The organism is Amycolatopsis sp. NPDC104775, assembly GCF_055583325.1.
In genome coordinates, this window is record NZ_JBVJOE010000007.1 from 345,827 (window position 1) to 400,739 (window position 54,913).

The following is a 54,913-nucleotide window of genomic DNA, read 5'->3' on the forward strand; positions in this document are numbered from 1 at the left end:
GTCTTAACTGGTGGGGGGTTTGGTCAAGGGAGGAAAACCCCCCCAACCACCCCCCCCCGAACCGCAGGGAAGGCTTCGTATCGGGGTGCAGGGAGGGGGCTGGGTGCCTGGATCCGTTGGGTGGGTCGTGAGGGGAACCCTGAGGGAATCTGATTCCCTCAGGGTTCCCCTCACGGACAAGGGGTCAGACGGTGCGGAGAGCGTGGACGGAGCGGGCGTCCAGGGCGGTGCGGCCGTTGAGGGCTTTCAGTTCCAGGACTACTGAGATGCCGGTGACCGTTGCGCCTGCGTCTTCCAGGAGTTTCGCGGTCGCTGCCACAGTGCCGCCGGTGGCCAGGACGTCGTCCATGACCGCGATCCGCTGGCCGGGTTTGACGACGCCTGCGGGGAGTTCGACGCTTGCGGTGCCGTATTCCAGGGAGTAGTCCACGCGGCCTGCTACGGACGGGAGTTTGCCTGGCTTTCGGACCAGCACTACGCCCATGCCGCGGGAGTAGCCGACCGCCGCGGCCAGGAGGAAGCCGCGGGCCTCGACTCCGGCGACCAGGGTGGCCGCCGGGTCGAGGGTGTCCGCCAGTGCGTCGGCGACCGCGGCGAAGCCGGGGCCGTCGGCGAACAGGGGGCTGAGATCGCGGAACAGGACGCCTGGTTCCGGGAAGTCCGGCACCTCGGCGATCAGGTCCAGTGCCTCGTCGAGCTTCATCGGGGTCAGCGCTTCTTCTTTCCCGACGGGCGTTGCTTCGGGTGCCGGGCCGGGACTCCGGCCGCGGCGGCCATCGCCTTTTCCTTGCGGAGTTCGGCGGCCAGCTGCTCCTCGTCGTTGGCGTCGAAGTCGTCGTCCGCTGCCTCGCGCTTCGCGGCCTTGGCCCGGCGGGCGGCCACTCGCTCGGCCTGCTGCTTGTACTGCGGGTCGCGCATCTTGAAGTCGACCAGCAGCGGGGTCGCCAGCGCGACCGACGACAGGACGCCGACCAGGGTGCCGGTGAGCTGCACCAACGCCAGGTCCTGCAGCGTGCCCGAGCCGAGCAGGATGTAGCCGACGATCAGCAGGCCCAGGATCGGCAGCAGCGCGATGAACGCCGTGTTGAACGAGCGCATCAGCGTCTGGTTCAGCGCCAGGTTCGCCGCCTCGGCGTACGTCCTCCGCGACAGGCCGAGCAGGCCGCGGGTGTTCTCCCGGACCTTGTCGAACACCACCACGGTGTCGTACAGCGAGAACCCGAGGATCGTCAGCAGGCCGATCACCGTCGCGGGCGTGACCTCGAAGCCCACGAGCGAGTACACGCCCGCGGTCACCACGATGTCGTGCAGCAGCGAGATCAGCGCCGCGAACGCCATCCTGGTGTCGAAGTAGATCGCCAGGAAGATCACGACCGCGACGAGGAACACGGCGAGCGCGATCAGGGCCTGGCGCGAGATCTCGTCGCCCCACGACGCGCTGACCGCGCTGTCGCTGATCGCCTGCTCGCTCGACTTCCCGTTGCTGCCGATCGGGCCCAGGTCTTCGAAGATCTGCTTCTTGACCTTCGCCACCTGGTCGGCGGTCAGGGTCTCGGAGCGGGTCTGGATGGTCGACGCGTTGCCGGTGCCGACCGTCTGGGTCTCCGCCGGGGCTTCGCCGAGCGCGGTGTGGAACGACTTGATCACCTGGTCCTGGGTGATCTGGCCGTGCGTGCCGTGCGCGGGCAGCTGGATCTGCGTGCCGCCCTCGAACTCGATGCCCACGTTGAAGCCGCGGAAGACCATCGAGCCGATGCACACCAGGAGCAGCAGCGCGAAGAAGACGTACCAGCGCTTGCGCGAGCCGACGATGTCGACCGCGCCGGTGCCGACGTAGAGCCGGTGGAAGAAGCTTTCCTTCTTGCCGGGCTTGGCCGCGATGCCGCCGGAGCCGTCCCGGCCGTTCGCGTCGTCGGGGCTGTCCGAGGTGACGCCTGCGGTTTCGTCGCTCACGTCAGGCCTCCTTCACGTTCGCGCGACGGCCGGGAGCGGGGCGCGTGGACTTGCGCTGCGAGCCGAGCTTCTGGACGGCGCCGAGGCCGAGATGCCGGGGGTTGGACAGGAAACTCGACTTCGAGGTCGACACCATCGCCACGAGCGGATGCGTGACCAGGTAGACGACCACCAGGTCGAGCACCGTCGACATGCCGAGGGTGAAGGCGAAGCCCTGCACGTCCCCGACCGCGATGATGTAGAGGATCGCGGCCGCGAGGAAGCTGACCGCGTCCGAGGCCAGGATCGTGCGCCGCGCCCTCGCCCAGCCGCGCGGCACCGCGGACCGGAAGGTCCGGCCCTCCCGGATCTCGTCCTTCAACCGTTCGAAGTAGATGACGAACGAGTCGGCGGTGATGCCGATCGCGATGATCAGGCCGGCGACGCCCGCGAGGTCGAGCGTGTAGCCGATCCACCGGCCGAGCAGCACGAGCACCGCGTACACGAGCAGGCCGGACATGACCAGCGACCAGATCGTGAGGATGCCGAGCAGCCGGTAGTAGAACAGGCAGTACACGAACACGACCGCGAGGCCGATCGCGCCGGCGATCAGGCCTGCCTGCAGCGAGGCGTAGCCCAGCGTCGCGGACACCGTGGTGGCGTCGGACGAATCGAACGACAGCGGCAGCGAACCGTACTTGAGGATGTCCGCCAGGTTCTTCGCGTCGGTCTGGGTGAACTTGCCGGTGATCTGCGTGTTGCCGCCGAGGATGGCGTTCTGCACGGTCGGCGCGGACACCACGTCGGTGTCGAGCACGAACGCCGCCTGCTTGCCGATGTTGGCCGACGTGAAGTCGCCCCAGGTCTTGCCGCCCGCGCTCTTGAAGCTCAGGTCGACGATCCACTGGCCGCGCTGCTGGTCGTAGCCGGAGTTGGCGTTCGAGATCTCGGTGCCGGGGATGATCTCCGGGCCGAGCACGTACTTGGTGGCGTCCTTGTCGCCGCAGGTGACCAGCGGCTGCTTCGGCAGGTCGTTGCCCTCCAGCGGGTCCGCGACGTTCGGCGCGCAGGTGAGGGCGGCGAGCGCCTTCTGCTGCGCGGCCTGCGCGGCGGCGGCCTCCTGCTGGTTCTTCGGGTCCTTCGGCATCAGCGCGGGAGCCTGGCGCACGGCGCGGGCTTCCTCGATCGGGTTCTTGCCCGCGTTCTGCCCGCTGGCCGGGGCCGAGGGGGTCGTGCTCGGCGGCTGCTGCGCCGGGGCGCCTTCCGCTCCCCCGCCGCCGGCCGGCTTGCTCGGCGCGGTCGCCGGGGCGCTCGGGGTCCCCGAGGGCGGCGCGGCCGGGGCGTTCGGGGTGTTCGGGACCGAGGTGATGACCTCGCGGATCCCGAGCTTGGCGGTCCGGCCCAGGTTCTTCGCCTCGTCGCCCTGCTCGCCCGGCACGGTGATCACGATGTTGTTGCCGTCGAGCACCACCTCGGTGCCGCCGACGCCGATCCCGTTGACCCGGGTCTCGATGATCTGGCGCGCCTGGTTCAGCGAATCGCGGGTGGGCTGGCCGCCGTCGGGCGTGCGCGCGGTGAGCGTGACCCGGGTGCCGCCCTGGAGGTCGATGCCGAGTTTCGGCGTCGCTTTGCCGCTGCCGGTGAAGAACACCAAGGCGTACAGCACGACCACGATCAGGGCGAAGAAGGCGAGATAGCGTCCCGGGCGGAGATGCCCGGCCGATGGTGCCACTGTGCTTCGGTCTCCTCGAACTGGCACGGACTGGATGGACCCCAAGTGGTTCGGGTGCGCGAGCCGGAAGGGGGTCCCCCGGACGCGGCTGGGCGTGAACTATGACGGCGGACACGCACGCAGCACCGAGACAGTACTCGGTGCTGCGTGAGCCCGGCGTTCGCCCGTACCGACTTTCGTAGGCTGTGGGCGGATCACTGCCCGGTGAAGCCCGGGGGCTACTTCTTCCCGTGCTCGAGCGGGGGCGCCACCTGCGCACCGGAGGTCTGCTTCTCCTCGGCGGAGATCGACTCCTGGGCCGGGGCCTCCGACGACGCGGACGCCGGGGCCGACTCGATGGCGGCGACCTCGGTCTCGGCCGAGTCCTCGTTCTCCTCGCCCTCGACGACCGGCTCGACCTTCTCGCGCACCGCGAGCCGCAGCCAGGTCGTGACGACGCCCGGCGCGATCTCGATGTCGATCGTGGTGTCGCTGCTGGTGTCGGCGACGGTGCCGTACAGGCCCGACGTGGTCATCACGCGGTCGCCCGGGGCGATGCTGTTCTGCATCTCCTGCTGAGCCGCCTGCTGCTTCTTCTGCTTGCGGGTGCCCATGACGAGCGGCACGGCCACCACGAGCAGCAGCAGCAACGGCAGCAGTAACTGGTTCATGACTCTCCTCGACGGACGCCTTTCTCGGCTGCCCGCGTCCGGTTTCGACGGATGTGCTGTGTTCGAGTGTGCCAGGTACCGGCGGAAACGCCACCACCCGGGCCGCTGTCCGCCCTTGTCAGGCCTGGTCGAACAGCGTCGGACCGGCCGCGTCGGGCCGTCCCGCCTCCGGGGGCGGCACCAGTCCGAGGTGGTGCCACGCGGCCGCGGTCGCGACCCGGCCGCGCGGAGTGCGGGCGAGCATACCGGCCCGGACCAGGTAGGGCTCGCACACCTCCTCGACCGTGGTGGCCTCCTCGCCGACGGCGACCGCGAGCGTCGAAATGCCCACCGGTCCCCCGCCGAACGAACGGGTCAGCGCGCCGAGCACGGCCCGGTCCAGCCGGTCCAGGCCCAGCTCGTCGACGTCGTAGACCTTCAGCGCGGCCTGTGCGACCTCCAGCGTCACCTTCCCGTCCGCGCGCACCTCGGCGTAGTCGCGGACCCGGCGCAGCAGCCGGTTCGCGATCCGCGGCGTGCCGCGCGAGCGGCCGGCGATCTCGGCGCAGCCGTCGCGGTCGATCTCGATGCCGAGGATCGTCGCGGCGCGGCGGACGACCAGCTCCAGCTCGGCCGCGGAGTAGAACTCCATCTGGCCGGTGAAGCCGAACCGGTCGCGCAGCGGCCCGGTCAGCGATCCGGACCGGGTGGTGGCCCCGACCAGCGTGAACGGCGCGATCTCCAGCGGGATGCTGGTCGCTCCCGGCCCCTTGCCGACGACCACGTCGACGCGGAAGTCCTCCATCGCCAGGTACAGCATTTCCTCGGCGGGCCGGGCGATCCGGTGGATCTCGTCGATGAACAGGACGTCGCCGGGCGCGAGGTTGGACAGCATCGCGGCCAGGTCGCCCGCGCGTTCCAGGGCGGGCCCGGAGGTGATCCGGATGGCCGCGCCCAGTTCGGCGGCGACGATCATCGCCATGCTCGTCTTGCCGAGGCCGGGCGGGCCGGACAGCAGCACGTGGTCCGGCGGCACCTCGCGCCGCCGGGCGCTCTCCAGCACCAGTTCCAGCTGTTCGCGGACGCGTTCCTGCCCGACGAACTCGTCCAGTTTCCGGGGCCGGAGCGAGGTTTCCAGGTCGCGTTCGCCGGTTTGCGCGAGCGCGGACAGCGTTTCGTCGCCCGGCTCGTAGCCGCCGGTGTCGAACTCGGTCACTTCGTGGTTCATCGGCGGCTACCGCTTGCGACCGAGCAGGGCCAGCGCCGAGCGCAGCACCGAGGACGTGGTGTGCCCGTCGCCTTCGGACAGCACCTTGTCCACCGCCTGCTCGGCTTGTTTGGCCGGGAAACCCAGTCCGGCCAGCGCTTCCACCACTTCGCCGCGCAGCGCGCCGGGCGCGGTCACGACCGGGGCGTCGGCCGCGCCGCCGAGCGCGGTGACCTTGTCCCGCAGTTCGAGGCTGAGCCGCTCGGCCCCCTTGCGGCCGATGCCGGGCACCTGGGTGAGCACGGTGATGTTGCCTTCGACGAGCGCCGCGCGCAGCTTGTCCGGCTCCAGCACGGCCAGCGTCGCCAGCGCGAGCCGCGGCCCGATCCCGGACACCGTCTGGAGCAGGCCGAACAGCTCGCGCGCGTCCTCCTCGGCGAACCCGAAGAGGGTCAGCGAATCCTCGCGCACGACCAGCGCGGTGTGCAGCCGCGTCTGCTCGCCGCGGCGCAGCGTGGCCAGCGTCGCCGGGGTGGCCTGCACGGCGAGGCCGACGCCGCCGACCTCGACCACCACGTGGTCGAGCCCGACGGACAGCACTTCGCCGCGTACCGAGGAGATCATCGTCGTGCTCCTGTTTCGTTCTGCTTCGTGGTCGATCCGGCCGCCTTGGCCGCGGCCGCCAGCCGGGCCTTGTGGGCGCGGACCAGTTCGGCCGCGCGGGCCTCGGCCTCGGCGAGCCGGACCCGCATCGGTTCGCGCCAGAGGTGGCAGATGGCGAGCGCGAGCGCGTCGGCCGCGTCCGCCGGATGCGGTTTGACCTCCAGCCCGAGCAGCCGCATCACCATTGTGGTGACCTGCGCCTTGTCCGCGCGCCCGGACCCGGTGACGGCGGCCTTGACCTCGCTGGGCGTGTGGAAGACGACCGGCAGCCCGCGCCGCGCCGCCGCCAGCGCCACGACCCCGCCCGCCTGCGCGGTGCCCATCGCGGTGCGGACGTTGTGCTGCGCGAACACCCGCTCGACGGCCACCGCTTCCGGCCGGTACCGGTCGAGCCAGCGCTCCACCTCGTCGGCGACGCCGAGCAGCCGCCGCGCGAGATCCTGGTCGGCGGGCGTGCGCACGACCCCGACCGCGACCGGGCGCACCGACCGGCCCTTGCCGCCGTCGACCACGCCGAGGCCGCACCTGGTCAGACCGGGGTCGACCCCGAGCACCCGCACCGTTTCTCCTCCGCCCGCGCGAACATCCGTTCGACGTGCAGGCTAACGGTCTCCGAGCGCGGCCCGGCGGACGGACACGCGCAAACGGCGGCCGAGGTGGACGCCGATCCGCCCCGCGAGCACGATGGGGGCATGCCGGGACCGGAGGACTACGTCGCGCACCTGGGTCTGGAGCCGCTGCCGGTGGAGGGCGGCCGGTTCGCGCAGAGCTGGCGCGCGGCCGAGGGTTCGGCGATCTACTACCTGCTCACCGCACCGGAGATCTCCGCGCCGCACCGGCTCGACCGGGTCGAAGTGTTCGTGCACCACGCCGGAGCTCCCGCGCGAATGCTGTTGCTGCATCCCGATGGCGAAGTGACGCGCCCGGTGCTGGGCAGCGACGTGGCCGCGGGAGAACGTCCGCAGGTGGTCGTCCCGGCCGGGACGTGGCAGGCGACCGTGTCGCTGGGCGCGTGGAGCCTGCTCGGCACCGTGGTGGTGCCGCCTTACACCGACGACTGCGTGGAATTCGCCGACCTGGAAACGCTCGCGGCGCGCTTCCCCGACGCTGCCGCCGACCTGGCCGCGCTGGGCGGCTGAGGACCGGTCAGGGGCCGTCGACCCCGGGCGTCCAGCTCTCCGGGTCGCCGCTTTCGGTGAGCACCGGCTGCCATTCGGCGAAACCCTCGGGCGCGTCGGCGTGCCACGGGAAATGCCCGTCCGGCGTCGCGACGATCATCTGCAGCGCCGGGAAGTCGCCGTCCGGGTAGACGAGGAACGCCGAGCCGAAGAACTCCGGGTAGTGGCCTTTCGCGACGCGTTCGAACACCACCGGCGCGCCGTCGAAGAAATCCTCGTAGCGTTTGCCGACCTCGAAGATCTCGCCGTTGGCGGACCGGTCGACGTACGCGTCGAGCAGCACCGGGGCCATGTGGTCGGGCAGGCCGATCACGACCGCCTCGGGCACGTTGTGCAACGCCCACGCGCACGCGGTGAAGCAGTAGCCGGCCCCTTGGTCGTCGGCGGGCACGGCGATGACCGCGTTGCCCCGTTCCCGCGCCTGGGTTTCGATCCAGGCGATGAGGCTTTGCTCTTGCTCGGTGAGGGCGGGGGTCGTCACGGCGGACATTCTGCCCCATCCGCGCCCCCGAGCCCAGTCCCCGCGCCGGTCATTTTCCCGACGTCTCAAGGATTTTCGCGTTTTCCCTTGCGCGCCAAGGGAAAACGCCGACGAAAACGGCCGCGCCCCGGAGTGCCGGGAGCGCGGCCGTGTCGCGTCGTGTCGCGAGTGGATCAGTCCACTGCGGCCATGACTTCGTCGGAAACATCGAAGTTCGCGTACACGTTCTGCACGTCGTCGCAGTCCTCGAGCGCGTCGATCAGCTTGAAGACCTTCTTCGCGCCGTCGACGTCGAGCGGCACGCTCACCGACGGCAGGAAGGTCAGCTCGGCCGATTCGTACTCGAATCCGGCCTCCTGCAGCGCCTTGCGCACCGGGACGAGGTCGGTGCCCTCGGAGACGATCTCGAAGTTCTCGTCGAGGTCGTTGACCTCCTCGGCGCCCGCGTCGAGCACCGCCATGAGGACGTCGTCCTCGGTCGCGTCGCCCTTGGGCATGATCACGACGCCCTTGCGGTTGAACATGTAGGCGACCGAACCCGGGTCGGCGAGGGAGCCGTTGTTGCGCGTGAGCGCGGTGCGGACCTCCATCGCGGCGCGGTTCTTGTTGTCGGTGAGGCACTCGATCAGCACCGCGACGCCGTTGGGGCCGTAGCCCTCGTAGGTGATGGTCTGCCAGTCGGCTCCACCCGCTTCCTCGCCGGCGCCGCGCTTGCGCGCCCGCTCGATGTTGTCCTGCGGGACGGAGTTCTTCTTCGCCTTCTGGATCGCGTCGTACAGCGTGGGGTTGCCGTCCGGGTCCCCTCCGCCGGTCCCGGTGCGGGCGGCGACCTCGATGTTCTTGATCAGCCGCGCGAAGAGCTTGCCCCGCTTGGCGTCGAGGTTCGCCTTCTTGTGCTTCGTCGTGGCCCACTTGGAGTGGCCGCTCATCTTTCCTCCATCTGTTCCGCGTCCGCGTCCTCCCGGCGCGGCCGCCGCAATCCTTGCGCTCAGGCTTTCCGCACGAGCTCGACGAACAGCCGGTGCACGCGCTCGTCCCGGGTGATCTCCGGGTGGAACGCCGTGGCCAGCACCGCCCCCTGCCGGACGGCGACGATCCTATCGGCCCGCGGCCCGTCCGGCGGGTCGTCCGGGTCGGGCACGGTGGCCAGCACCTCGACGCCGTCTCCCGCCTTCTCGACCCACGGGGCCCGGATGAACACCGCGTGCAGCGGCCCGCCGCCCACGCCGGCGAAGGGGAGGTCGGCCTCGAAGGAGTCGACCTGCCTGCCGAACGCGTTGCGCCGCACGACCACGTCGAGCCCGCCGAGCTGCTGCTGGTCCGGGCGCCCGTCGAGCACCTGGCGGGCCAGCAGGATCATCCCGGCGCACGAGCCGAACGCGGGCAGGCCGCCGGCGATCCGCTCGCGCAGCGGTTCGAGCAGCTCGAAGGTCTCGAGCAGCCGCGACATCGTGGTGGACTCCCCGCCGGGCAGCACCAGGCCGTCGACTTCCGCCAGCTCGGAGGGGCGGCGCACCGGAACCGCGCGGGCTCCCGCGCCCTCCAGCATCGCGACGTGCTCTCGCACAGCGCCCTGCAGGGCGAGCACGCCGACCGTCGGCAGTGCTCCCGTAGCTGTCGCCACCCGACCTCCCATGAGACGTTCACTCCAGCTTAGGGGGGCCGCCCGGAACGCAACCGGGCAGGTCAGGCGGGCGGCGCCGGGGCCGCCGCCCACCCGCCGCGCGCTCTGGCGGCCGTCCCCGCGCCGAGGTGAAGTGGACTGCTGAAATCTGTCGCCAGTGGCCACCTCGAAGGTGGTCTCCACTCGCGCTGGGGAAGCCCGGTCGGTCCGGGCCGCCCTCGTCTTCCATGGTAGGCCGTTCCGGAAGGCGCAGGTCAACGCTTCCCGGCGGAAAAGTGGCCGAGCCGAAGTGGATCTTCCCGCGTGGCAAGTGGACTTCCAAGATAGCCCGGAAATGGCCTGCCTCAGCGGTCCACCGTCGGCTTACGCTGGAGGAGAAGAAAGACTTCCGCTCCCCCGAGAAAGGCCCGCAAGGTGTCGCAGCAGCAGAACGCCGAACCCCAGACCGTCACCGGCACCGCGAAGGTGAAGCGCGGCATGGCGGAGATGCTCAAGGGCGGCGTGATCATGGACGTCGTGACCGCCGACCAGGCCAAGATCGCCGAGGACGCGGGCGCGGTCGCCGTCATGGCGCTGGAGCGCGTCCCCGCGGACATCCGCGCGCAGGGCGGCGTCGCCCGGATGAGCGACCCCGACCTGATCGACGGCATCATCGAAGCGGTGTCGATCCCGGTCATGGCGAAGGCGCGGATCGGGCACTTCGTCGAGGCGCAGGTGCTGCAGTCGCTCGGCGTCGACTACATCGACGAGTCCGAGGTGCTCACCCCCGCCGACTACGCGAACCACATCGACAAGTGGGCGTTCACCGTGCCCTTCGTGTGCGGCGCGACCAACCTGGGCGAAGCGCTGCGCCGCATCACCGAGGGCGCGGCGATGATCCGCTCCAAGGGCGAGGCCGGCACCGGCGACGTCTCGAACGCGACCACGCACATGCGCAAGATCCGCGCCGAGATCCGCCGCCTGCAGTCCCTGCCCGAGGACGAGCTGTTCGTCGCGGCCAAGGAACTGCAGGCGCCGTACGAGCTGGTCCGCGAGGTCGCCGAGGCGGGCAAGCTGCCGGTGGTCCTGTTCACCGCGGGCGGCATCGCTACCCCGGCCGACGCCGCGATGATGATGCAGCTGGGCGCCGAGGGCGTGTTCGTGGGCTCGGGCATCTTCAAGTCCGGGAACCCGGCGCAGCGCGCGGAGGCGATCGTGAAGGCCACCACGTTCCACGACGACCCGGACGTGCTGGCGAAGGTGTCGCGCGGCCTCGGCGAGGCGATGGTGGGCATCAACGTCGAGGACGTGCCGGAGCCGCACCGGCTCGCTGAGCGGGGCTGGTGACGGTCTGTTTTCAGACTAGCTGTTCGTGAAACGGCGAGGGCATGGTCCCTCGCCGTTTTCGCGTTTTGCTCTGCCGTGATCTTCTCGGCGCAGCCTTTGCGCGCGGATTCACTTGCCTGGCAATAATTCCTCGGGCAGGAACCTCTCCGGCAGAACCCGCACCATCGTGCAGGCAATTCAGCGTTCGGTAACGCGACCCGGGCTCCCCTCGTCTTCCTTGGTACATCTGAGGAGCCCGCCATGACCAATCCCCCGCCACCGTGGTCGAACCCGTTCTCGCGCCCCTGTCCGTACTGCGCGGAACCCGTCCAGGCGAACGCTGTGCGGTGCTGGCGCTGCGGAAGCCAGCTGGTTCCCCTGCCCGCACCGGCCGGGACTGCCCGGCGGTTCGCCGCGGCGATCGGGCTGGCCGCGGGCGGGGCGCTGGTCGGGGTGTCGCCGATCCTGCCGTGGTTTCAGGCGCCCCTGCTGGGGAACGCGAGCTTGTTCGACACCGCTCGCCTGGCGGACGGCCGAGGGCTTCCGCTCGTCCTGCTTCCGGTCGCGTTGGTGGTCTGCGGCGCGGCAGCGATCGTCGCCGCCTTGGTCCTTCGGGACAGCGTCGCCGCCCGGACGACTGGTTTCATCCTGTTCGGCGTATCCGGCGTCTTGGGCGGGCTCCTTCTCATCAGCCTGCTGAGCGGTCTCGCCGGAGCCGACGGCGTCGTGCACATCGGCACCGGACCGTGGGTGAGCGTCGTCGGCGCGCTCTGCATGCTCGTCGGTGCGATAGTGGTGCGGCCAGTCGCACGACAGCCGCGCGCCTCCGGCCGCGCCGTCTTCTCCAGCATCGCCTGCGCAGTTGCCGTCGTAGCCACTGCGCTGGGATTGACCGCCGCCGCCAACCTCGACACGGCGAGCCACGCCACCGCCAGCAGCACGACAATTACTCCGGAGCCGACCCCGGCTGCTCCGCCGTCGTCGGTACCAGCGCTCCCGGAGCCGTCCACCAGCGCCGCACAGCCCGCTCCTCCCGCCGCTGCGACAACGAGTTCCGAGCCACCGGTCGTTTCGCGCACTACTCTCGCCGACGCCGAAGCTGTCGTCCAGGCGAAGGGATACCGCCCCTACCCGGGCACCTCGTGGGAGTCGACCGGCGGCTTGCAGGTCATCCTCGGCACCATCGCCGAATCGGCCGACGGCTACGCGAACCGGGCTTTCTTCTTCAACGACGGCAAGTACCTCGGCACCGACACCTCAGCCGACAGCGCAGGCATCCAGGAGGTGTGGTCCACCGACGACACGGTCGCCCTCTCCTACGAGCTGTACAACGCCGAAGACCCGATGTGCTGCCCCACTGCCAACGCGGCCACAGTCCGCTACCACTGGACTGGACGCCGCCTCGTTCCTCTCGACGCGATACCGCCCGCCGACCCCGCGGCGAGCCCGAGCCGGCGCTGATCGCCCCGCCGCACAAGGACTTTGGTCTCCGGCAGCGATGGCCCTCGCCCCTCAAGGCGCCGGTGTCCCCTGCTCCAAGCTGGACCTGCCGCGCGGACAGGCTCGGCGGCTCCGGGGTTCGGGCGAGGAGGAGGCGAAGTGCCGCAATTGTTTCCGGCGCACAGCGCGCCGCACGGGACGAAGGTCGCCGTCGTCGGGGCGGGCGCGGTCGGCTCCACGATCGCCTACGCCGGTCAGATCCACGGCGTGGCCCACACCATCGCGTTGTTCGACACCGACGCGGCCAAGGTGCGGGCCCAGGTGCTCGATCTGCAGCACGGCAGCATGTTCACCCCGACCACGACGATCATCGGCAGCGACGACATCGCGGTGTGCACGGACGCCGACATCGTGGTGATCGCCGCCGGGGCCAAACAACGGCCCGGGCAGAGCCGGATGGCGCTCGCGGAGGCGAATGTCGCGATGTGCCAGGCATTGGTGCCGCGCCTGTTGGAGGTGGCGCCAGAGGCGATCCTGGTCCCGGTGACCAATCCCGTCGACGTCATCACGCAGGCGGTCCTGACCGTCAGCGGACTCCCGGCGCACCGCGTCGTCGGCTCCGGCACCGTGCTGGACTCCTCCCGGCTGCGGTCGCTGATCTCCGAACGCGCCGGGGTCGGCGTTCCCAGCGTGCGCGCCTACATCGCCGGCGAGCACGGCGACAGCGCGGTGCCGCTGTGGTCGGGAGCGTTCGTCGGCTCGGTGCCGGTGACCGAGTGGGAGGTCGGCGGCGAGCCCACGTTCACGCATGCGGTCCGGGACGACATCGCCCGGACCGTGACCAACGCGGCCTACGAGGTGATCGCGGGCAAAGGCGCCACCAACTACGCGGTGGGACTGGCCGCCGCTTACATTCTCGACGCCATCCTCGGGGACCAGCGCCTCATCCTTCCGGTCTGCAGCCTGGTCCAGGACTTCCACGGCATCGACGGGGTGTGCATGTCCTTGCCGCGGCTCGTAGACCGCAGCGGGGCGGGCAGGCCTGAACCCGCGATGCCTTCCCCGGAAGAGCTCGCACGGCTCCGCTCGTCCGCTGACCAGATCCGCAAGGTTTGCCGCGATCTGCGCCTGTGAAGCCGAGTCCGGAGTCGGCGGACATGAGCCCCTCACCCGCTCTGAGTGATGTTGATCATCCAAAGGATCCCGAACCTGCCCATGAGCGAATCACGACATCCTCTGTCATGTGTCCAGGCAAGATCGCCAAGCCGCGCGTATCTCCATTGTGGACAGACGGCACCCCTATCGCACCCCCTGAACGCCGGGAACCACCGGTGTCCTGTCGGTTACCAACGGTAACGTCGGCGGCATGAAAATCGGACTCAACATCGGTTATTGGGGCGCCGGCAACGACTCGACGAACCTCGAACTGGCCCGGGAGGCCGACCGGCTCGGCTTTGCCGTCGTGTGGGTGGCCGAGGCCTACGGATCGGACGCCGCGACCGTGCTGGGGTGGCTCGCCGCGCGCACCGAGCGCATCGACCTCGGCAGCGCGATCCTGCAGATCCCGGCCCGCCGCCCGACGATGACCGCGATGACCGCCGCGACCCTGGACAATCTTTCCGGCGGCAGATTCCGGCTGGGGCTGGGCGTTTCCGGCCCGCAGGTGTCCGAGGGCTGGTACGGCGTCCCGTTCGGGCAGCCCGTGCAGCGCACGCGCGAATACGTCGACATCATCGGCAAAGCGCTGCGCTACGAACGCGTCCGGCACGACGGCGCGCATTTCCAGCTCCCGCTTCCCGGCGGCCCCGGCAAAGCGCTGCCGCTGGCCGTGCCGCCCGCGCGCGAGCACATCCCGCTCTATCTCGCCTCCCTCGGCCCGAAAAACCTCGAACTCACCGGCGAAATCGCCGACGGCTGGCTCGGGCTGTTCTTCTCCCCCGAACACGGCCGCGAATCCCTCGACCGGATCCGCGCCGGACGCGCGAAAATCGGCGCGACGCTCGACGGATTCGACGTGGTGGCCACCGTCCCGCTCGCGGTCGGCGACGACTGGCGCGCGGCGGCCGACTACGCCCGTCCCTACGTCGCCGGGTTCCTCGGCGGGGCGGGCAGCCGCAAGAAGAACTTCTACCGCGACCTCGTCGCCCGGATGGGATACGAGGCCGCCGCCGACGAGGTCCGCGACCGGTATCTCACCATGGATTACGACGGGGCCATGGCCGCGATCCCGGAGGAATTCCTCGACGCGACCTCGCTTCTCGGCCCGAAGGAACGGATCGCCGACCGGATGCGCGCCCTCGCCGGAGCCGGGGTCACCACACTCGCGCTCTCGCCCACCCATCCCGACCCCGAAGCCAGCAAAGCCGCCCTCCGCGTCGCGGCCGAAGCCCTCGACGCGTCCGGGGTCGGCGACTGATTTCCGCGCAGTCTGCCCGATTTCGAGGCTGGACGCTCCACAGTGGACACGACTCTCGCTGCCAGCTGTGTTCTTTCGCCTTGGCCTCAGAACCGGGTTGAGACATTGACCGCGCCCGGGACTGATCCGTCAAAAACCCTTCAGGACACGCTCAAGCGCCGCCCGGCCCGCGGATCCCCAGTGCGGTTTCCCGCCGGGCAGGCCGCGATCCCCGTTCTGTCCCATCAGGACCAGGAAGAGGCTCTTCATCGCGGCCAGCCCGCGGGCGCGCCGGATGGTTGGCTCGTCCGCCCGCGCGTAACGCTCGAAGAACCGTGCGGCCAGGCCTTCGGGCAGCAACACCCAAGCGGCGGCGAGGTCCCACGCCGGGTCTCCGGCGAACAAATCGCCGAAATCCACGATGCCCGAGAGCGTTCCGTCCGAGACGACGACGTTCGCGGGATGCAGATCGCCGTGCACCCACACCGGCGGGCCTTCCCATCCGCTCGCCGCGACAGCCTCGTCCCAGACAGCGCGGATCTCCGCCGCGATACCGTCGAGGGCGACCGCGTCAAGGAATTTCCCGAAGCCGTCCGTGTAGTCCTTGGGGTGAGCACCGCGGTCCGCCGCGATCGGCGCGTCGGCGGGAGCCTCCACGTGCAACGCCCGGAGGAAGTCCGCCAGCGCGTCGGCCGCGTGGGCGCCGCGGCTGATCGTGGCGTGGTCGAGCGGTTCGCCGGGAACCCAGGTCATCACGGTCCAGTGCTTGGGAAACCGCTCGGACGGCTCGCCGAACCGCACCGGCACCGGCACCGGGAGCGGCAGGCGAGGGGCCAGCACCGGCAGCCACTTCCGTTCCTTGAGCTGGAGCCGCGGAGTGGGGTCCATGCGCTGCAGGCGGACGGCCAGGTCGTCCCCGAGCCGCCACATCTGGTTGCCCCAGCCGCCCGGCACCTCGCGGATCGCCAGCCCGGCGAGGTCGGGATGCTGGTCCCGCAGCAGGTCGCGGACCAGGCCCGCGGTGATCACGGTCTCGGGGGCGGTCATGGGAGCGACAGTACCGAGGCGGCACGCCAATGGGGTTGCGGCACAAGAGAACTGTGCCCGTCACCCAGTCAACGATCGCCTTCCCCGAGCCGGGCGCGGAGGCCGGTGATGACGTCGTGGGCGTCGGCGAGTTCGTCCTCCAGGCCGATGATCCGGGCGGCCGACGCGAGCGAGTGACCCTCGTCCAGTTGTTCGCGCAGCCGCACCACCAAGGTCAGCTGGCGGCAGGAGTAGCGGCGGTGGCCGCCGCCGGAGCGTTCGGGCCGGAGGCTGTCGAGTCCGGTCACGCGCACCTCCTCTCCGTGGCCGAGATTATCTCGACCGACTGCTTGACACAATCTCCAGTCCGCGCTATAGAAATTCTAGACGCGATAGCTGACCGGGTGCCGAGACACACGTAGCCGGGGAGTGATCGACGATGCCGGACACCATCAGCCGCCAGGGCGCGGCTGCCCGCGAGTTCGCTGAGCTGATCTGCGCCGATCCGGACTGGCTGCGCGCGGAGTTCGAGGCGATCGTGGCCGCTGGTTTCGGTGCCGCACCGGTGCTCCGGCGCGGCGGCGGCTCCCGCCCCCAGCACCCAAGGCGGGCCGCCGTCGAAGGGCGGGCCGCGAAAAGCTCGTGGCGAGCGTGGCCGCCGGAGCATCGGGAGCGTTCTCCTCCGCCGCGAAGCGAAAACACGGTAGCCGTGACCTCGCTGGGGAGGTGATAACGCGGCGCGGCCGGTCCGGAAGGGCAAGGTCTGCCACGACGCTTGGCCGGAGAGGCTCGCACAAGCCCCGGCATCGCGTCTCGTGACGTGGCCTCGCGACCGCCCCGGGACATCGGCGGCGCCAGCTCGCACAGGGATCAGCACGGTTGCTTTTCACCCGAACTGGTTCCGGCCCCGCCGCTGTGCCCGGCGGGGCCGGATCTCCGCGACGGCCGGCGATCCGGCGGTCCAGGAGTGCAGAGTGTCAGCAGTGTGGAGAACCAGCGAACGCCCGCCCGGCGGGCACCGAGGGAAGGAGAAAGGGAGGCGCATGGTCATGTTGATGCGAACTGACCCGTTCCGGGAGCTCGATCGGCTGACCCAGCAGTTCTTCGGCGGCAACGGCACCGCGACGCGCCCGGCGGTGATGCCGATGGACGCCTACCGGTCCGGCAACGACTACGTGGTGCAGTTCGACCTGCCCGGCGTCGCGCCGGAGTCGATCGACCTGGACGTCGAGCGCAACGTGCTGACCGTGAAGGCCGAACGCAGGCCCGACTACGGCGAGGACGCCGAGGTGCAGGTCTCCGAGCGGCCGCGCGGGGTGTTCTCCCGGCAGCTGTTCCTGGGCGACACCCTCGACACCGAAAGCATCAAAGCCGACTACGAGGCGGGCGTGCTCACCCTGCGGGTGCCGATCGCCGAACAGGCCAAGCCGCGCAAGATCGCCATCGGCGGCAGCGGCGGGGCCAAGCAGATCCGCGCCTGACCGTTTCCGATGCGGGCCCCGCTCCCGGCGGGCGGGGCCTTCTCAACGCAGGCAACGGCTTTCCCGCGTCGCCACCGTCGTCCACCGCCCGGACGGGCTTTCCGAGAGCACGTCCTGTCACAGACTGCGGTGGAAGCGTCGGCAGCGGTAGACGCGGGTGAACGTGTCCCGCAACTCCTGCTCGCGGGCGGCGTCGGCGTGCAGGAAAGCCCCGGCCACGGTGAATCCCGGGCTAGGGCGAACGGCGCGGACGGCTTCCTCGCCCGAGGCGTGGACGTGGACGTAGTGCTCGACCTCGGCGAATCCCTGGGCGGCGTACCAGCGCAGCGCGGGCGGGTCGTCCCGGGTCCAGGCGTCCACCTCCGTGGCGCCCAGGTCTCGCAGCCGCGGCAGGGCGGCCTCCAGCAAGCCAGTCGCGATGCCCTGGGACTGGTGGTCGGGATGCACGTCCAACTGAGCACCCGGCACCGCAGCCAGGACTCCTCGTCAGCGGGCTCGTAGTCCCGCACGTGCCAGGGGCGCATCCGCGGCATCATCCCAGTCCGCCGCGCAGCCGGCCAGAACCCGGAATGTCCACATCGGACGGAAGCCGCGCCCGCCTCCGGTCGGCGGTAGCGCGCCCAGCCCGTCTCGGCCACTCTGGGCAGTCGAGGACGGGAGGTCGCGGGTGAAGGTGGTCATCGTCGGAGCGGGCATCGGCGGGCTGACCGCGGCGCTGCGGCTGCATCGCGAGGGCATCGAATGCGCGGTGTACGAACAGAGCGCCCGGATCGCCGAGCTCGGCGTCGGGATCAACGCGTTGCCGCACGCGGTCAAGGAGCTCGCCGCGCTCGGACTGCTCGACCAGCTGGACGAAATCGGGATCCGCACCCGCGAGCTGTTCTACACCCACCGGCTCGGGCAGGTGATCCTGCGCAAACCCTGCGGGCTCGACGCCGGATTCGCCCTCCCCCAGTACTGCCTGCACCGGGGCAGGCTGCAGAACCTGCTGCTGCGGGCCGTCCACACGCGACTGGGGCCCGACGCGGTGCGGACCGGCCACCGGCTGACCGGATTCGAGCAGGACGCCCACGGCGTCCGGGCTTACTTCGCCGAGCGGGAAGGCGGCGAGCCGGTCACCGTGGCCGGGGACGTGCTGGTGGCGGCCGACGGGATCCATTCGGTCGCGCGGGCCCTGCTGTTCCCGGGCGAAGGCCCGCCCTGCTGGGACGGCGTCCAGATGTGGCGCGGCGCGGCCGACTGGCCGGAATTCGGCGGCGGCGCTTCGATGATCGTCTCCGGCGGCACCGCGGCCAAGCTGGTGGTCTACCCGATCGGACCGGGCCGGACCGCCGGGACCCGGCTCACGAACTGGGCGGTCTGCGTCCGGACCGGCCGGCCCGGCGACCCTCCCCCGGACCGGCAGGACTGGGCCAAGCCCGGCGACCGGGCCGAGCTGGCCCGGCACGTCGGGCGGTTCCACTGCCCGGCGGTCGACCACGCCGGGCTGGTCGAGGCGACCGAAGAGATCTTCGAATTCCCGATGTGCGACCGCGATCCGCTGCCCGCCTGGTCCCGCGGCCGTGTGACGCTGCTGGGCGACGCCGCCCATCCGATGCACCCGATGGGATCCAACGGCGCGGGCCAGGCGATTCTCGACGCGACCAACCTTGCCTGGCAGCTGACCCATTACGCCGATCCCGCCGACGCGCTCCGCGCGTACGAAGCCGACCGGCTGGCGGCCACCAGCGAGATCGTGCTGCGCAACCGCCGGGGCGGCCCGGAAAACGTCATCGACGAGGTCGAACGGCGCGCGCCGGACGGTTTCACCCGCCTGGAAGACGTCATCGACGCGAGCACGATCGAGGCGATCGTCACCGGCTACGCGCAGGCTTCCGGGGCGTCCCCGCAGCAGGTGAACCGCGGCTGAACCGGCTCAGGCGCCCTCCACCGAACCGGGCGGGAGGAAGTCGACGTCGTGCAGCGCCGACACCCGGACCACCTCGGCCGGGTCGCTCAGGTTGTGCAGCTTGTCGAACAGCGTCGCCAGTTTTCCGGCCGGGCTCACCCAGAACAGCCCGCGGGTCATGCCCTCGCTGCGGTTGTAGTAGGCGTGCGGGAGCCCCTTCGGCATCCGCACGGTGTCGCCGGGTCCCGCGGTCTCCCAGGCGCCGTCGAGATAGAGGGTGAAGACGCCTTCGAGGATGTAGATGTGCTCGTCCTGGGTCGGATGGACGTGCGGCGGCACGCCGGTGCCGGGCGGGTCGAGGGTCTCGAAGGCGAAGCTCGACTCGCTGGCCGCCTTCATCGAATAGGTGTGGCCGAGCACGTTCCACACCTTGTTCCGCATGCCCTCGCGAGCGGGCGTGATCCCCTTGGGCAGGGGACCGAGCACGATTTCCTCGCCGGTCATCACACCTCCTGGCCGATGGTTCCTCCGGTGAGGACTCTGCGCCATCCGGCCGCCGATGTACAGCCGCCGCAGCGAATGTCCTTTGTGGACGGACGCGGTCAGGCCTTCTCCGCCTCGACACAGCGTTCGATCTCCGAGACCGGCAACGCACGCCCCGCCGGAACCAGGTAGCGTTCGGCGAACTCGGCCGTCCCGACCTGTTCGCGTTCGCGCCAGCCGTAGTCGGAAAGGAACGCGGCAACCGCCTCGGGAGCCCAGCCGAAGCGCCACAACGGCGGCTGCTTGACCACAAACCGCTGGTACAGCTTCTGCGCGTCGTACCGCTGCGTGCCGTCGAGGAAGTCTTGGCGGACAAAGGTGAACAACAGCCTGCTCCCCGCGCCCGCCATGGCCAGCGCGTCGAACGTCGCCCGCACTCCGGCTTCGGTCAGGTACTGGGTGACGCCTTCCCAGAGGAACACAGTCCGGCTCCCCGCGCGGTAGCCGTGCTCGGCCAGGGCGCGGGCGAGGTCGTCAGTGTCGAAGTCGACCGGCACCTGCGTCGCCGAGGACGACGGCAGCCGCGCCTGCTTGGCCCGGAGGTTGACCGGCAGGTCCACCTCGAACGCCGGAACGCCCGCGGGCGCGGCGATGCGGGCGGCGCGGGTGTCCAGCCCAGCACCGAGGACCACGACGCTCTCGGCACCCGTCCGCAAAGCGTCGCGGAGCCGCTCGTCGAAATAGCGTTTGCGGCACGCGATCCCGGCCCAGATCCCGGGGCTGTCCTTCTCCGCGGCGGCGATCAGCCAGTCCCGCAGCGGCGCCCAGCGAGCCAGCCTGGCCACCGCGCGCGCCCCGGCGGGCAGCGTTTCCGCCGCGAGCGCGTCGTCAGTCAGCCGTTGCCCCGCCGGGAAATGCCGTTCGACGGCCGCGATCGTCATCGGCCCGACCGCGGTTCCCGCCGCTCTGCCTGCCATGCCACGCCCCCAGCGGCTCAGTGGTACTCGGAGATCTCCACCCCGAACGTCCCGGGCTCCAGCGCCTCGAAGATGTGCGGGACGTCCCCTGGATAGCAGATGTAGTCGCCGGGCAGCATCTCGACCGGGTCGGCCATGATGCCGATCCGCGCCCGGCCGGCGCACAGCACGATGTGCTCGACGACGCCGCTCATGTGCGGATCCGACCGCCGCGGAATGCCCGGCTCCCCCCTGACCAGGTAGATGTCCCGGCGGGCCGCGGACGGGCACGCCGACAGCAGCGTGCAGGCGTAGTCGGCGTGTTCGGCGAACACCGTCGGGCCCTTGCCCGCGCGGATCACCTTCACCTCCTGCTGTTCCGGTTCGACCAGCCGCGAGAACGGCACGTCCAGCGCGACGCCCAGCGCCCACAGCGTCTCCACGCTCGGGTTGCCGGACCCCGATTCCAGCTGGGACAACGTGGATTTCGCCAGGCCGGCGCGCCGCGCGACCTCGGTCAGGGAGAGGCCGGCGCGGGCCCGTTCGCGGCGCAGCGACGCCGCGATGATGTCCAGCGGCGCGCCGGTGCTCTCGTTCGGCATGTGTGTTCGCTCCATCAGTCTTCTCGTTCGCCTTGACGAACAGGGTCGGCTGTGTTCAGCATAGGACACTATGCGTTCGATTTGGCGAACACTCGACCGCGGCCTCGCCCGCGACATCGGCCTCGTCTGCCTGGCCGACGCCCTCGTGGCCGTTTCCTACGGTGCCATCGCGGTGAGCTCCGGCTTTCCGCTGTGGGCGCCGATGCTGCTGTCCCTGCTGGTTTTCGCTGGCGCGTCGCAGTTCATGTTCGTCGGCATCGTGGCCTCGGGCGGCAACCCGTTCGCTGCGGTGGCCGCCGGGCTGCTGGTGAACGCGCGGCACGTGCCGTTCGGGTTCGCGGTGGGCGACACGCTGGGACACGGACTGCTCGGGCGACTGGCCGGAAGCCACCTGATGATCGACGAATCGGTGGCGTTCGCGCTGGCCCAGCGCGACGCGGAGCGGCGGCGGGCGGCGTACTGGGCGTGCGGCATCGGGCTGTTCGTCTGCTGGAACCTCGGCGTGGTGGCCGGCGCGTTCGCCGGGTCCGCGATCAGCGACACTGACGCGTTCGGCCTGGACGCCGCCTTCCCGGCGGTGCTGCTGGCGCTGGTGCTGCCGTCGCTGAAGGACCGGGCGTCACGGCTGCCGGTGCTGATCGGCGTGGTGGTCGCGCTCGCGGCCACTCCCCTGCTCCCGGCGGGTTTGCCGGTGCTGCTGGCACTGGTCGGAGTAGTCGCCGGTGCCGCGGCGAAAGAGCCGAAGCCACTGGAAGGAGCGCACTGATGGACGGCGCGGAACTGATCATCGCGACACTCGTGCTGGCGGCGGGGACGTTCGCGTTCCGGCTCGCCGGGCCGCTGCTGCGCACGAAAGTGCGGTTGTCCCCGCGGGCCGAGCGGCTGATGACGCTCTCCGCCGTGGTGCTGCTCGCCGCGCTGGTGGCGACCAGCGCGCTGACCGAGGGGCAGGAATTCGCCGGGATCGCCCGGCCGGCCGGAGTAGTGGTCGGCGGAGTGCTCGCGTGGCGGAAAGCGCCGTTCGTAGTCGTGGTGATCGCCGCCGCGGCGACCGCCGCGCTGCTCCGGCTCGCCGGAGTGCGGTAAACCGCAATTGCCCGGCGCTCCGGGAATTCTTCGCGAGCGAAGAATTCCGTATTTTTCGCGGGAACAACAATAACGATCGGGAGGGGGAGACGAAAGCTCGTCTCCCCCTCCCTCCGGTGGGGAAATCAGTTTCAGTTCATCGGACGGAAACGGCCCGTGAACTGACCGCGCCGCACGTCGGTTCGTCCGGCTGCGCGGACACGCTCACCGCGTCCCAGGCCGCCTTCACCGTGTTGAACTCGGTGCAACCGCTCGGGAAGAGGCTCTTCGCCGCGGTCAGCGTCCAGGTGCGGTAGCTCTGGTAGGAGCTGCCGCTGTTCTTGAGCAGCATCGCGTTGTAGAAGATCTTCACCGCGGTCTCCACGCCGAGCCCGGTCACCGTCGAGTTGTTGCACGTCGGGCTGGCCGGCTGGCCGTTGGTCGGGTTCGATCCCTCAGCGACGAGGTAGAACCAGTGGTTGCCGGGGCCCGCGGCTGCGTGCACCTCGGTGCCCGGGATCGAGTCGTCGTAGCAGTTCGCATGGCCGAGCTGGGACGGGTCGTACATGTTGCGGATCGGCCCGTTGCCGACGAGGTTCACCTGGTTGCCGACGAGGAAGTCCGGGACCGCGTACGGCGAGGGCTCGTTGGCGAACCACTCGGACGACGCGCCGTAGACGTCCGCGACGAATTCCTGGGTGCCCGCGCCGGACATGCTGCCCGGGGTGTGGTCGTCGATGCCGTGGCCGAACTCGTGCCCGATCACGTCGAGCGAGCCGATCCACTGGCCCGCGGTGTTGTTCCCCACCTGAACCTGGGTGCCGTCGTAGTAGGCGTTCTGCTCGTTGAGGCCGACGCGGATCGGCCAGGCGCCGCCGTTGCCGTCGAAGCTGTTGCGGCCCAGCCATTGCGAGAGCATCTTGTTCTCCTGCTGGATGCCGTACAGGGCGTCGGCGCAGCCGGTTTCCTTGTCGGTCTCGTCGCCGTTGCCCCAGCTGTCCGTGGACTTGGTGAAGGTCTGCTGGGTGGAGGCGTCCTGGCAGCTGAGGTTCGCGATGGTCGGGTCGGTCATCGAGTAGCCGCCCGCGCCGTCCGAGGACGTGTCGAGGTGCAGCGGCTCCGGGCCGTTCCACACGCCCTGCGCGTCGCCGTAGGCCACGTGCTCCCGGGTGTGCAGGACCTTGCCGGTCATCGCGTCGACGATGACGTCCAGCTTGCTCGGCCCCTCCGCGTTCCGCCCGGTCACCTGGGTCGTCCAGGCGAGTTTCGGGCTGCCGAGCGCGTAGGCGGCGAGCCGCGCGGGCTGCACTTTGTCCACAGTGGGCACTTGGGTGCGCGCGATCGCTTCGGCCTGGCTCGCGGTCAGTTTCGGCGACAGGCTCGGAAGATCGATCGCGGTCTTCTGCGCGACCGAGGTGGCGAGCACCTGCCCGGCGGAGTTCGTGGCCACGACGAAGTCGCCGCCGATGACCGGCAAGCCCTTGTAGGTGCGGTCGTAGGGCACGTACTTCAGGCCGTTGGTGGACGAGATCACCTTGTGCTGCTGGAAAACGTCGTCCTTGCCGGCGTGCAGCGCGGCGGGCCGGGAGGCGACCAGCGCCTGCGCGGCGGTGGCGGCCATCGCTTCGGCGGCCTGCGGACTCTGCGGTTCGAGCGGTTGCGCGTGGGCTGCGGTGGCCGTGGTGACGGCCCCGGCCAGCACCCCGGCTGCGAGCAGCACGAGCGGTCGGCGCGATTTCATCGGCGGTGTTCTCCTCCGGACAGGCCGGATCAGGCCCGGGGGTGGGGGCCGGATTCGGAAGTGGAATGGGATCGAACCCCGCCAAGAGTCGGGTTTTTCCCAACCGGGGACAACCGACGAAGGTCGTTAAGTTATCAACTTCGGGAAATCCGTCCCGATTTCCGCGTCCCGTTTTCCGGGAATTCCTCTTTCCGCCCAAGAATCGCCACTCGCCCACCCCGGCAGCAGCCCGGCTTTCCGGATGAATCCGGCACGGAATGCGCGGGCGATTCTTTGCGGGCTTCGCGCGCGGGCTGTCCACAGTGGAATCGAGGACCCCGGGACGCCGGCCGCCCGCGGTGAGCGAACGGCTGGTCCCGGACCTCCCGCCTTGCCTCCCGGCGGGTCGCGGGTGTGTGATCGAGGACACAGTTCTTCCATCCGCCGTCGCTGAGGAGGACGTCATGGCCGACAAGCAGAACAGGAGTGCCGACCCCGGGGCCGCCGTCGCTGTGGACGACCCCGCCAAGGTGCGCAACGTCGTCCTCGTCGGGCCTTCCGGTTCCGGGAAGACGACGCTCACCGAGGCCTTGCTCGCCGCGTCCGGCACGGTGCCGCGCGCCGGTTCGGTCGTGGAGGGCACCACGGTGTGCGACCACGATCCCGCGGCGGTGCGCCAGCAGCGCTCGGTCGGGCTTTCGGTCGCGCCAGTGCTGCACGCCGGGCACAAAATCAACCTCATCGACACCCCGGGGTACGCCGATTTCGTCGGCGAACTGCGCGCCGGGCTGCGGGCCGCGGACGCCGCGCTGTTCGTCGTGTGCGCCGCCGAAGGCGTGGACGCCGCCACCATCGCGGTGTGGGAGGAATGCGCGTCGGTGGGCATGCCGCGCGCCGTCGTGGTGTCGCGGCTGGATCACCACCGCGCCGACGCGCTCGCCGAGATCGCCGCCTGCCAAGCCGCCTTCGGCGCGGGCGTGCTGCCGCTGTACCTCCCCGCGCCGGATGGCCTGGTCGGGCTCATCACCCAGCGCCGGTACGACTATTCCGCGGGCTATCCGCCACGCGTGAGCGACCCGGACCCGGCCGTGTCCGCCGAGTTCGCCGACGCCCGCAACGAACTGATCGAGGGCATCATCGCCGAGAGCGAGGACGAAACCCTCATGGACCGCTACCTCGGCGGCGAGGAGATCGCCGAGGAGGTGCTGATCGCCGACCTCGAGACGGCCGTCGCACGCGGGTCGTTCCACCCCGTCATCCCGGTGTGCGCGACCAGCGGGACCGGGCTCGCCGAGGTCCTCGACGGCATCGTGCGGGCCTTCCCCTCGCCGCTGGAACACACCCCGCCCGGCGTGACCAGCCCCGACGGCGCCGAGCACGCCCCGCTGTCCGCCGATCCGGCCGGCCCGCTCGCCGCCGAGGTCGTGCGCACCGCGGTGGACTCGTACGTGGGACGAGTTTCGCTCGTCCGGGTGTTTTCCGGGACGCTGCGCCCGGAGAACGCCGTGCACGTCTCCGGCCACGGCCTCACCGAACGCGGCCACGAAGACCACGACGCCGACGAACGCGTCGCCCACCTGTACTCGCCGCTCGGCGCGAACCTGCGCGAGGTGCCGTTCTGCGTCGCGGGAGATCTGTGCGCGCTCACCAAGGTGGGCTCCGCCGAAACCGGCGACACCGTGTCGTCGCCGGAAGATCCGCTGCTGATCAAACCCTGGCGGATGCCCGAACCGCTGCTGCCGGTCGCCGTGGTCGCGAAGTCCCGCAGCGACGAGGACACCTTGTCCCGCAACCTGTCCCGGCTCGTCGCGGGCGACCCGACCCTGCGCCTGGAACGCAACGCGGAAACCGGGCAGCTCGTGCTCTGGTGCATGGGCGAGGCGCACGCGGAGGTCGTCCTGTCGCGGCTGCGCGCGGGCGGCGCGGAGGTCGGCACCGAACCGGTCCGGATCAGCCTGCGCTCGACGTTCGCGAAACCCGCGCGAGGACACGGACGGCACGTGAAGCAGTCCGGCGGGCACGGGCAGTTCGCGGTCTGCGACATCGAGGTCGAGCCGCTCCCGCGCGGCGGCGGATTCGAATTCGTGGACAAGGTGGTCGGCGGCGCGGTGCCGCACCAGTTCATCCCGAGCGTCGAGAAGGGCGTGCGAGCACAACTGCAGCGCGGCGTCCAGGACGGTTATCCCGTGGTGGACGTGCGCGTGACGCTGACCGACGGAAAGGCGCACAGCGTCGACTCGTCCGACGCCGCGTTCCAGACCGCGGGCGCGCTGGCCCTGCGGGAAGCCGCGGCAGCCAGCCGGATCTCACTGCTGGAACCACTGGACACGGTCGAGGTGAGCCTGCCGGACGAACACCTGGGCACCGTGCTGGGCGACCTGTCGTCCCGCCGCGGCCGGGTGCTGGGCACGGAATCCGGCGAGGGCGGGCGCACCGTGGTGCACGCGGAGGTGCCCGCGGCGGAACTGCTGCGCTACGCGGTGGACCTGCGGTCGCTGACGTCGGGGACGGCTACGTTCACCCGGCGGCACGCCCGCTTCGAGCCGATGCCGGAGGGCGCGGTGGTGCCGACCTGATCCGGGGCGGGGAGGCGGGCGGCGGGTCGGCCTCGCCCGGTTCCGGATCCGCGGCAGAGAGGCGGGCCAGTCACCGGGTTCGGCTCGCCGGATGACCGGTTTCCCTTGCCGCAGCGGGAAAAACGCCGTCCGCGGTCTGCCGCCGGGCTCAGAACTCGAACCCGCCCGGCCGCCCGTTCCGGTCCGCGATCAGCCCGGCCAGCGTCGCCACCGCGATCTCCGCCGGGGTCCGGGACCCGATGTTCAGCCCGACCGGCCGGTGCACCCGCGCGATGTCCGGCTCGGCCACGCCCAGTCCGCGCAAAGCTTCCACGTGCGGCCCCGGATGCCGCGGGTTGCCCAGCACCCCCACCCACCGCGTCGGCACCGCCAAGGCTGCCTGCAGAACGGTCCCCAGTTCTGGCCGGTGGTGATCGGTCACCACGACGTCCGCGTCCGGGCCCGGCGACGGGGCGGTCGTGCGGACCTCGACGTCGTCGGGAGCGTCGCTGGCCCGCGCCTCGTCCGGCTCAAAAAGCACCGCGCGGTACCCCAGATCGGCCGCGTAGCGCAGCAGGTATTGGGCCACCGGCGAGGCGAACACGGCCACCAAAGTCCGTTCGGCGGGCGGCTCTTCGACCTCGCCGTGTGCGACGGCGCAGGCATCGGGTTCGGTCGTCATGCGGCTCAGTCTGCCTCAGAGGTCCGGTTCGGCGAATTCGAAGTACTCCGGCAGCGGCGCGGTCCCGGCGAGCTTGAAGTACCGCACCTTCCGCCGCCGCCGCAGCGCCAGCGTGTCCCGCACCGCGTCGTTGTGCACGCGGCGCGCGATGACGACCCGGTGTTCGGCGTCGGTCAGTTCCTCGGCGAGCACGACCGGCAGGCGGGAGCGGTCGATCCGCGCCAGGACCAGCGTCAGTTCGTTCTCCGCGGCTTCCCGGTCCGGACGCGCGGCGTCTTCCGCCCGCGCGGCCGCGGTGTGCAGGTCCGCGCCGTCGTGCAGGACAGCGGCGACGGCCCGGGCGACCACGGCCCGGCGGGCGAGAGCCGCTTCCAGGGCGGCCCAGCCCGCGTCGGTCCGGACGTGCAGGCGGTCGAGCCGGTTCGCGGTCGCCACCAGGAACAGCCCGCCGAGCACCACGATCGCGGCCGCCGCCACGAGCAGCCACACGAGCACCGTCACGCCGGCTCCCGCTCCCCCGCCGCGACCAGCCGGGGATCCGCCGCGATGGCCGTTTCGTACACCCGCAGCACCTGGGTGACCACGACCGCCCAGTCGTAGGCCGTCACCCGCTCGCCCGCCGCGGCGGCGAGCGACGCCCGGCGCGCCGGGTCGCCCAGCAGCTCGCGCAGGCCGTCGGCCAGCGACGCCGGGTCGCCAGTCGTGGTGAGCATCCCGGCGCGGCCGTCGTCGAGCACGCGGCGGAACGAGTCGAGGCCGCTGGCCAGCACCGGAGTGCCCGCGGCCATCGCCTCGGTGAGGATCATCCCGAAGCTTTCGCCGCCGGTGTTGGGCGCGCAGTAGACGTCGACGCTGCGCAGCGCACGAGCCTTCATCTCGTCGTCGACCTGGCCCAGCAGCTCGATGTGCGGCCACAGCTCCGGCCCGGCCATCCGCCGCAGCTGGTCCGGCTCGCCGCGGCCGACCACCAGCAGCCGCAGCTCCTCGAACTCCGGCAGCAGCCGCCGCGCGGCCTCCAGCAGCACGTCCATGCCCTTGCGCGGTTCGGTGAACCGCCCGACGAACCCGATCGTCCCGCCCGCGCGCGGGTAACCGTCCAGCGGCAGGGCGCGCGAAAAGAACTCGACGTCGACGCCATTCGGGATCTCGACCGCGTCGCCGCCCGCGTGCTCCACCTGCACCCGCCGGGCCAGCGCGGACACCGCGATCCGCGCGGTGATCTTCTCCAGCAGCGGACGCAGCACCGGCTGGAACGCCGACAGCGTCCGCGAGCGCGTCGTCGCCGTGTGGAAGGTGGCCACGATCGGCCCGTCCGCGACCTTCAATGCCAGCAGCGACAGGCTAGGCGCGGCCGGTTCGTGCAGGTGCAGCACGTCGAAGCCGTTGTCCCGGATCCACCGCCGCACCCGGGCGTAGGACACCGGGCCGAACTGCAGCCGCGCGACCGAGCCGTTGTACGGAATCCCCAGCGCCTTGCCCGCCGGGTGCACGAAATCCGGCAGCTGGGCGTCCTCGTCCGCCGGAGCCAGCACCGACACCTCGTGCCCGCGCTCGATCAGCGCCCGCGCCAGGTCGATCACGTGCCCCTGGACCCCGCCCGGAACGTCGAACGAGTACGGGCACACGATCCCGATCTTCAACCCGCGCGCCACCCGGGTCAGCTCGCTTCTTCCAGCGCCGTCGCCGCCGCGTCGGCGGGCCAGAACGGCTGCAGCATGTGCCAGTCGGCCGGATGCGCGGCGATGTCGCCGGCGAACACGTCGGCCAGCGCCTGGGTCGCGGCGGGCACCTCGGCCCGCGCGGTCACCCGGATGCGCGGGTGGATCCGGATCTCCCAGCCGTCCTCGGTGAACCAGCAGCCGGTCGGCAGCAGCGCCGCTCCGGTGGTGGCGGCGAGCCGTGCCGGGCCGGGCGGCAGGTGCGTTTGCTCGCCGAAGAAGCGCACCGGAATCCCGGACGACGTCAGGTCCCGGTCCCCCAGCAGGACCACCACCTTGTTCTCGCGCAGCCGCCGCAGCAGCAGCCGCATCGCCGCGCTGTCGCCGGTCAGCGGCACGATTTCGAAGCCGAGCGATTCCCGGAACGCCACGAACCGGCGGTACAGCGACTCGGGCTTGAGCCGCTCCGCGACAGTGGTGAACGTGCCCGCGTAGCTGGCGAGCCAAACCCCGGCGATGTCCCAGTTCCCGCTGTGCGGCAGCGTCATCACCGCGCCGTTGCCCTCGGCGAGCGCGGCGTCGATGTTCTCCGCGCCGGTCACCGTCACCTGCTTCGCGACCGCCGCGTGGTCCATCGCCGGGAGCCGGAAGGTCTCGAACCAGTACCGCGCGTACGACCGCATCGCGCGCCGGACCAGCTCGTCCAGCTCCGCCTCCCCGGCCTGCGGCACCACCCGGGCGAGGTTGGCGCGCAACTGCCGCACGCCGCCTCCGCCGCGCCGGGCGGCCATGTCGGCCCCGAAAGCGAACGTCGCCGCCCCGAACGACCGCGGCACGCGCCGGACGAACCGCCAGCCCGTCGCGTAGCCGAACTCGCTGAGCCGCTGGGACAGTGTGCTCACGGTTGCGCCCCGCCTGCCGAGGAACCGGCCTGTTTCGCCGCGACCGCCCGCGCCGCGCTCGCCACCGCCGCCGCCCGCTGCAGCAGCGTGATCACCGAAAGCACGGCGAGCAGCCACAGCGAGATCTCCACGGTCCAGGGCACGCCCAGGCCGTGCAGCCCGGTGCCGACGAGGGCGATGATGAGCCGCTCCGCGCGTTCCACCAGCCCGCCGTCGGCTTCGAGGCCGGACGCTTCGGCGCGGGCCTTCACGTAGGAAATGACCTGGGCGAGCACGAGGCAGATCAGCGCGGCGGCCGCGGCCCGGTTGTTGTGGTCCTGCACGAAGCACCACCACGCGATCGCGGCGAACAGCGCGCCGTCGACCAGCCGGTCGCAGGTCGCGTCGAGCACCGCGCCGAAGGGCGTGCCGTACCCGCGGGCGCGGGCCATCGCGCCGTCGAGCAGGTCGAGCATGGCGAAGCCCCACACGGTGAACGTGCCCCACAGCAGCATCCCCTGCGGGAAGAACGCCAGCGCGCACGCGACGGCGCCCGCGGTGCCGAGCACGGTCATCGCGTTCGGGGTCAGTCCGGCGCGGACCAGGGCGGCGCCGATCGGGTCCGTCACGCGGGAGACCGAGGCACGGGCGAAAATGTTGAGCATCTTCCTCGTCTGTGCACCTGATTCGGGGGCGGGTGGGCGACGAAAGCCTATCGACCCCGCTGTCCGAACCGGACCCGCCCGCCCGCGACCCGCCGGAGCGTCAGCCGGATTTCGGCAGTTCCGCGACCGGCGCGGCCGATTCGGCCGCTTCCTCGGCCTCCCGCACGGCCTGGCATTTGGGCCGCAGCCCGGCCAGGATCGCCTCGGAGATCTCGCCCAGCTGGCGCACCTGCTCGGCGCTCAGCTGGTCGAACAGCGTCTCCCGGACCGCCTCCACATGCCCGGGCGCGGCCTCTTTCAGCGCGGCCAGCCCGGCGTCGGTGAGCACCGCCCACGATCCGCGCTTGTCCGTCGGGCACGACTCGCGCTGGACCCAGCCCTTGGCCTCCAGCCGCGCCACCGCGTGCGACAGCCGGCTGCGCGACGAACCGCGCACCGAAGCGAGTTCGCTCATCCGCAGCCGCCGTCCGTCCGCTTCGGACAGCGCGACGAGCACCTCGTAGTAGGTGTGCGGCATGCCCGATTCGTGCTGGAGCTGCCCTTCGAGGTGGGCGTGCAGCAGGGAGCTGGCCTGGGCGTAGGCGCGCCAGACCCGCTGCTCGTCGTCGGTCAGCCAGCGTGGTTCGGACATAACGCCATCATACGCTGGTTGAGCACTCAATTACCGCCGCGCGACGGGCCTCACCACGCGTCGGCCAGCAGGTCGCGGGTTTCGCCGAGCAGCTGCGGCAGCACCTTCGTGTGCCCGATCACCGGCATGAAGTTGGCGTCGCCGCCCCAGCGCGGCACCAGGTGCTGGTGCAGGTGCGCGGCGATGCCCGCCCCGGCGATCACGCCCTGGTTCATCCCGATGTTGAACCCGTGCGCCGCCGAGACCGCCCGGATGACGCCCATCGCGTGCTGGGTGAACTCGGCCAGCTCGCGCGTCTCCTGCGGCGTGAGGTCCGGGTAGTCCGCGACGTGCCGGTACGGGACCACCATCAGGTGCCCCGGGTTGTACGGGTACAGGTTCAGCACCGCGAACACGGTTTCGCCGCGGGCGATGATCAGCGCGCGCTTGTCGTCGCCGAGGCCGGGCAGGCGGCAGAACGGGCAGCCGTCGGACTCGTCGCCGTCCGGCTTGTCCTGGCCCCGGATGTAGGCCATCCGGTGCGGGGTCCACAGCCGCTGCAGCGCGTCCGGGACCCCGACCCCGTCCTGTTCGACGAGTTCCGGCTCGGTCACTTCAGGATCTTCTCCACGGCCTCGGCCGACGGCGACGCGTTCTCCCGGCGCGCGACCCATTCCGCGATCGCCTCGACCGCCTGGTCCACCGGGACCCCGTTGATCTGGCCGCCGTCGCGGAACCGGAACGACACCGCGCCCGCCTCCGCGTCCTTCGCGCCGGCCAGCAGCAGGAACGGCACCTTCTGCGTGGTGTGCGTGCGGATCTTCTTCTGCATCCGGTCGTCGCTCGCGTCGACCTCGACGCGGATCCCCTTGGCGCGCAACGCCTTCTCCACGTCGCGCAGGTACTCGACCTGGTCGGCGGTGATCGGGATGGCGACCGTCTGCACCGGCGACAGCCACGCCGGGAACGCGCCCGCGTAGTGCTCGGTCAGCACGCCGAAGAACCGCTCGATCGACCCGAACAGCGCGCGGTGGATCATGATCGGCCGCTGCCGGCTGCCGTCGGAGGCGGTGTACTCCAGGCCGAAGCGCTTGTTCTGGTTGAAGTCCAGCTGGATGGTCGACATCTGCCAGGTGCGGCCGATGGCGTCCTTCGCCTGCACCGAGATCTTCGGGCCGTAGAAGGCCGCGCCGCCCGGGTCCGGCACCAGTTCGAGGCCGGAGTCGACCGCCGCCTGCCGCAGCGTCTCGGTGGCCTCCTCCCACTCCCAGTCCTCGCCGATGAACTTGTCCGAGTCGCCTCGGGTGGACAGTTCGAGGTAGAAGTCGGACAGGCCGTAGTCGGCGAGCAGGTCCAGCACGAACTTGAGCAGCGACCGCAGCTCGGACGGCATCTGCTCCTTGGTGCAGTAGATGTGCGAATCGTCCATCGTCAGGCCGCGCACGCGGGTGAGGCCGTGCACGACGCCGGACTTCTCGTAGCGGTAGACGGTGCCGAATTCGAACAGCCGCAGCGGCAGTTCGCGGTAGGACCGCCCGCGCGAGCGGAAGATCAGGTTGTGCATCGGGCAGTTCATGGCCTTGAGGTAGTAGTCCTCTTCCTCGAACTGCACCGGCGGGAACATGGTGTCCGCGTAGTACGGCAGGTGCCCGGAGGTGTGGAACAGCTCGCCCTTGGAGATGTGCGGCGTGTTCACGAACTCGTAGCCGGCTTCCTCGTGCCTGCGGCGCGAGTAGTTCTCCAGCTCGCGGCGGATGATGCCACCTTTGGGGTGGAACACCGGCAGGCCGGAGCCGATCTCCTCGGGGAAGGAGAACAGGTCCAGCTCCGCGCCGAGCTTGCGGTGGTCGCGGCGCTCGGCCTCGGCGATGCGCTCGAGGTGGGCGTCCTGCGCCTCGGCCGATTCCCACGCGGTGCCGTAGATCCGTTGCAGCTGCGGGTTTTTCTCGTTGCCGCGCCAGTACGCGGCGGCCACGCGGGTGAGCTTGAAGGCCGGGATGAACTTGGTGGTGGGCACGTGCGGGCCGCGGCAGAGGTCGCTCCACACGCGTTCCTTGGTGCGCGGGTCGAGGTTGTCGTAGATGGTCAGCTCTCCGCCGCCCACCTCCATCACCTCGGTGGTGTCCACATCGGACTTGATGTCCACCAGCTCGAGCTTGAACGGCTCGTTTTTCAGTTCTTCCTTCGCCTCGTCGATGGAGCCGAAGACGCGGCGCGAGAACTGCTGCGCGCCCTTGACGATCTGCTTCATCCGCTTCTCGAGCTTCTGCAGATCCTCGGGCGTGAACGGCTTTTCGACGGCGAAGTCGTAGTAGAAGCCGTCGCGCACCGGCGGGCCGATGCCGAGCTTGGCGTCCGGGAATTCCTGTTGCACGGCCTGGGCGAGCACGTGCGCGGCGGAGTGCCGGATGACGCTGCGGCCGTCCTCGGTGTTCGCCGCGACCGCTTCGACCTCGGCCTCGGCCTCCGGCGCCCACGCGAGGTCGCGCAGCTTCCCGTCGGCGTCGCGGACGACGACGATCGTGTCCGGGCCCTTGGTGGGCAGCCCGGCTTCGCGCACCGCGGCGCCCGCCGTAGTGCCCGCCGGCACCACCACGCGCGGGGCGGGTACGGCGGCAGCTGACGACGGTTGGGACACGATCGGGCTCCTTCGGGAGAAGTGACTGAAACGGCTTCCGCTGATGCTAGTCGGCGGCGGGTTCGCCGATTCGACCGCCGTCGGCCAACACCGCCCGGACACGCCGAGAGGCCGCCCCGGGCGTGCGGGGCGGCCTCTCGGCGGCGAAAGGAAGGTCAGAGCGTCTCGACGACCTGGTCGAAGTCGAGCCGGGGCAGGCGGTCGAACCACGGGTTCTCGCCCGGCTTGCCGACGTTCACCACAACGAGCGAACGCCAGTTGTTGCCGGAGAAGAACTCCTTGTCCACGCCCGCGGGGTCGAAGCCGGTCATCGGGCCCGCGGCCAGTCCGGCGGCGCGCACGCCGATGATGAAGTAGCCGACCTGCAGCAGCGAGTTCAGCTTGGAGAACTCGACGCGGCCGGACTCGTCGGCGAACTTGTCCTTCACGGCCGGGTTGTGCGGGAAGACCTGCGGGATGTTCTCGTGGAAGTCGACGTCCGCGGCCAGGATCACGGTCAGCGGCGCGGCCTCGGTCTTGGCGCGGTTGCCTTCGAACATGTGCGGCAGCAGGCGCTGCTTCGCCTCGTCGCTGCGGAGCACCAGCGCGCGCAGCGGCTGGGTGTTCATCGAGGTCGGGGCCCACTTGACGAGGTCGTAGATCGCGCGGACCTGCTCGTCGGTCACCGGCTCCGAGCTGAAGCTGTTGGCGGTGCGGGCCTCGCGGAACAGCAGGTCCTGCACCTCGGCGGGCACCTGCAGCTGCTGGGACTCTGCGAAAGTAGTCATCGGATCCGTCGTTCCTTCCGTGCTGTCGCCTACGCACGGCCCAACATGGTTGAACGCTTGACTATTTCGCGTCCCGGGCGGTTTGTGACCCAGCGCACGGGCGACGGCCGCCGGCTCCTCCAGCCGGCGGCCGTCGTCTCCCGGTCCCCGCGGGTCAGTAGGCGCCTTGCCCGGCGAGCACGGCGCGGAAGGTCTTCCAGAGGATCACCAGGTCCAGCGCCAGCGACCAGTCCTCCACGTAGCGCAGGTCGAGGCGGATGCTTTCCTCCCACGAAAGATCGCTGCGCCCGCTGACCTGCCACAGGCCGGTCAGCCCTGGCTTCACCAGCAGCCTGCGGCGCGCGGCCGGAGCGTACGTCGCGGTCTCCTCCGGCAACGGCGGCCGAGGCCCGACCAGCGACATCCGCCCGGCGACGACGTTGAACAGCTGCGGGAGCTCGTCGAGCGAATACCGGCGCAGCATCCCGCCGACCTTCGTCACCCGAGGGTCCTTCTTCATCTTGAAGAGCGGCCCGGCGCCCTCGTTCGCTTTCTCCAGGTCGTGCCGGATCAGATGCGCGTTGACCACCATGGTGCGGAATTTGAGCATGGTGAACGCTTCGCCGTCCTTGCCGATGCGCCGCTGCCGGTAGATCACCGGACCCCGGTCCCCCGCCTTCACCGCGACCGCGATCGCCAGCAGCAGCGGGGAAAACAGCGCGAGCAGCAGCGCCGCGCCGCAGCGGTCGACGACCTCTTTGACCAAGCGGCGTCCGCCGGTGAAGGCGGGCGCGGTCACCCGCAGCAGCGGCATGCCCAGTACTCCGCTGACGTTGAGCCGGGGTCCGGCGACCTGCATCAGCACCGGCGCGACGACCATTTCCGACGACGTCCCTTCGAGATCCCAGGCGAGCCGCTGCAGCCGCTCCGGGTTCCAGTGCTGGTCGGCCGTGATGGCCACGACCCGGTACCCGCCGCGGCGCACGTGCCGCGAAAGCTCTTCGAGCCGCCCGACGACCGGAACCCCTTCGATCTCCCCCGTGCCGGTGGACGTGCAGACCGCCTCGACCCGCCAGCCGACGTGCGCCTCGGTCCGGGTCCGCCGGATCAGGTCCGCGACGGTGTCCGCGCTGCCCGCCGCCATCACCGGCAGCAGGCACAGACCGCGCCGCCGTTTCCGGTGCAGAATCTGCCGAAGCACATATCGCTGCGGGAACAGTACTAATGCGACGGCTGGCACTACGAAAAACACCCACGGCTGGACTTCCAGGGCGCCGAACAACAGTCCGCCGAACGCGACCAGCACCGCCGCGGTGATCAGCGCCCGGCCCAGCGTGCGGTACTCCTCGGGGCCCTCCCCCAGCACCCGCGCACTCCACGCCCGGCTGACCGGAAGCGCGCAGAGGATCGCGAACGCGGTGCCGAAGGCGTGCATGTCGTGCGGCGCGATCCGGTCGATGACGAACGCGCTGAGCGCGATCACCGCACAGGCGGCGACGAGATCCGCCGCGATCACCGTTCGCCGGTACCGTTTCTCCCATTCCGCGGCGTGCGTTTTCGGCGGATCTCCCTCCGCCGGGCACACCACGGCCGGGTCGAGCCCGCCACCGGCGACGCCGCCGGGCGGCGGGGCCGCTACGTCGACCGGCGGCGCGGCGACCGCCCGCAGGTCGACCCGCGGCAGCGAAACGCCGTCCGCGGGCCAGGGCCGCACCGGTTCTTCCATCAGTCCTCCCGCGCTGTGCAAGCTCCCGGACCTGATCGCCACCGGCACGGTCAGTCAGGACCAGCGATCACAATCCGTGATCATGAGGCGGTCCAGCTTCCCGTCACCGAAGGTGTGACACTCGCCAAGGTATCGGGTGGTCAGCGAGCGGTGTTACAGAGATTTTCCAGCCACGGCCTGCGAGTCTTCCCCGTCAAGAAGCACCGGGAAGATAACGGGAATGTCACGATGGGTCACGCTGACTCGGCAACCGGAACTACCCGCAGTAGTCAACTTTCCCACTACCTACACCGAACGGCCCAGCAGACCCGCAGCCGAATCAGCTCCCCCGGACGGGTCAGCGGCCCCGCGCGCACCCGCCCCAACCGCCGTTCGGGCAGAAGCTCTCCGCCGACTCGCCGATTTCCTTTGCCCGCGGCGCGATCCACGCCGGAATGCGCGCGGGCGCCCGGTTTCCGTCCATTCGGGTGGTCTGAACCATCCGGACCGCCGGGACCGGACCCCCGCCGCACATTTCTTCCGTACTAGCCCCGTGTTCTTCTCGAGACCAGGTCCACACTGGACACGAGGCGGCGCCTCTCACACCGCCGGCGGCGCCGCGGCAGTCGCGTTGAGCGCGGTCACCACGGCTTGTTCCTCGAAGTCGAAGTGCGTCTCCAGCTCATCCGCGAGCCGCTCCAGGTCGGCCCGCAGCCGCACCGGGTCGGATTCGCCCGGGACGAACCCGTCGACCAGTTCCCGGATCGAGCCCTGCAGCCGCGCCACGACCTGATGCTGTCCGGCGAGCTGCGCGATGACCGGCGCGAGCGCGGGGAACTGCTCGGCCAGCGACGGGAACACCACCGAATCCTCGCCCGTGTGATGCCGCCGCAGCGCGGTGCAGAAACTGAGGCAATGCGTGCGCAACTCCTGAGCCAACTCCGGTCGCGGCCGGACGATCGCGGTCGCACTGCCGTTGACGACGTTGTCCGCCTGCTCGCGCAACGCCCGCAGTTCGGCGCGAAACCATTGGTGCACTTCGACAAGCCAATCGCCCATGCCTTTAACACGCTCTTCGCCCGGGCGCGGTTCGATCCGATGCAATACGACCACCGGAATTTGCCGGGTCGTCTTCGCTTGGTAATCGGCGTATCCCGGAGCCTCCGCGACCACCCGCGCGAAAAGCTTCTCGTGCGCGGCCCCGCGCGGAAGGGCGGCGATCGCCCGGTAAGTGTCGCCGCCGGTCTCGACGGTCACCACCGGATTCCGCCGGATGTTGTGGTACCAGGCGGGATTGCGGTCCGCCCCGTTCGCCGACGCGACCACCACCCCGGCGCCGTCGATCTCCAGGTAGCCGAGAAGCACCTCCCGGCTGAGGCCGGTTTTCGCGCCGGTCGTCGTCAGCACCGCCAGCGACCAGCCCTCGAACGCGCCGCTCAATGCTCCGCCGTTCGCCCGGAACTCGGCGATCAGGCGGCGGTGAAAATCGTTGCTCACTCAATTCCTTTCGGTTTTTTCCGGAAAGGAGGCGTCGAGCACAGAAGGGGACGTCGAAAAAACCCCGCAGGCACAGGCATGGCGCAGCGATCCGGCTGACGGATCCGCGGAACTGCGAGAGACGGAGAACCCGATCTCTGTGCTGGCTGGTTAGCCGCTACCTCCATGCGTAGGCCCATACGGGGCGCACGGCTAAATTAGCACAGCTGCCGAACCTCGTGCGGCGTCGGCTGAATCCTTTCGCCTGGCCGGTCGCTCTTATGGACGTGCGGCCACGAGGCCGACGCGTCGAAGGAGGTTCGATGACCGTAGTCATTGTCGCGGCGGTGGCCGTGGCGGTTCTGGTGTGCAGCTGCGTGGTGTTCCTGCGGGCGCGCGGCAGGTCGAAGCGTGGCTGAGTCCTGGCCGGCCGACCAGCTCGTCGCGGCGGCGCGGGACGGCGACGAGGCCTCGATCGCTGTGCTGGTCTCCGGCGCCTACCCGCACGTCCGGCGGTTCGCGTTCTCGTTGTGCGCGAGCAGCCAGGACGCCGAAGACGCGGCGCAGGAGGCGATGATCGTCCTGTTCCGCAAGATCGGGACGCTGCGGGCGACGGCCGCGCTCGCGTCGTGGATGTTCCGCATCGTGCGCAACGAGTGCCTGCGCCGGGCGCGCTCCCTCGTGCAGCGCGACGAGCCGGTCCCGGAAGCAGCCGGTCCGTCCGCCGAGGAAGACGTGCTGAGCAGGCTGGAGGTCGAACGCCTGTCCGCCGCCATCGCCGGGCTGCCCGACGATCAGCGCGGCGTGCTGATCATGCGCGACGTCCAGGGCTTGCCGGGCGAGACCGTCGCCAAGTCGCTCGGCCTGAGCAGCGCGGCGATGAAGTCGCGCCTGCACCGCGCTCGCGCCGCTGTCCGCGCCCGCCTGGATCTCCCGGAGGAAGCCCGATGAGCGGGCAGCCGTCGTTCGCCAGCAAGTCCCTGCCGGTCCATCTCGCCCGCGGGGTGCTCGGTTTCGGCCTGATCGCCGCGTCGATCGCGCTGGCCCCGGTGGTCGGATGGGCCAGCCTGCTGGCCCTGCCCGCGGGCCTGCTGGCCCTGCGCGGCTGCCCGACGTGCTGGGCGATCGGGCTGGTCCAGACCCTTTCGCGGGGCAGATGGGAGCGGACCTGCACGGACGGGCAATGCCGGTTGCAACCGGCACGGGGAGCTACCTGACGCGCTTCCGGCGGAAACGCCGATGGCCTGCCGGCAACGATCGTCGGCAGGCCATCGGGCGGTGCTGGTGGGCGATACTGGGATCGAACCAGTGACCTCTTCGGTGTGAACGAAGCGCTCTCCCGCTGAGCTAATCGCCCGCTCGCGGTGCGGCCTCAGCCTACCCCACGACTTTCGGGGGCCTGCAAACGGGTGGTTTGATCCGACTACAGCGCGTCTGCCTGCGAATACCGTCCGAACAATCCCGAGCTAACCAAGGCCTTGCCCGGACGGGGGCGCGTGCGGCGGTCCGCGACATCCGTGCGACGGTGCTATCGCACAGCGGCCGAACCGCGCAAGATGTACTGGTGGCTCCCCACCGGGCGCCCGCTGAAGGCTGCGCGGCACGGACGGCGACGGACCGGACGGACCTCGGGGCAGACGGTCTCGAACGGGTGATCTCGAGCGCACTCGCGACGGATCCGGGCTCCTGGTGCGTCTCACCGTTGTCCTCGGTCGTCCGGGCCGGGAAGGGAGACGAAGGGTAGGACGATGCGCAACGATCACGTGACGCTCCGCTCGACGGCGGTCTTCGACCTGCTGGCGCCGCGGACCCCGGCGGTTCCGGTGAAGGTGGAGCTGCGCTACGACACCCGCGACCCCTATGCCGTCGTCGCCGCCTTCCGCACCGGCCGGGCAGGGTGGGTCGAATGGGTCTACGCGCGCGACCTGCTCGCCGACGGCCTGCTCGCCGACGCCGGCGACGGGGACGTCCGCATCCGGCCCTCGGTGGAGGACCCGGAATCGGTCCTGATCGAGCTGAACTCGCCGTCCGGGCACGCCATGTTCGAGGCGTCCGCGCAGGAGCTGGCCGATTTCCTGGACCGCACGTACGACGTCGTGCTGCCCGGCAACGAGCACCTGTGGGTCGACGTCGACGACGCGCTCACCCACCTGATCCCGAACGATCTGGCCTGATCACCGGCGGCCGAACCGGCCAACAACCCCCCGGTGCCGGGCCGGTCGGCGGGGTCCGATATGGTTTCTTCACACCACGGCGACGGGGTGCGGGCCGGAATACCGGCACCGCCTCGGACCCGAGGTAAGTGCGGACGTAGCGCAGCTGGTAGCGCATCACCTTGCCAAGGTGAGGGTCGCGGGTTCGAATCCCGTCGTCCGCTCGGAGGGCTCAAGCCCCATGCGGTGGAGTGGCCGAGAGGCGAGGCAACGGCCTGCAAAGCCGTGTACACGGGTTCGAATCCCGTCTCCACCTCGCGCGATTAGCTCAGCGGGAGAGCGCTTCCCTGACACGGAAGAGGTCACTGGTTCAATCCCAGTATCGCGCACCAGCGTTGTTCGAAAGCCCCGCTTCTCTTCAGAGAGGCGGGGCTTTTCGCGTTCCCGAGTCCTCTCACGACGGGAACAGCGCCGAGCCCAGCGGCCGCTGCTCGTCGAAGCCGGGGAGGATCAGGAAGGTCCCGCTGGCGGTGGTGGTCGTGAACGGCAGCAGCGCGTCCGCGGTTTCCATGCTCGCCAGGGTGGCGGTGAACGTGTGCAGATCGTTCTGGAAGCTCACGAAGAGCAAGCCGGGCGCCGGGGCGTCCATGCTGTAGCTGCGGCGCAGCATGAGCCCGGCCCCGACGACGTTCGCGTGGGCGCGGCGGATGTGCGCGTCGGCGGGGACGAGGTAGCGGCCGTCCGGGGTTTTCGCGCCCAGGTTCGGGCCGTCGGCGATGACGCCGCCCGACAGTGGGACTCCGGTGTCCCTCCGGCGGCCGAAGACCGCTTCCTGTGCCGCCGTCGGCAGCGCGGCGAACCGCGCCACGTCCAGCACCATTCGCCGGACGACCGCGATCGTGCCGCCCGCGACCGGCACCGGGCCGGGGAGCCACAGGTCCCGTTGCTGCTCGGCGGGAGTGTGCGGGCCGATGATGCCGTCGACGAAACCCAGCACGTTCCGCGGCGCGGTCTGCCCGTCCGAGACCGGCACGTGCGGCCCGCGTCCGCCGGACTGCCGCCACCGTTCGCGCACGCCGGGCCGCGCCAGCAACGCGGCCGCGGCGACTGGCGGGACGAGCGGGTCGCTGGCGCAGATGTGCAGCAGCAGATCGCCGCCGCGGTCGGAGGGCGCGATCGCCTCATGGGCGGACGGCGGGAGGTCCTTCGCGCCGGGGAGTCGCGGGTCTCTGGCCTGGACCAATCTCGGTCCGACGCCGACCGTCACGGTCAGGTCGCCAGGGGGCAAGCCCAGCAGCCTGGCGTCCGTTCCCGCGGTCATGGTCAGAATGTGACGGCCCAATTCGGCGAGAAGCGGGCCGGGCGCAACGGAAAGGTCCGCGGTCACGACTAACAGGTGCGGTTGCGGTTGTTGCGGGCTGGTGATCCCGGCTTGGTGGACACCGGTGGGCGGAACCGGGCCGGGGCGGGTTTCGACCTCGGGCGGAGAGGCCGCGTGGCATCCGGCGGCGAGTCCGGCGGTCACGGCCGCCCCGAGAAAAGCACGGCGGGAGGGGCGGTGCTCAGCGGGATTCACGACGGGCAGCGTGACAGATTCCGGTGCCGCAGGCGAATTCTGCTCGGCAGAAGCGGGCCGGAGTGCTTGGTGGGCGGTGACTGTGTTCGGCGGCGGTGCGGTGCCAAGCAAGCGTACGGCAGGCTGATCGGCAGCACTGCCTTGGCAGGCTTGACCAGCGCACGGCACATCGGCTGAGCTGCGCGACCCCGGCCCCGCCCAGCACGCTTGGCCACACCCGCAGCCTCAAGCGCACGACCGAGAAGCTGCGCTCCCGAGAATCGGCCAACGCGAACGCCCGACCTCTACTCCGCCCAGCACACCCAGCTCCCCCGACCAGATCCGCGCCCCGGCGAAACCGAAGTCCCGACGCACGGCCCAGAAGCCGCGCCCCGCGCAACGCGAATCCCGTCCGCACCCGCTGAAACCCCACGGCCCCCAACCAAGCGCACGACCCGGAACCTCACCCCGTCTATCAGCCAACGCGAACACCCGACCCCATCCGCCACCGCGCCCGGCGAACCCGCAGCCCCCACCAAGCGCACAGCCCAGAAGCCCGCCTCCGCGCATCAGCCAACGCGAACACCCAACCCCACCGAAACCTCGCGGCCCCAACCAAGCGCACGACCGCCCGCCCCGCCGACAATCACCCCAACGGAATCCGGCCTCCGTGCCAGACTGTGCGCATGCGTTTTCCCGCCATGGTGGCGATCCTGGGGCTGTCCGCGGCGGTGGTCAGCGGTTGTGGTTCTTCCTCCGCCGAGGGGCATCGGCCGGACGGGGCGGGCGTGACGATCCGCGTTCCCGCCGACGCGCCGACCATCTCCGCCGCCGTTTCCCTGGCTCAGGCAGGAGATCTCGTGCTCGTCGCGCCGGGCGAGTACCACGAAACGGTGAAGATCACGACGCCGCGGGTCACGCTGCGCGGTGAAGTGCGGGAGAAAGTGGTCATCGACGGGCAGGTGAAGCGGGACAACGGCGTTGTCGTGTCCGCGCCGGGGGTCGCGGTGGAGAACCTGACCGTCCGGAACCACACGCAGAACGGCGTCCTCGTGACCGGTTCGGTCAAGGCCGCGTCGGGGCTGCCGGGGCACGAAGGCGGGTACGACACCGGCGACGAGCCGATCAGCTTCCTCAGTTCCTTCCTGGTTTCGCACGTCACCGCCACGCGCAACGGTCTCTACGGAATTTACGCGTTTTCCGCGCAGAACGGGGTGATCGAGCAGTCCTACGCGTCCGGTGGCGCTGATTCCGGGATCTATGTCGGGCAATGCAAACCGTGCCGGACGGTGGTGCGGGACAACGTCGCGGAACTGAACGCGGTCGGCTACGAGGGCACGAACGCCAGCGGCGAGATGTACGTCGCCGGGAACCGGTTCAGCGGGAACCGGGTCGGGCTCACCAGCAATTCCGACCATCAGGAGAAGCTGCTGCCGCAGCAGGACTCCGTGGTCGCCGGCAATCTCGTCGCGGCCAACGGGCAGGCGGCGACACCGGAGCAGGCCGACGGCGGCTGGGGCATCGGGATCGGCATCGACGGCGGCAGCGGCAACCGGGTGCTGCGCAACCGGATCGCCGGGAACGCGAACGCCGGGCTCGTGCTCACCGCGACCCAGGACGTGCCCACAAAGGACAACCAGATCGTCGGCGACGTCTTCGCGACGAACGGCATCGACGTCGGCTGGACGTTCCCTGGCGCGACGAAGGGCAGCGGAAACTGCCTGGATTCCGGGGCGCTGCACACGATTCCGGAAGGACTTGCGACGAGCGCCGCGTGTCCCGCGACGGCCGCACCCTCGCCCTCGGGTGCGTGGACGAGGGCGAAACCGCCTGCGGGAATTCCGTTCACCGAGGTCGCGGAACCGCCGTTGCAGCCGCAGTTTCCGAACGCGCGCACGGCCGGGCCTACGGTCGTTCCGGCGGTGCCGGTGTTTCCGGACGTCGCGAAAATCCAGGTGCCCGCGGCGTCGTTGCTGGCGGATCGGGCCTCCGTGGCCGCCGCTTGACGGCGAAAAGCGCGGCAGTTCGCGAACACGTACCGCCCACGACAGCCTCGCAAGCACCGAATCTTTCGCACGCCGCTGACATTCAGAGGCCCGGCGGTGAGATCGGCATTCGATCCGGGAACCATCACCCAGCAGTCGGCACCGGGACGAATTCGTGGGTGTCGAAAGAAATGACGACCGGATCCGTTTCCCCCGGGATCGCGGTCTGCACCCGGTACATGACGCCGTCCGCGTCGAGCCAGTACCGGACGGAGTTCGCGCTGCCGGGGCGATCGCGCGAATCCGGGCCGATGAAGACGTCGACCGGATGTCCGTTCACCTGATCGGCCGCTACCCATTCGGCGCCGTTCTGTGGCAGCAATTGCGCGTTGTCCGGACGGTCGCTGCCGAGTCCGAGAAGAATGGCCAGCGCGCGGTCCAGCGCGCCCGCGGCCGGGTCGAGCGGACGGGCGAACCAGCCGTCCGAGGGCGGTTTCGCCGGAGGGTAATCCGGGACCGACGGCAGCGGGTGGAAGTCGAGACGGCTCGAACTCCACCGGATCAGACCATTGCCGGAGTCGTTGCGCCCCTTGCCTTTCAGCACTCCGTAACCGGTCTTCGCGCGGTAATCGGCCGAACCGGTGAGCGTGAGTTCGCCCGCCGCGCCGGGCACCGAGACCGTCACCGCGCGGCCTCGTTTCTGGTAATTGCGGAAGCGCGCGATCGCGAGCCGGCTCGCCTCGTCCGCGGTGACCGCGCGCGGTCCGGAATCGGCGGAACCCGCGGCGGAATACCAGAATATTCCCGCGCCGAGCGCGACTGTCACCGCTGCGGCGAGGACGATCCAGCGGCGCGCGATCCGTTTGGCAAGCACAGCGAGTGACCGTAGCAGGGTTTTCGATTCACCCGGTCCACTGATCCCGGCGCCGTACCCGGCAAGTCCGTTTTCTGGTTCACTGTTACAGCTTTGCGGCACGCCGCGCGAATATTCCGCGCAGAGAACGGAGATCCGCAGTCATGACCCGAGGTGGCAGAAGAACGAGTGGCAGATCCCGGCTGGCCCGGGTAGCCGCCGTCGCCTTTTTGCTCGGCGGCAGTGCGATGACGGTCGCGCCCGGCGCCGCCGCTGCCGAGGACGGCACCCTGACCGTCCAAGTGCTTCGCGATTTCTTCGGCACCGGCGTTGTCAACGCCGCCATGGACACCCCGCAGCCGGGCATGTCCGTGCTGGTCACCGACTCCGCCGGACATCAGGCGCGAGGCCGCACGGACGCGGCGGGCAAGGTCGTCGTGGCCCCCGCCGCCCCGCTCGCCGGAGGGCGGTACCGGGTCGACGTTTCGGTCCCGGATCCGTATCGCGCCTATTTGCAGGCCGCGCCCGCGTCGACGGAGAAAAACCACTTCGACAGTTTCACGACGTTCGTGGATCTGCGCGAGGGCAAGGACGTTTCGGTGATCACCGGCGTCTGGAACCCGGCCGACCACACGCTTCCCGACGCTCCCTATTACGTGCCGGTGCAAAGCCCGGCGGTGAACAGCGACGGCAGCAAACCCGACCCGAACGGCCGCGCGCTGGTCTCGCTCGACCGCAAGTTCCGCGGCACCTGCCCGGCGGATTCGGCTTGCCCGACAGTGCTGAACACCCAGGCTCAGGTCGGCACCACATGGGGGCTGGCGTACGACAAACACCGCGACCGCATTTTCCAGTCGGCGTTCGCCAAACGCTTCACCGTTTACGGCCCCGAAGGCGGCGGCGCGATTTACACGACGCCGCTCGGCGGCGGCGCGCCCCAGCTGTTCGCGAAGGTGCCGGACGCCGCGGTCACCGAGCACGGCGCGGTGGACATGCTCAAGGACCAGCATTTCGTGGACGTCCCCGGGAAGGAAAGCCTCGGCGGGATCGCACTCACCGAGGACGGCAAAACGCTGTACGCGGTGAATCTCACCAATCGGAGCCTCGTCAGTTTCGACGCGACCGGAGCCACCGCGAAACCGGACAAGACCGTGCCCATCCCGGATCCGGATTGTGCCGTGCCCAACGACTGGCGGCCGTTCGCCGTCGCCGCGCACGACGCGAAACTGTATGTCGGCGGCGTCTGCTCGGCGGAAAGCACGAAGCGGCGCGAGGACTTGAAGGCCGTGGTCTACACCTACGACGGCGCGAAGTTCACCCCCGTGCTCACGCACGGCCTCGACTATCTCCGCGGCTACGTGATCACTGCCCAGCACCCCGACGAGACCATGGACCACTGGAACCCGTGGGACACCTCGTTCTCTTCGTGGGACAAGTTCATCACGACGGGCGCGGGGATCAACCCGCAGCCGGAACTGGCGAGCCTGGCGTTCACTCGCGACGGTTCGATGATCCTCGGCTTCCGGGACCGGTTCATGGACGTCTTCGGCTCCGGCAAAGACCCGCGGCCCACCGACGACACAGTCCGGACCGGCATGTCCGGCGGCGACATCACCATGGCGTGCGCGGCGCCCGGCGGCGGGTACGACTGGGAAGGCACCGGCGTCTGCCCGAACCACGGGAAGCCCGAGACGAACGGCCATGAACCGCCCGGCGTCGTCGAGTACTTCCCGGGCGACTTCTACGACCCCGGCCGCACCGGCAACGGCGTGCACCAGGAGTCCGCACAGGGTTCGGTCGCCTACATTCCGCAGCAGCAGTGGGTGATCAGCACCCAGATGGACCCGGCACAGCACGTCAGCTCGGACGGCGTCGGCTACTACGACGTCGACACCGGCATCGGGCCGGGCCAGGAGAACCCGAAACACGGGTACGCGTTCGTCGACCCGGCCAACAGCTTCGGCAAAGCGGGCGGGCTCGGCGACATCGCCTACCAGGCGGCGAACGCGCCGATCCAGATCGGCAACCTCGTGTGGTTCGACGGCGACCACAACGGTATCCAGGACCCGAACCGCACCGACGAGGTCCCGCTCGCGAAGGCGACGGTCACCCTGCTCGACGCCGGCGGCAAAAAGGTCGCCAGCACCCGGACCGACCAGGCGGGCGAGTACTACTTCGGCGGCGTCGGCGCGGAATACCAGCTCAAGCCGGGCGAGAAGTACACCGTGCAGTTCGACGTCTGCACGGCGGCGACGGACAACGTGCCGGGGACGCCGCCTGCGGCCGATCTGCGGTTCACACTCCCGGCAGCCGGGCCGGACCGGGCGCACGATTCGAACGTCGTGCCGCCCACGACCGGACGGCTCTGCAACGGCTACGCGCCGGTGACCGCTCCCGCCCAGGCGGGCGGCGTCGACCACACCATCGACGCCGGGGTCTACCTTCCGGCGCCGCCCGGTCCGCCGACGTCGTCCGCGCCCCCGGCGACGAGCCCGAACCCGGCTCCCCCGGTCGCCCACCCGCCCGCTCCGGGCGCGACGGACACGGATTCGCTGGCCTCGACCGGGATCCCGCTGCTGCCGGTACTGCTGATTCTCGGCGCGGCTCTCGTCGGCGGAGGCACGGCCTTCGTGGTGGCGAGCCGGAGAAGGCGGTTCCGGCGGCAGTGACGACGGTGATCGGGGCCCGTGCTCAGCGGGCCCCGATCACCGCGGCTTCGCCAGCCACTCCGCGAGGTCGGCCACGATCGCCGGGTCGACGTGCTGCGGCCGCTGGTAACTGTCCGGAGTGGACGGACCGGTGCCGGGAAAGAACAGATGGTCGTCCGCCGGATAGACGCGCACTTCCGGGCGCCCGGCCAGCCCGTCCCGCCACCGCGCCAGGTCGTCCTCGACGGTGACCTGGTAATCCCGGCCGCCCTGCGCGAGAAACATCGGCACGTCCAGCGCCGCGGCGGTCGCGACCGGGTCGTATTCGCGCAGCTCCAGCCAATACGACCCGGGGTAGCCGAACAGCAGTCCCTCCCCCGGTGCCGACGGCGACAACGCGGGATCAGCGACCGCCTCGGCCTGCCGGGTGATCGGCTCGACCAGTGCTTCGACCTTGGCGTCCAAGGCCGCCAGATGCCGCACCACCCGGACAGCGGCCCGATGCATCGGCTCGGCATCCGCCGCCAGCAAGACCAGCCCGGCGACCGACGGTTCCGCGACAGCCACGAGCGGCGCGACCTTCCCGCCCATGCTGTGTCCAGCCACGAACACCCGCGAGGCGTCGACATTGTCCTGTGCCTGCAGAAGACGAACAGCCGCGACGGCGTGCGGCACGTACTCCGCCGACATCGTGAAGCCCGGCGCGGACGCCAGCTCGGGGTGGGCGTGAGTCACCTTGTCGAAGCGCAGCACCGCCACGCCCCGGGAAGCCAAGCCCCACGCGAGATCCTTGAGCGGCTTGTTCGGCCCAGACGTCTCGTCTCGGTCGAAGATCCCGCCTCCGCTGAGCAGGACCACGCCCGGCCACGGCCCCTCCCCGGCTGGCATGGTCAGCGTTCCCGGCACCGAATGAGGTTCCGCGGAAAGGACGGCGTCCTCTTCAACGAACGCCGTCTCGTCCACATAGGACGGAGTGGTCCACGCTGTGGCGGCTGCAAGCCGAAGCCCGGCAACGGTTCCCGCCGCATCGACCGACAGCACCACCAGGAATTCCCCGCGCGCGCAGACAACCGGCACCTGAACCCGCGTCAGGCCAGGCCCCGCCGGTTCAGCGACCGGCTCGCCCAGCGCGGTCACCGGCCCGTGCTCGCCGAGCTGCGCGTTCCACGCCGATTCCAGCGCCTCGCCGGACACCGCCGCCCGCAGTTCCGGCGAGAACCGCGTCTCGATCTCGCTGAACCGCCCGTCCCGCGCCTGTCCGACGACAACGATCGCCAGTTCGCTCGGCATCATCCCGACCCCCATCGTTCTCAAGTTGTGCGAACGGTAGCACTTTATGAGAACATTGGGGAGTGGACGTGTTGACTTTGCTAGGACATCCAGTGCGGCTGCGGATCGTGCACGCGCTGCGCGGCGGCCGGACTCTCACCACCGCGCAACTGGGCGAGCTGCTCCCGGACGTCTCGAAGGCGACGGTCTACCGGCACGTCGACCTTCTCGCCGACGGCGGCGTCCTCGAAGTGGCCGGCGAACAACGCGTGCGCGGCGCGGTCGAACGCACCTACCGGCTGCACACGGAACGCGCGTCGCTCGGCGAGGACGCGATCGCCCAGCTGACTCCGCACGACCACCGGCGCGGATTCGCCGCCGCGACCGCCGCGCTGGTCGCCGAGTTCGACGCCTACCTCAGCCGGGAACAGGCGGATCCGGTCGAGGATCTCGTCGGCTACCGGCAGCACGCCGTCTGGCTGGACCGGGAGGAACTGCTCGCGATGATCGACGGAATGCGGAAAGCCATCGCGCCGATGCTCGCCAACGAGCCCGCGCCGGGACGCAGGCGGTATCTGCTCAGCCCGATCCTCTTTCCCAGCGAAGAATGAAGCCCCCGCCCGGCCGGAGCCGGACGGGGGCTTCCCCGCGAAAGATCAGGACAGCGCGCGCAGCCGCGGCAGCACGTCCTCGGCGAACTGGCTCAGGTACCGCTCCTGGTCGTGGCCGGGGCCGTGGAAGACCAGGTGGTTCAGGCCCGCGTCGAGGTACGGCTTGATCTGCGCGACCGCCTCGTCCGGGTCGGAGGCGACGATCCACCGCTTCGCGACCTGCTCGATCGGCAGCTCGTCGGCCAGCCGTTCCATTTCCTCGGCCGAGGAAACCGAGTGCTTCTGCTCCGCGCTCAGCGACAGCGGGGCCCAGAACCGGGTGTTGGCCAGCGCCTTCTCCGGGTCGCGGTCGTAGGACATCTTGATCTCGATCATCCGGTCGACCCCGGACGCGTCGCGCTCGGCGGCGGCCGCGCCCTCGGCCATCGCCGGCATCAGCTTCTCGGTGTAGAGGTCCATGCCCTTGCCGGACGTGCAGATCATGCCGTCGCCCGCGCGGCCCGCGTACTTCGCCACGACCGGGCCGCCCGCGGCGATGTACACCGGCACCGGACGCTCCGGCCGGTCGTAGATCTTCGCGTTGACCAGCTGGTAGTAGTCGCCCTCGAAGTCGACGTTGTCCTTGCTCCACAGCTCGCGCATGAGCCGCACCGACTCGCGCAGCCGCGCGAACCGCTCCTTGAACTCCGGCCATTCCCGGCCCGACACCGCGATCTCGTTCAGCGCCTCGCCGGTGCCCGCGCCCAGGATCACGCGGTCGCCCGACAGCAGCGCCATCGTCGCGAACGCCTGCGCGATCACCGCCGGGTTGTACCGGAACGTCGGCGTCAGCACGCTGGTCCCGATCAGCACGCGGCTGGTCCGCTCCGCCACCGCGGGCATCCACGCCAGCGCCCACGGCGCGTGCCCGCCCTCGTGCCGCCACGGCAGGAAGTGGTCCGACACCCACACCGAGTCGAGCCCCAGCTCCTCGGCCCGCACCGCGAACTCCACCAGCTCGCGAGGCCCGAACTGTTCCGCCGACGCCTTGTAACCGACCTTCAGCTCCACGATCGCCCTTCCCCGTCCGCATGAACCACGCAGGATTCCGTGGCACCGTCAACCGTACCCGGATGGGCCTTGCGGAGGCGGGGGTGCTGTTGATCACTAGCCGCTAGTACGTCGCGTTCATCAGGACGAGTCCCGCGGCCTGGCAGCCCGGCCCCTTGCCGCCGCCGGTAGACCACGAGCGTGAGTACTGATCGAAGTCGTTACGGGAGCGAGCGTAGGCGGAATCCGCTTGCCTGGCCAGGAAATCCCGGTAGGGCGCGCCAGTCGTAGCGGCGTCCAGCTCGGACAGACCGCGGACCAGCCCGGCCTTGAAATACGACCCGTCGTCGGAGCAGCTGCTGCCCTCGCCCGGGTCGTGGACGATGCCGTCCGCGCCAGTGAAGTACGAGCCGGTGCGGGTCGTCGAGCCGGCCACTGAACGCGCGGTGCTGATCAGGTTCTCGTCGCCAGTCGCCTTGGACAGGGCGGTGAGGCCGGAGACGAGCACGCCCTGGTTGTAGGTGTAGCGCTGGCCGACCGCGGCGCAGCTCGTGCCGTCGACGCCGTCGACCACAAGGCCGTCGGACCCGATGAGTCCCTTGCCGCGGAACCAATCCCAGCCCTGCTGCGCCCTGGTCCGGTAGGTCGCGTCGCCGGTGCGGTCCGCGAGGGTGGCATTGACCTGGATGTACAGGCTGTTCGAGATGGACGCCTTGTACGTCAGGCCTTCTTTCCAGCGGATGCCGCCGCCGCAGTCGCCGGTCCAGAAGGTTTGCATGTGGTCGGCATCGGCCTTCGCGGTGGCGAGGTAGCGCTGCTGGCCGGTGCGGTCGTAGGCGTCGAGCCACGCCATCGCCCACCAGCCGGTGTCGTCGGAGAACTCGTTGCGGAACTGACCGCGCCCGGCGTTGACGTTCTTGTCGTAGGTCGTGGCCATCGCGTAGTCGTAGCTGGCCATCCGGCTGACCGACGCGTTGCGGATCACCGCGGCCAGCGAGACCGCGGTCCCCCAGCCGCCGCCGTCGCGGAAGTAGCCGGTGCCGTTGTCGTAAAGCGCCATCATCGCGGTCGCCGCCGCTTGCGCGCGGTCCGCGGCGTTCCAGCGGGTGCGTGCCCAAGGCGTACAAGCGATCCGGCCGGTGTCGACCGCGCTGCCGCACGCGCGCAAAGCTCCGACGCCGCGGTTGTTCCAGTCGTCGTTGTTGTACATCTGAGTGCGCCAGCCGCCGACCCCGGACGGCGCGGTGGTGAGCCCCAGCTGCGCGCCGCCGTCCCAGCTCGCGCCGCCGTCGAAGGACCGATCGAGCCACACCTGGTCGCCTGGACGCGAGTGGTCGAGGACGGCCCAGCCCATCGGATCGCTGTCGGCGAAGTGCAACTGGAGGACCCGGTCGTCGAGCGGCGCGGTGACCGCGATCCGGTCGCTGGACGCCTGGTCCGCGGCGCGATCGTCGCAATATTTGTTGCACACCACGAGGTTCGCCGCCGGATGCGGTGCCTTCGCGGAGATCGGCAGCAGCGCCGACATCGTTGTCAGGACCGCCGTGAGCATGACCCGCACCGCTGCCTCCTCGGACCCCGTTCCCCCGGAACGAAGATCCGCCCGAGGCGCGGTGCGGGTCAACGAATGACAAAGACCTGGCTCGCGAATGCCGCCGGATGCCCGGCGCGCTGGGCTATTTCGCGGTCAGGTCCGGCAGGTCGTCGAACTCCACGACCTGCCGGACCTCGACCTCGATCTCGTCGAACAGGTCCGCGTACTGGCTCGCGTATTCGACCGCCTGCGCCCGGTTCTCGGCGTTGACCAGCGCGAACCCGCCGATGACCTCCTTGGCCTCGGTGAACGGCCCGTCCGTGGCGGACGGGGCGGCTCCGCGGGGCTTGCGGACGATGGCGCCCTTCTCCGACGGGTGCACGCCCTCGGCGGTGATCAGGATGCCGCGCTCGGTCCAGTCCTGGATGAACGCGCCCATCTTCTCGATGAACTCGGGGCTGGGGTTCCAGGCTTCGGGGGCGCTCTCGTCGAGCCGGTGCATCATCAGGAAACGCATTGACCGCTCCTCGGGTACGGGGCTGGTTTGGTCCAGCCGTCACATCCTCGTCGAACGGTCTCGCGCGCGATCGACATTTTGCGACACCGATGCGAAGGCGATTTCCGCGGCCGCGCCGACCAGGCCGCGACGCCCGCGGCGACGAGCACGGCCGCGCCCGCGATCGGGCTGTTCATCAGCACGAGGCCGGTGAGGAACGCGGCTCCGGCGAGGACGAGCAGGACCATCCGGAGCGCGGACGCCCAGGCGACGACGAAGCCCGCGACGCGGGAGGTCCAGGGGCCGGGGGTGTCGGCTTTGCGGTGGCGGCCCCGCTTGCGGCGGTCCAGGACGCGGAGTGCGGAGGCGGCCATCTCGTCCGGGGTGGCCACGCGGCGGGGCGGGCGAGAGAAGGGGTCCCAGTCGACGACGACGCGGACCCGGGTGGGGTGTTCTGGGTCGGGGTGTTCGGGGGCGGGGTGTTCTAAGGTGCGTGGCTGCGCCGCGGTGGTTTCCGGTTCGGCGCTTCCGGCGGCTTTGGTCACGGCCGCGCCGTCTGGCTGGGCGGGATCAGGTGGGGGCGCTTCGGCTGAGCTGGCTTCGGGGACGCGCTCTGCGGCTGGTTCCGTTGCGGCTTCGGCGGTTGCGGTCTCCGCCGCAGGGCTCGCGTCCAGATCGCCAGGCCGCGCAGGAACAGTAGAGCTCGCAGCAGCAACGTCATCTACGACTGCGCGGCTCACATCTGCTTCCGCACCCGCCTCGACGGTTGCCGCATTGCCCGATTTGACTGGGCGGTGCCCGGCCGAGGCGACTTCCGCCACCGGGCTCGCATCCACATCGCCAGGCCGCGCGGGAACAGCAGAGCTAGCAGCAGCAACGTTATCCATGACTGCGCGGCTCACGGCTGTTTCCGCATCCGCCTCGACGGTTGCCGCATTGCCCGGCTTGGCCGAGCGGTTCCCGGCCGAGGCGGCTTCCGCCGCAGGGCTCGCGTCCACATCGGCGGGCTGAGCGGAATCAGCTGAGACTGCCTCAGCCGCGCTGGCAGCAGCGGCGTCGTCGACGGCCGCGCGACTCACGCCTGTGTCCGCACCCGCCTCGCCAGTTGCCGCGTCGTCCAGCTTGGCCGAGCGGGTTCCGACCGAAGCGGCTTCCGCCGCCGCGCTCACATCCATGTCGCCGGGCTGAGCGGAATCAGCTGAGAGCGCGTCGGCCGCGCTGGCAGCAGCGGCGTCCTCCACGGCCGCACTGCTCGCGGCTGCTTCGGCAGGTGCGACCACACCCTCCCCAGCCCGGGCCGATATCGCCGCATCGCCGGAAGTCTGAGCTGGCTCCCCGCCAGCCGCCGCAGACCGGTGGCTTGGCTCGGGTTCCTGGACCAGCGCCGCGCCTTTCTGCTCGGGCGGCTCGCCGGTGCGGCGCGGCTGCCCGGTTCGGCGCGGGTGGTCGGCGAGGCAGGGAACCACCGTCATGAGGTCGTCATCCCTTTCTCTTCCGGCCGGCGGACCGGCTCCGACGGCTGTCCGGGCTCCCGGCTGTCGTGCGGCGCGGGCCCCGGATGCGCTCATCCTGGCGAAGACGGTGCGTCACCGACCAGTTCTACTGCCAGTGTCGCGGTGAACGGTCCCTCCGCGTCGCCCAACGGTTCGAGTGAAGGTTTTCGCTACTCTTCGCTGTCACCGATTCGCCATCCGGCGGTCATCTCGGCGGCGACTTGTCCAGACCTCTTGACGCGTCCGCGAACTGCGGCGAACGGGTCCTGACACGGGAATATGCACGTTCATTCGCACAGTCGGCACCCCGGGAAACCCACCCGCCACCTCGAGGGCCACCTGCCAGTGATACACAGAGTGTCACGTCCCGCCAGTTCATTGAGCAGTCAACCGTCACCCAGAAGGGTGACACGGAGAGTGATGACGCGGAGGGACAGCCGGACGGCAGGCTGGCCCGAACGGACGCATCCGCATTAGGCGAGTCGTACGCACCGCTGCGACCAGGGCAATTTCGGCGCTTGCCGTTCCGGCCGGACACCGGATACGGTTTAGAAGGTAAGCCTTACCTAATTGACCGGGACCCCTCATGCCGACCCTCCCCCAGCGCCGCACACCCGACAGCAGGCGGCTGCTCCGGACGTCCGTGCTCCGCGTCGAACGGACGTCCACGCATTTCGTGACCCTCACCGTCGGCGGGGAGGACCTCGAGGATTTCGCGCCGCTCGGGTTCGATCAATGGTGCCGGTTGTTCTTCCCGCGCGAGGGGCAGCGCGAGCTGCGCCTGCCCACGGCTTCGAGCAACCGCTGGCTCGCTCAGCACATGCTTATGAGCGCCGCGTCCAGGCCTTGGGTGCGGAACTACACGATCCGGGCGGCGCGGCCCGGCGAGGTGGACATCTGTTCGCGGTGCACGGCGACGGCGGGCCAGCGTCGAAATTCGCCGAGAACGCGCAGCCGGGCGTCGAGATCGGGATTCTTGACGAGGGGATCACTTATCTGCCGCCGGAAGGCGTGCCGCAGCTGCTTGTCGCCGACCACAGCGCGCTTCCCGCCGCGCTGGCGATCCTGGAATCGGCACCGGCCGACCTGCGGGCCACCGTCTTGCTGGAGGTCGGGGCGCGCGACGACATCCAGCACGTCGACGCGCCGCTCGGGACGGACGTCCAATGGCTGGTCCGCGAGAACGGCCGGCTGCCCGGGCGGCTCGCGCTCGACGTGCTCGGCCAGCTCGATCTTTCCGATCCGCCGGGTTACACGTGGGTCGCCGGGGAAAGCGGCCTGGCCACCGGCGCGCGGCGGTTTCTCACGCGGGAGCGCGGGGTGCCGAAGCAGGCGATCGCGTTCCAGGGGTACTGGAAACACGGTCGCGCCTCGCTGGGGTGAGGGGTCAAAACAGGCGTCCGGCGTCGTCGGCGGGCGGTTCTTCGAGCTGGAGCAGGAACCGTTTCCGGCCGACGCCGCCCGCGTACCCGGTGAGGCCGCCGCTGCTGCCGACCACCCGGTGACAGGGCACGACGATGCTCAGCGGATTCCAGCCGTTCGCGTTGCCGACCGCCTGTGCCGCGCCGGGTTCGCCCAGTTCGACCGCCAGCTCGCGGTAGGTGCGGGTCTCGCCGTAGGGGATGCGGGTCAGCAGCTGCCAGACGCGGCGTTCGAACTCGGAGCCGCGTAGGTCCAGTTCGAGGTCGAAGGTCCGCCGCCGGCCGGCGAAGTACTCGTCGAGCTGCCGGGTCGCGGCGGCGAATCCGTCGTCGGTGCGCGGGCCGAAGTCCGGGAAGCGCGGAGTCCGGCTGTGGCCGTCGAAGTAGACGGCGACCAGCGCGCTGCCCTCGGCGACGAGAGTGAGGTCGCCGACCGGCGACGC

Annotated in this window: 54 protein-coding genes, 4 tRNA genes and 1 pseudogene (1 of these 59 only partly in view); 22 read left to right on the top strand and 37 right to left on the bottom strand. The window is 70.4% G+C overall.

What is annotated here, in order from left to right; genetic code table 11:
• Window positions 1-184 precede the first annotated feature (184 nt).
• The 7 genes from ACZ63D_RS29930 to ruvC form a co-directional block, all read right to left on the bottom strand.
• A complete protein-coding gene (locus ACZ63D_RS29930) occupies window positions 185-703 on the bottom strand; it encodes an adenine phosphoribosyltransferase (protein WP_465357704.1) in 519 nt (172 codons plus the stop codon).
• A gap of 5 nt (window positions 704-708) precedes the next feature.
• Window positions 709-1,881 carry a protein translocase subunit SecF gene (gene secF / locus ACZ63D_RS29935; protein WP_465357818.1) on the bottom strand — a complete coding sequence of 391 codons (1,173 nt, stop codon included), beginning with the start codon at window positions 1,879-1,881 and terminating at the stop codon, window positions 709-711.
• Window positions 1,882-1,954: 73 nt separating this feature from the next.
• Complete coding sequence (gene secD / locus ACZ63D_RS29940; protein WP_465357705.1) at window positions 1,955-3,664, bottom strand: protein translocase subunit SecD; 1,710 nt, start codon at window positions 3,662-3,664, stop codon at window positions 1,955-1,957.
• Window positions 3,665-3,882: 218 nt separating this feature from the next.
• Window positions 3,883-4,314 carry a preprotein translocase subunit YajC gene (gene yajC / locus ACZ63D_RS29945; RefSeq protein ID WP_465357706.1) on the bottom strand — a complete coding sequence of 144 codons (432 nt, stop codon included), beginning with the start codon at window positions 4,312-4,314 and terminating at the stop codon, window positions 3,883-3,885.
• Window positions 4,315-4,432: 118 nt separating this feature from the next.
• Window positions 4,433-5,521, bottom strand: a complete 1,089-nt coding sequence (gene ruvB / locus ACZ63D_RS29950) for a Holliday junction branch migration DNA helicase RuvB (RefSeq protein WP_465357707.1) — start codon at window positions 5,519-5,521, stop codon at window positions 4,433-4,435.
• A 6-nt stretch (window positions 5,522-5,527) separates the two neighbouring features.
• A complete protein-coding gene (gene ruvA / locus ACZ63D_RS29955; protein WP_465357708.1) occupies window positions 5,528-6,124 on the bottom strand; it encodes a Holliday junction branch migration protein RuvA in 597 nt (198 codons plus the stop codon).
• Window positions 6,121-6,723, bottom strand: coding sequence for a crossover junction endodeoxyribonuclease RuvC (gene ruvC, locus ACZ63D_RS29960; protein WP_465357709.1), 603 nt, complete (start codon window positions 6,721-6,723; stop codon window positions 6,121-6,123). Before ruvC ends, ruvA begins: the two co-directional genes overlap by 4 nt.
• A 132-nt stretch (window positions 6,724-6,855) precedes the next feature.
• Here ruvC and ACZ63D_RS29965 point away from each other — a divergent pair, with 132 nt between their 5' ends.
• Entirely contained in the window at window positions 6,856-7,302 is a 447-nt protein-coding gene (locus tag ACZ63D_RS29965) for a cupin domain-containing protein (RefSeq protein WP_465357710.1), read from the top strand.
• 7 nt (window positions 7,303-7,309) lie between these two features.
• Here ACZ63D_RS29965 and ACZ63D_RS29970 read toward each other — a convergent pair whose 3' ends face one another.
• The 3 genes from ACZ63D_RS29970 to pdxT all read right to left on the bottom strand — a co-directional run bounded on the left by ACZ63D_RS29970 (window position 7,310) and on the right by pdxT (window position 9,458).
• Complete coding sequence (locus ACZ63D_RS29970) at window positions 7,310-7,831, bottom strand: DUF4262 domain-containing protein (protein WP_465357711.1); 522 nt, start codon at window positions 7,829-7,831, stop codon at window positions 7,310-7,312.
• Window positions 7,832-7,995: 164 nt separating this feature from the next.
• Window positions 7,996-8,751: a YebC/PmpR family DNA-binding transcriptional regulator gene (locus ACZ63D_RS29975; protein ID WP_465357712.1), complete on the bottom strand. Its 756-nt coding sequence runs from the start codon at window positions 8,749-8,751 to the stop codon at window positions 7,996-7,998.
• A 59-nt stretch (window positions 8,752-8,810) separates the two neighbouring features.
• Window positions 8,811-9,458 carry a pyridoxal 5'-phosphate synthase glutaminase subunit PdxT gene (pdxT, locus tag ACZ63D_RS29980; RefSeq protein WP_465357713.1) on the bottom strand — a complete coding sequence of 216 codons (648 nt, stop codon included), beginning with the start codon at window positions 9,456-9,458 and terminating at the stop codon, window positions 8,811-8,813.
• A gap of 402 nt (window positions 9,459-9,860) precedes the next feature.
• On the opposite strand from pdxT, the gene pdxS reads away from it, so the two are divergent.
• The 4 genes from pdxS to ACZ63D_RS30000 all read left to right on the top strand — a co-directional run bounded on the left by pdxS (window position 9,861) and on the right by ACZ63D_RS30000 (window position 14,607).
• On the top strand, window positions 9,861-10,772 hold the full coding sequence (pdxS, locus tag ACZ63D_RS29985) for a pyridoxal 5'-phosphate synthase lyase subunit PdxS (RefSeq protein ID WP_009079327.1): 912 nt from the start codon (window positions 9,861-9,863) through the stop codon (window positions 10,770-10,772).
• 240 nt (window positions 10,773-11,012) lie between these two features.
• Window positions 11,013-12,212, top strand: coding sequence for an LppP/LprE family lipoprotein (locus ACZ63D_RS29990; protein ID WP_465357714.1), 1,200 nt, complete (start codon window positions 11,013-11,015; stop codon window positions 12,210-12,212).
• Between the two features lie 138 nt (window positions 12,213-12,350).
• A complete protein-coding gene (locus tag ACZ63D_RS29995) occupies window positions 12,351-13,325 on the top strand; it encodes an L-lactate dehydrogenase (protein ID WP_465357715.1) in 975 nt (324 codons plus the stop codon).
• Between the two features lie 232 nt (window positions 13,326-13,557).
• The gene (locus ACZ63D_RS30000) at window positions 13,558-14,607 is read left to right on the top strand and encodes an LLM class F420-dependent oxidoreductase (protein ID WP_465357716.1); all 1,050 of its coding nucleotides are present in this window, start codon (window positions 13,558-13,560) and stop codon (window positions 14,605-14,607) included.
• A gap of 129 nt (window positions 14,608-14,736) precedes the next feature.
• On the opposite strand, the gene ACZ63D_RS30005 is transcribed toward ACZ63D_RS30000, so the two are convergent.
• Window positions 14,737-15,633, bottom strand: coding sequence for an aminoglycoside phosphotransferase family protein (locus tag ACZ63D_RS30005; protein ID WP_465357717.1), 897 nt, complete (start codon window positions 15,631-15,633; stop codon window positions 14,737-14,739).
• A gap of 68 nt (window positions 15,634-15,701) precedes the next feature.
• On the bottom strand, window positions 15,702-15,920 hold the full coding sequence (locus tag ACZ63D_RS30010; protein ID WP_465357718.1) for a MerR family transcriptional regulator: 219 nt from the start codon (window positions 15,918-15,920) through the stop codon (window positions 15,702-15,704).
• Window positions 15,921-16,051: 131 nt separating this feature from the next.
• Between ACZ63D_RS30010 and ACZ63D_RS30015 the strand changes: the two genes are divergently transcribed.
• Both ACZ63D_RS30015 and ACZ63D_RS30020 read left to right on the top strand, forming a co-directional pair.
• Entirely contained in the window at window positions 16,052-16,342 is a 291-nt protein-coding gene (locus ACZ63D_RS30015) for a hypothetical protein (protein ID WP_465357719.1), read from the top strand.
• 319 nt (window positions 16,343-16,661) lie between these two features.
• A complete protein-coding gene (locus ACZ63D_RS30020) occupies window positions 16,662-17,093 on the top strand; it encodes an Hsp20/alpha crystallin family protein (RefSeq protein WP_465357720.1) in 432 nt (143 codons plus the stop codon).
• 117 nt (window positions 17,094-17,210) lie between these two features.
• Here the strand turns inward: ACZ63D_RS30020 and ACZ63D_RS30025 are convergent, their stop codons facing one another.
• Window positions 17,211-17,561: a GNAT family N-acetyltransferase gene (locus ACZ63D_RS30025; RefSeq protein WP_465357721.1), complete on the bottom strand. Its 351-nt coding sequence runs from the start codon at window positions 17,559-17,561 to the stop codon at window positions 17,211-17,213.
• A gap of 199 nt (window positions 17,562-17,760) precedes the next feature.
• Here ACZ63D_RS30025 and ACZ63D_RS30030 point away from each other — a divergent pair, with 199 nt between their 5' ends.
• Window positions 17,761-19,002: a flavin-dependent oxidoreductase gene (locus ACZ63D_RS30030; RefSeq protein ID WP_465357722.1), complete on the top strand. Its 1,242-nt coding sequence runs from the start codon at window positions 17,761-17,763 to the stop codon at window positions 19,000-19,002.
• A 6-nt stretch (window positions 19,003-19,008) separates the two neighbouring features.
• On the opposite strand, the gene ACZ63D_RS30035 is transcribed toward ACZ63D_RS30030, so the two are convergent.
• The 3 genes from ACZ63D_RS30035 to ACZ63D_RS30045 all read right to left on the bottom strand — a co-directional run bounded on the left by ACZ63D_RS30035 (window position 19,009) and on the right by ACZ63D_RS30045 (window position 21,022).
• The gene (locus ACZ63D_RS30035) at window positions 19,009-19,485 is read right to left on the bottom strand and encodes a cupin domain-containing protein (RefSeq protein WP_465357723.1); all 477 of its coding nucleotides are present in this window, start codon (window positions 19,483-19,485) and stop codon (window positions 19,009-19,011) included.
• 98 nt (window positions 19,486-19,583) lie between these two features.
• Window positions 19,584-20,441: an SAM-dependent methyltransferase gene (locus ACZ63D_RS30040; RefSeq protein ID WP_465357724.1), complete on the bottom strand. Its 858-nt coding sequence runs from the start codon at window positions 20,439-20,441 to the stop codon at window positions 19,584-19,586.
• A gap of 17 nt (window positions 20,442-20,458) precedes the next feature.
• Window positions 20,459-21,022, bottom strand: coding sequence for a helix-turn-helix domain-containing protein (locus ACZ63D_RS30045; RefSeq protein ID WP_465357725.1), 564 nt, complete (start codon window positions 21,020-21,022; stop codon window positions 20,459-20,461).
• Window positions 21,023-21,092: 70 nt separating this feature from the next.
• Between ACZ63D_RS30045 and ACZ63D_RS30050 the strand changes: the two genes are divergently transcribed.
• Together ACZ63D_RS30050 and ACZ63D_RS30055 are read left to right on the top strand one after the other, a co-directional pair.
• Window positions 21,093-21,788 carry an AzlC family ABC transporter permease gene (locus ACZ63D_RS30050; RefSeq protein WP_465357726.1) on the top strand — a complete coding sequence of 232 codons (696 nt, stop codon included), beginning with the start codon at window positions 21,093-21,095 and terminating at the stop codon, window positions 21,786-21,788.
• Window positions 21,788-22,108 carry an AzlD domain-containing protein gene (locus tag ACZ63D_RS30055; RefSeq protein ID WP_465357727.1) on the top strand — a complete coding sequence of 107 codons (321 nt, stop codon included), beginning with the start codon at window positions 21,788-21,790 and terminating at the stop codon, window positions 22,106-22,108. The genes ACZ63D_RS30050 and ACZ63D_RS30055 overlap by 1 nt, the downstream gene beginning before the upstream one ends.
• A gap of 136 nt (window positions 22,109-22,244) precedes the next feature.
• On the opposite strand, the gene ACZ63D_RS30060 is transcribed toward ACZ63D_RS30055, so the two are convergent.
• Window positions 22,245-23,828, bottom strand: coding sequence for a M4 family metallopeptidase (locus ACZ63D_RS30060; protein WP_465357728.1), 1,584 nt, complete (start codon window positions 23,826-23,828; stop codon window positions 22,245-22,247).
• Between the two features lie 443 nt (window positions 23,829-24,271).
• Here ACZ63D_RS30060 and ACZ63D_RS30065 point away from each other — a divergent pair, with 443 nt between their 5' ends.
• Entirely contained in the window at window positions 24,272-26,383 is a 2,112-nt protein-coding gene (locus ACZ63D_RS30065; RefSeq protein ID WP_465357729.1) for an elongation factor G-like protein EF-G2, read from the top strand.
• A 148-nt stretch (window positions 26,384-26,531) separates the two neighbouring features.
• Here ACZ63D_RS30065 and ACZ63D_RS30070 read toward each other — a convergent pair whose 3' ends face one another.
• From ACZ63D_RS30070 to ACZ63D_RS30120, 11 genes are all read right to left on the bottom strand, one after another.
• Complete coding sequence (locus tag ACZ63D_RS30070; RefSeq protein WP_465357730.1) at window positions 26,532-27,044, bottom strand: XdhC family protein; 513 nt, start codon at window positions 27,042-27,044, stop codon at window positions 26,532-26,534.
• A 15-nt stretch (window positions 27,045-27,059) separates the two neighbouring features.
• Window positions 27,060-27,545 carry an NUDIX hydrolase gene (locus ACZ63D_RS30075; RefSeq protein ID WP_465357731.1) on the bottom strand — a complete coding sequence of 162 codons (486 nt, stop codon included), beginning with the start codon at window positions 27,543-27,545 and terminating at the stop codon, window positions 27,060-27,062.
• Window positions 27,542-28,684 (bottom strand): glycosyltransferase family 4 protein, encoded by a 1,143-nt coding sequence (locus ACZ63D_RS30080; RefSeq protein ID WP_465357819.1) that lies wholly within the window; start codon window positions 28,682-28,684, stop codon window positions 27,542-27,544. The genes ACZ63D_RS30075 and ACZ63D_RS30080 overlap by 4 nt, the downstream gene beginning before the upstream one ends.
• 17 nt (window positions 28,685-28,701) lie before the next feature.
• Window positions 28,702-29,604, bottom strand: coding sequence for a phosphatidylinositol mannoside acyltransferase (locus ACZ63D_RS30085; RefSeq protein WP_465357732.1), 903 nt, complete (start codon window positions 29,602-29,604; stop codon window positions 28,702-28,704).
• Window positions 29,601-30,248, bottom strand: a complete 648-nt coding sequence (gene pgsA, locus ACZ63D_RS30090; RefSeq protein WP_465357733.1) for a phosphatidylinositol phosphate synthase — start codon at window positions 30,246-30,248, stop codon at window positions 29,601-29,603. Before pgsA ends, ACZ63D_RS30085 begins: the two co-directional genes overlap by 4 nt.
• A 100-nt stretch (window positions 30,249-30,348) precedes the next feature.
• Window positions 30,349-30,879: a MarR family winged helix-turn-helix transcriptional regulator gene (locus tag ACZ63D_RS30095; RefSeq protein WP_465357734.1), complete on the bottom strand. Its 531-nt coding sequence runs from the start codon at window positions 30,877-30,879 to the stop codon at window positions 30,349-30,351.
• Between the two features lie 50 nt (window positions 30,880-30,929).
• The gene (locus ACZ63D_RS30100; protein WP_465357735.1) at window positions 30,930-31,472 is read right to left on the bottom strand and encodes an HIT family protein; all 543 of its coding nucleotides are present in this window, start codon (window positions 31,470-31,472) and stop codon (window positions 30,930-30,932) included.
• Window positions 31,469-33,496 (bottom strand): threonine--tRNA ligase, encoded by a 2,028-nt coding sequence (thrS, locus tag ACZ63D_RS30105; protein ID WP_465357736.1) that lies wholly within the window; start codon window positions 33,494-33,496, stop codon window positions 31,469-31,471. The genes ACZ63D_RS30100 and thrS overlap by 4 nt, the downstream gene beginning before the upstream one ends.
• A 155-nt stretch (window positions 33,497-33,651) precedes the next feature.
• The gene (locus ACZ63D_RS30110; protein ID WP_465357737.1) at window positions 33,652-34,263 is read right to left on the bottom strand and encodes a malonic semialdehyde reductase; all 612 of its coding nucleotides are present in this window, start codon (window positions 34,261-34,263) and stop codon (window positions 33,652-33,654) included.
• A gap of 154 nt (window positions 34,264-34,417) precedes the next feature.
• A complete protein-coding gene (locus ACZ63D_RS30115; protein WP_465357738.1) occupies window positions 34,418-35,968 on the bottom strand; it encodes a sugar transferase in 1,551 nt (516 codons plus the stop codon).
• A gap of 579 nt (window positions 35,969-36,547) precedes the next feature.
• Window positions 36,548-37,444: a nitroreductase/quinone reductase family protein gene (locus ACZ63D_RS30120; protein ID WP_465357739.1), complete on the bottom strand. Its 897-nt coding sequence runs from the start codon at window positions 37,442-37,444 to the stop codon at window positions 36,548-36,550.
• Between the two features lie 390 nt (window positions 37,445-37,834).
• Here ACZ63D_RS30120 and ACZ63D_RS30125 point away from each other — a divergent pair, with 390 nt between their 5' ends.
• Both ACZ63D_RS30125 and ACZ63D_RS30130 read left to right on the top strand, forming a co-directional pair.
• Window positions 37,835-38,374, top strand: a complete 540-nt coding sequence (locus tag ACZ63D_RS30125; protein WP_465357740.1) for an RNA polymerase sigma factor — start codon at window positions 37,835-37,837, stop codon at window positions 38,372-38,374.
• A complete protein-coding gene (locus tag ACZ63D_RS30130; protein WP_465357741.1) occupies window positions 38,371-38,640 on the top strand; it encodes a hypothetical protein in 270 nt (89 codons plus the stop codon). The genes ACZ63D_RS30125 and ACZ63D_RS30130 overlap by 4 nt, the downstream gene beginning before the upstream one ends.
• A 65-nt stretch (window positions 38,641-38,705) precedes the next feature.
• On the opposite strand, the gene ACZ63D_RS30135 is transcribed toward ACZ63D_RS30130, so the two are convergent.
• Window positions 38,706-38,780, bottom strand: a tRNA-Val gene (locus tag ACZ63D_RS30135).
• Window positions 38,781-39,171: 391 nt separating this feature from the next.
• Here ACZ63D_RS30135 and ACZ63D_RS30140 point away from each other — a divergent pair.
• The 4 genes from ACZ63D_RS30140 to ACZ63D_RS30155 all read left to right on the top strand — a co-directional run bounded on the left by ACZ63D_RS30140 (window position 39,172) and on the right by ACZ63D_RS30155 (window position 39,968).
• Window positions 39,172-39,597, top strand: a complete 426-nt coding sequence (locus ACZ63D_RS30140) for an SsgA family sporulation/cell division regulator (RefSeq protein ID WP_005159130.1) — start codon at window positions 39,172-39,174, stop codon at window positions 39,595-39,597.
• A 130-nt stretch (window positions 39,598-39,727) separates the two neighbouring features.
• Window positions 39,728-39,800: transfer RNA gene (locus ACZ63D_RS30145), tRNA-Gly, on the top strand.
• A 21-nt stretch (window positions 39,801-39,821) separates the two neighbouring features.
• Window positions 39,822-39,892: transfer RNA gene (locus ACZ63D_RS30150), tRNA-Cys, on the top strand.
• Between the two features lies 1 nt (window position 39,893).
• Window positions 39,894-39,968, top strand: a tRNA-Val gene (locus tag ACZ63D_RS30155).
• A 62-nt stretch (window positions 39,969-40,030) separates the two neighbouring features.
• Here ACZ63D_RS30155 and ACZ63D_RS30160 read toward each other — a convergent pair.
• Window positions 40,031-41,152: a Dyp-type peroxidase gene (locus ACZ63D_RS30160; protein ID WP_465357742.1), complete on the bottom strand. Its 1,122-nt coding sequence runs from the start codon at window positions 41,150-41,152 to the stop codon at window positions 40,031-40,033.
• Between the two features lie 665 nt (window positions 41,153-41,817).
• On the opposite strand from ACZ63D_RS30160, the gene ACZ63D_RS30165 reads away from it, so the two are divergent.
• Window positions 41,818-43,137: a right-handed parallel beta-helix repeat-containing protein gene (locus tag ACZ63D_RS30165; RefSeq protein ID WP_465357743.1), complete on the top strand. Its 1,320-nt coding sequence runs from the start codon at window positions 41,818-41,820 to the stop codon at window positions 43,135-43,137.
• A gap of 124 nt (window positions 43,138-43,261) precedes the next feature.
• Here ACZ63D_RS30165 and ACZ63D_RS30170 read toward each other — a convergent pair whose 3' ends face one another.
• Entirely contained in the window at window positions 43,262-43,990 is a 729-nt protein-coding gene (locus ACZ63D_RS30170) for a hypothetical protein (RefSeq protein ID WP_465357744.1), read from the bottom strand.
• Window positions 43,991-44,217: 227 nt separating this feature from the next.
• Between ACZ63D_RS30170 and ACZ63D_RS30175 the strand changes: the two genes are divergently transcribed.
• Window positions 44,218-46,638 carry an SdrD B-like domain-containing protein gene (locus ACZ63D_RS30175; RefSeq protein ID WP_465357745.1) on the top strand — a complete coding sequence of 807 codons (2,421 nt, stop codon included), beginning with the start codon at window positions 44,218-44,220 and terminating at the stop codon, window positions 46,636-46,638.
• A gap of 36 nt (window positions 46,639-46,674) precedes the next feature.
• Here the strand turns inward: ACZ63D_RS30175 and ACZ63D_RS30180 are convergent, their stop codons facing one another.
• The gene (locus ACZ63D_RS30180) at window positions 46,675-47,922 is read right to left on the bottom strand and encodes an alpha/beta hydrolase (protein WP_465357746.1); all 1,248 of its coding nucleotides are present in this window, start codon (window positions 47,920-47,922) and stop codon (window positions 46,675-46,677) included.
• A gap of 47 nt (window positions 47,923-47,969) precedes the next feature.
• Here ACZ63D_RS30180 and ACZ63D_RS30185 point away from each other — a divergent pair, with 47 nt between their 5' ends.
• Window positions 47,970-48,497 carry a helix-turn-helix domain-containing protein gene (locus ACZ63D_RS30185; RefSeq protein ID WP_465357747.1) on the top strand — a complete coding sequence of 176 codons (528 nt, stop codon included), beginning with the start codon at window positions 47,970-47,972 and terminating at the stop codon, window positions 48,495-48,497.
• Between the two features lie 45 nt (window positions 48,498-48,542).
• Here the strand turns inward: ACZ63D_RS30185 and fgd are convergent, their stop codons facing one another.
• The 4 genes from fgd to ACZ63D_RS30205 all read right to left on the bottom strand — a co-directional run bounded on the left by fgd (window position 48,543) and on the right by ACZ63D_RS30205 (window position 53,028).
• Window positions 48,543-49,547 carry a glucose-6-phosphate dehydrogenase (coenzyme-F420) gene (gene fgd, locus ACZ63D_RS30190; RefSeq protein WP_465357748.1) on the bottom strand — a complete coding sequence of 335 codons (1,005 nt, stop codon included), beginning with the start codon at window positions 49,545-49,547 and terminating at the stop codon, window positions 48,543-48,545.
• A 103-nt stretch (window positions 49,548-49,650) separates the two neighbouring features.
• The gene (locus ACZ63D_RS30195) at window positions 49,651-51,078 is read right to left on the bottom strand and encodes a glycoside hydrolase family 76 protein (protein ID WP_465357820.1); all 1,428 of its coding nucleotides are present in this window, start codon (window positions 51,076-51,078) and stop codon (window positions 49,651-49,653) included.
• Window positions 51,079-51,202: 124 nt separating this feature from the next.
• A complete protein-coding gene (locus tag ACZ63D_RS30200; protein WP_465357749.1) occupies window positions 51,203-51,577 on the bottom strand; it encodes a YciI family protein in 375 nt (124 codons plus the stop codon).
• Window positions 51,565-53,028 (bottom strand): hypothetical protein, encoded by a 1,464-nt coding sequence (locus ACZ63D_RS30205; RefSeq protein WP_465357750.1) that lies wholly within the window; start codon window positions 53,026-53,028, stop codon window positions 51,565-51,567. Before ACZ63D_RS30205 ends, ACZ63D_RS30200 begins: the two co-directional genes overlap by 13 nt.
• A 607-nt stretch (window positions 53,029-53,635) precedes the next feature.
• On the opposite strand from ACZ63D_RS30205, the pseudogene ACZ63D_RS30210 reads away from it, so the two are divergent.
• Both ACZ63D_RS30210 and ACZ63D_RS30215 read left to right on the top strand, forming a co-directional pair.
• Window positions 53,636-53,878 (top strand): annotated as a pseudogene (locus tag ACZ63D_RS30210) (siderophore-interacting protein); the annotation flags it as partial.
• Between the two features lie 17 nt (window positions 53,879-53,895).
• On the top strand, window positions 53,896-54,432 hold the full coding sequence (locus ACZ63D_RS30215) for a siderophore-interacting protein (RefSeq protein ID WP_465357751.1): 537 nt from the start codon (window positions 53,896-53,898) through the stop codon (window positions 54,430-54,432).
• Window positions 54,433-54,436: 4 nt separating this feature from the next.
• Here the strand turns inward: ACZ63D_RS30215 and ACZ63D_RS30220 are convergent, their stop codons facing one another.
• Window positions 54,437-54,913, bottom strand: the 3' portion of a protein-coding gene (locus ACZ63D_RS30220; RefSeq protein ID WP_465357821.1) for a methylated-DNA--[protein]-cysteine S-methyltransferase. The gene runs 24 nt beyond the window's last position; 477 of the gene's 501 nt are visible here — the last part of the coding sequence; its start codon lies beyond the right edge, outside the window — the gene reads right to left on this strand; it ends in the stop codon at window positions 54,437-54,439.

Excerpts from the sequence above, each read along its gene's own strand:
- ACZ63D_RS30065 (WP_465357729.1), top strand. The coding sequence starts at position 24,272 with ATGGCCGACAAGCAGAACAGGAGTGCCGACCCCGGGGCCGCCGTCGCT.
- ACZ63D_RS30115 (WP_465357738.1), bottom strand. The coding sequence starts at position 35,968 with ATGGAAGAACCGGTGCGGCCCTGGCCCGCGGACGGCGTTTCGCTGCCG.
- ACZ63D_RS29975 (WP_465357712.1), bottom strand. The coding sequence starts at position 8,751 with ATGAGCGGCCACTCCAAGTGGGCCACGACGAAGCACAAGAAGGCGAAC.
- yajC (WP_465357706.1), bottom strand. The coding sequence starts at position 4,314 with ATGAACCAGTTACTGCTGCCGTTGCTGCTGCTGCTCGTGGTGGCCGTG.
- ACZ63D_RS30130 (WP_465357741.1), top strand. The coding sequence starts at position 38,371 with ATGAGCGGGCAGCCGTCGTTCGCCAGCAAGTCCCTGCCGGTCCATCTC.
- ACZ63D_RS30140 (WP_005159130.1), top strand. The coding sequence starts at position 39,172 with ATGCGCAACGATCACGTGACGCTCCGCTCGACGGCGGTCTTCGACCTG.
- ACZ63D_RS30015 (WP_465357719.1), top strand. The coding sequence starts at position 16,052 with ATGCCGGACACCATCAGCCGCCAGGGCGCGGCTGCCCGCGAGTTCGCT.
- ACZ63D_RS30055 (WP_465357727.1), top strand. The coding sequence starts at position 21,788 with ATGGACGGCGCGGAACTGATCATCGCGACACTCGTGCTGGCGGCGGGG.
- ACZ63D_RS29965 (WP_465357710.1), top strand. The coding sequence starts at position 6,856 with ATGCCGGGACCGGAGGACTACGTCGCGCACCTGGGTCTGGAGCCGCTG.
- ACZ63D_RS30195 (WP_465357820.1), bottom strand. The coding sequence starts at position 51,078 with ATGCTCACGGCGGTCCTGACAACGATGTCGGCGCTGCTGCCGATCTCC.
- ACZ63D_RS29930 (WP_465357704.1), bottom strand. The coding sequence starts at position 703 with ATGAAGCTCGACGAGGCACTGGACCTGATCGCCGAGGTGCCGGACTTC.
- ACZ63D_RS29970 (WP_465357711.1), bottom strand. The coding sequence starts at position 7,831 with ATGTCCGCCGTGACGACCCCCGCCCTCACCGAGCAAGAGCAAAGCCTC.
- ruvB (WP_465357707.1), bottom strand. The coding sequence starts at position 5,521 with ATGAACCACGAAGTGACCGAGTTCGACACCGGCGGCTACGAGCCGGGC.
- ACZ63D_RS30070 (WP_465357730.1), bottom strand. The coding sequence starts at position 27,044 with ATGACGACCGAACCCGATGCCTGCGCCGTCGCACACGGCGAGGTCGAA.
- ACZ63D_RS29990 (WP_465357714.1), top strand. The coding sequence starts at position 11,013 with ATGACCAATCCCCCGCCACCGTGGTCGAACCCGTTCTCGCGCCCCTGT.
- ACZ63D_RS30045 (WP_465357725.1), bottom strand. The coding sequence starts at position 21,022 with ATGCCGAACGAGAGCACCGGCGCGCCGCTGGACATCATCGCGGCGTCG.
- ACZ63D_RS30050 (WP_465357726.1), top strand. The coding sequence starts at position 21,093 with ATGCGTTCGATTTGGCGAACACTCGACCGCGGCCTCGCCCGCGACATC.
- ACZ63D_RS30060 (WP_465357728.1), bottom strand. The coding sequence starts at position 23,828 with ATGAAATCGCGCCGACCGCTCGTGCTGCTCGCAGCCGGGGTGCTGGCC.
- ACZ63D_RS30040 (WP_465357724.1), bottom strand. The coding sequence starts at position 20,441 with ATGGCAGGCAGAGCGGCGGGAACCGCGGTCGGGCCGATGACGATCGCG.
- ACZ63D_RS30200 (WP_465357749.1), bottom strand. The coding sequence starts at position 51,577 with ATGCGTTTCCTGATGATGCACCGGCTCGACGAGAGCGCCCCCGAAGCC.
- ACZ63D_RS30165 (WP_465357743.1), top strand. The coding sequence starts at position 41,818 with ATGCGTTTTCCCGCCATGGTGGCGATCCTGGGGCTGTCCGCGGCGGTG.
- pdxT (WP_465357713.1), bottom strand. The coding sequence starts at position 9,458 with ATGGGAGGTCGGGTGGCGACAGCTACGGGAGCACTGCCGACGGTCGGC.
- ACZ63D_RS30020 (WP_465357720.1), top strand. The coding sequence starts at position 16,662 with ATGTTGATGCGAACTGACCCGTTCCGGGAGCTCGATCGGCTGACCCAG.
- ACZ63D_RS30110 (WP_465357737.1), bottom strand. The coding sequence starts at position 34,263 with ATGACTACTTTCGCAGAGTCCCAGCAGCTGCAGGTGCCCGCCGAGGTG.
- ACZ63D_RS30095 (WP_465357734.1), bottom strand. The coding sequence starts at position 30,879 with ATGTCCGAACCACGCTGGCTGACCGACGACGAGCAGCGGGTCTGGCGC.
- ACZ63D_RS30000 (WP_465357716.1), top strand. The coding sequence starts at position 13,558 with ATGAAAATCGGACTCAACATCGGTTATTGGGGCGCCGGCAACGACTCG.
- ACZ63D_RS30035 (WP_465357723.1), bottom strand. The coding sequence starts at position 19,485 with ATGACCGGCGAGGAAATCGTGCTCGGTCCCCTGCCCAAGGGGATCACG.
- ruvA (WP_465357708.1), bottom strand. The coding sequence starts at position 6,124 with ATGATCTCCTCGGTACGCGGCGAAGTGCTGTCCGTCGGGCTCGACCAC.
- pgsA (WP_465357733.1), bottom strand. The coding sequence starts at position 30,248 with ATGCTCAACATTTTCGCCCGTGCCTCGGTCTCCCGCGTGACGGACCCG.
- ACZ63D_RS30175 (WP_465357745.1), top strand. The coding sequence starts at position 44,218 with ATGACGGTCGCGCCCGGCGCCGCCGCTGCCGAGGACGGCACCCTGACC.
- ACZ63D_RS30005 (WP_465357717.1), bottom strand. The coding sequence starts at position 15,633 with ATGACCGCCCCCGAGACCGTGATCACCGCGGGCCTGGTCCGCGACCTG.
- ACZ63D_RS30205 (WP_465357750.1), bottom strand. The coding sequence starts at position 53,028 with ATGACGGTGGTTCCCTGCCTCGCCGACCACCCGCGCCGAACCGGGCAG.
- ACZ63D_RS30180 (WP_465357746.1), bottom strand. The coding sequence starts at position 47,922 with ATGGGGGTCGGGATGATGCCGAGCGAACTGGCGATCGTTGTCGTCGGA.